This window comes from Sphingomonas astragali, from assembly GCF_051400615.1.
Taxonomy (GTDB): Bacteria; Pseudomonadota; Alphaproteobacteria; order Sphingomonadales; family Sphingomonadaceae; genus Sphingomonas.
The window spans coordinates 1,001,620-1,057,976 of the sequence record NZ_JBLFFH010000001.1; the positions used below are offsets into that span (position 1 = coordinate 1,001,620).

Consider the following 56,357-nt stretch of genomic DNA (forward strand, 5'->3'; position numbering starts at 1 on the left):
CAAAGCCCCTCCCCATTATGGGAGAGGGGCTTGGCACTATAGCATGATCCGGAACAGCGCACCGCCCTGCGGCGCATCGGCGATGTCGATCGTGCCGCCATGCGCGATCACGATCTGGCGGGCGAGGTTGAGGCCGACGCCGGTGCCGGTCTTGCGCGTGGTGAAGAAGGGCAGGAAGATGTCGCCCTTGAGCCCGTCCGGCACGCCGGGGCCGTTGTCCTCGACCTCGATGCCGACGCGGCCCTCGCGCTCGGTGAAGATGCGGAGCGCCACCGACGGATCGTCGCGGCTGCTCGACGCGGCCTCGGCGGCGTTGCGCAGGAGGTTGATCAGTACTTGCGCGAGCATGTTTCGATCCGCGTCGAGCTGGAGTGCGGACGGCGTCACCGACAGCGCCAGCGGCACCGCCGACCAGTCGGCGGCGAACAGCCGGGCGAGCTCCTCCGCCCAAGGCGTGACAGCAAAACTCGTCCGTTCGATTATCGGGGGACGCGCGATCGCGCGATAGCTCTCGACGAAATGCTGCAGCCCCTCCGCCCGCCGGGCGAGCGTCGTCACCGCCATGCGCGCATCGGCCAGCTCGGCCGTGGCGGCAGGCGGCTGGCCATCGAGCAGCGCCGCAGCGGTCGAGGCGAGCGAGGTCACCGGGGTCAGCGAGTTGAGAATCTCGTGGGTGAGCACGCGGACGATGTCGGTCTGCGCCGCCATCTCGACCGCGTCGAGCGTGCCCTGGATCGGCTGCACCGTCACCGCGCGGACGCGGGCGCCGAGCCGCTCCAGCACCGCCGAGCGCACCAGCGCGCGTTGCGGACGCCCGTCGAGATTCAGCAGCAGCACTTCCTCGCGTGCGGCGCCATCGTCGCCGAGCCGCTTGGCGAACGTGCCGCCATAGCCCGCATAATCCTCGGCACGCGCGCCATGGACGTGGCGGAACAGCGACCGCGCCGCCTTGTTGCCCGGCGCCACCCGCCCCTCCTCGTCGACCGTGAGCAGCGCGATCGGCATGTCGTCGACCAGCGCCTCGCGGAAGCGCAGCTCGTCGGCCGCCATGTCGCGATCGGCGCGGAGCACGGCGAGCGCATTGTCGAAGGCCTGGCCAAGCTCCTCGAAGCCGGAATCGGCCCGCCGCTCGAACCGGGTGCCGAAATCGCCGAAGCGCAGCGCTTCCAGGAAGCGCGCCACCGCGATGTTGGTGCGCGAGACATGGTTCCACAGCGCCCAGGCGGCGAGGATCACGAGGATGCCGGCGACGATCCGGGCAGCGCCGAGCCCCTCGGTCGCGATCGTCGCGATGAAGGCGAGCAGCGCGACGAACAGCACGGCGACCCAGGCCGCGAGGCCGGTGGTGAAGCGGCGGCTAAAGCCCATGCTTCTCCATCCGCCGATAGAGCGCGGCACGCGAGAGCCCGAGCTCGGCCGCGGCGAGCGAGATGTTGTAGCCGTGCTTGCGCAGCGCTTCCTCGCAGAGCCGTTTCTCGACGCGGTCGAGGTTGAAGTCGTCGGGCGGCGGCGGAGCGACCACCGGCGTGCTCGGAACCGGTCCCAGCGGAAAATCCTGCGGCTCGAGCGGCCCGTCGCCGGCCAGGATCACCGCGCGCTCGATCGCGTGCCGGAGCGCGCGGACGTTGCCCGGCCAGTCGTGGGCGGCCAGCGCACTGCGTGCCGCGTCGCTGAGCCGAGGCACCGGCCGATTGTAGCGCCGGGCGTAGTGCGCGAGATAATGATCGACCAGCTCGGGAATGTCCTCGCGCCGCGCTCGCAGCGGCGGCAGCTCGATCTCCACGGTGTTGAGGCGAAACAGGAGGTCCGGCCGGAAGTGCCGCTCGTCGCGCAACGTCGCGGGCGAGGCGTTGGTCGCGGCGATCACACGGATGTCGACCGGGATCGGTTTGTTGGCGCCGACCGGCGTCACCTGGCGCTGTTCGAGCACGGTCAGCAATTTCGGCTGGAGCCGGAGCGGCAGGTTGCCGATCTCGTCGAGGAACAGGGTGCCGCCGTCCGCCGCCTGGATGCGGCCGACGCGATCGCTCTTGGCGTCGGTGAAGGCGCCCTTCACATGACCGAACAGCTCGCTGTCGATCAGGTCCTCGCTGAGCGCGCCGAGATCGACGGTCAGCATCACCTTGCCGGCGCGAAGCGACTGGCGGTGCAGCTCGCGCGCCGCCAGCTCCTTGCCGGTGCCGTTCTCGCCGAGGATCAGGACGTTGGCATCGGTCGGCGCCGCGCGTGCGATCAGCGAGGCGACCCGCGCCATATCCGGGGAGCGACCAAGCAGCGGCGTCTCGGTGCCCTTCGGCGGTTCGGCGATCGCCGCCACGCGCGCCTTCTCGGTCGCCACTGCCCGGCGCGAGCGCCTGAGTGACGCAGCGGTGCGCGCGGTGGCGAGGAGACGTTCGTTGCTCCACGGCTTGGACACGAAATCGGTCGCGCCGCGCTTCATTGCCTCGACCGCGACCTGCACGCCGGCGTGCGCGGTGATCATCACCACCACTATCTCCGGATCGAGCGCGAGCAGCCGGTCGAGCCAGGCCAGTCCTTCCTTCGAATCGGTCGCCCCGCGCGCAAAATTGGCATCGAGCAGCACGATGTCGGGCGATTTGGCAGCGATCGCCGGCAGCGCCTCGTCCGGGCTGCGCGCGGTCACGACCTCCGCGAAGAGCCGGCGCAGCAGCAATCGCGCCGCGACCAGGATGTCCTCGTCGTCGTCGACGATGACGCAGCAATCGAATTCGGTGGCCATGATCGTCCGCTCTCGTACAGAAACCGTGCGATATCGGACAATCAATTCGCGTGCCAATTACGCCCTGAGCAGCAGAAATGGCGGAAATCCGCGATTGGCACGCTCGATGCTCTGTCCCTTCCCGTCGGCATCGTGCCGATCACAAGGAGAAGCATCATGACCCTTTCGACCTTTCGCCTGCTGAGTGTGCTCGGCGCTTTCGTCGCCACCGCCGCGCTCACCCTCGCTTCGTCGGCGCCGCTGCCGGCCAAGGTCCAGGCCGCCGCGCTCGCGGTTCCGAGCATCGCCGCATGACCGTGCGGATGCGCCGGCCAGTGTCCGCACCCGGACAGCGACTGTCCGGATGCGGACACTTTTCCCGACGCACGATCGGTATCGCCTTGTGATTTGCGCTGGCACGGGGATTGCTTGAATGACCGCCATGAGCGTCGTGCGGATGAAGAACGAGAAGAGCGAAGCGCCGGTCTCGGGCAGCGGCATGGACCGTGTCGTCGAGCGCAAGGGACTCTCGCCGCGCATCAAGATCGCCGCCGGCGTGGTGGCGCTGGCGAGCGCGATCCTGCTGTTCTGGTGGTTCGCTCCGACGTCGAGCAGCCAAACGCTTGCCGCCGATCGCGTGACGATCTCGCCGGTGACGCGCGGCACCTTCGAGGATTTCATTCCGCTCCGCGCTCGCGTGACCCCGCTGCTGACGGTCTATCTCGACGCGGTCGAGGGCGGCCGTGTCGAGAAGCTGCTGGTCGAGGATGGCGCCACGCTCGCCAAGGGCCAGATGATCGCCGTGCTCTCCAACGCCGAGCTGCAGCTCTCCACCCTCGCCCGCCAGACCGAGGTCGAGCAGCAGATCAACAACATGCGCAGCCAGGAGCTGGCGCTCGCCCAGACCCGCCTCGCCAACGAGCGCGCGGTGCTCGAGGCCGAGCTCGACGCCGCCAAGGCCAAGCGCCAGTATGAGCGCGAGGCGCCGCTCGCCGCGCGCGGCTTCGTGCCGGGCAAGCAGTTCGCCGACACGCGCGACACCTATGACTATCAGCGCCGCCGCATAGCGGTGCTGAAGCGGAGCCAGGCGACCGACGAGCGGCTCCAGGTCGGCCAGCTCGCCCAGCAGCAGGCGGCGGCGCAATCGATGCAGTCAGGGCTGGCGCTCGCCCGCGCCAACCTCGAATCGCTCAACCTGCGCGCCCCGGTCGCGGGGCAGCTCTCCGGCTTCGACATCCAGGTCGGCCAGTCGATGCAGCGCGGCGAGCGGATCGGCCAGATCGACAGCCCGGGGCGCAACAAGCTGATGGCCGGCGTCGAGGAATTCTACCTCGGCCGCGTCCAGCTCGGCCAGCGCGCGACGATCGATGCCGGCAGCCGCCAGTATCCGGCACGCGTCACCAAGATCTATCCGCAGGTCCAGAACGGACAGTTCCAGATCGACCTGCAGTTCGTTGGGCCCGAGCCCGCCAACATCCAGCGCGGCCAGACGCTGCAGGCGCGCCTGACGCTCGGCGACCCGGCACCCGCGGTGCTGGTGCCCAATGGCAGCTTCTATAACGACACCGGCGGCAACTGGGTGTTCGTGGTCGCTCCAGACGGCCGCTCGGCGATCAAGCGTCAGGTCCGCCTCGGCCGCCGCAATGCGGAGACGATCGAGGTGCTCGACGGGCTCCAGCCGGGCGAGCGCATCCTCACTTCCCCCTACACCGGCCTCACCGACAAGGACCGGCTGGACCTCAGCCAGTGACGAAAGGACCATCGATGCTCAGTATGCGCGAACTCTCGCGGACCTACCGCACCGACACCGTCGAGACGACCGCGCTCGACCGCATCGACCTCGACATTGCCGCGGGCGAGTTCGTCGCGGTGATGGGCCCGTCGGGCTGCGGCAAGTCGACCTTGCTCAACCTGATAGGGCTGCTCGACAGCCCGTCGAGCGGCTCCTACGTCTTCGCGGGCCAGGAGGTTGCGGGGCTGAGCGAAGCCAAGCTCGCCGACGTGCGCAAGCGGAACATCGGCTTTATCTTCCAGAGCTTCAACCTGGTCGACGAGCTGTCGGTGCGCGAGAATGTCGAGCTCGCGCTGCTCTACCACGACGTGCCGGCGGCCGAGCGCAAGCGCCGCGTCGAGCAGGTGATGGACCGCGTCGGCATCGCCCATCGCGCGCGCCACCGCCCGAGCCAGCTCTCCGGCGGGCAGCAGCAGCGCGTCGCCGTCGCCCGTGCGCTGGTCGCCGAGCCCAAGCTGATCCTCGCCGACGAGCCGACCGGCAACCTCGACACGCACCACGGGGAGGAGGTGATGCGGATGCTGCAGGGCCTCAATGCCGAAGGCTCGACCATCGTGATGGTGACGCACTCGCCGGCGCACGCCGATTACGCCAGCCGCGTCATCAACATGCTCGACGGCCGCATCCTCCAGGAACAGCGCCGCGCCGCCTGATGGGCGGGGAAACAGGGGAGAGGATCGATGTGGCGCAACTATCTGACCGTGGCGCTCCGCACTTTGACCCGCAGCCCGGCCTATGCCGCGATCAACATCGGCGGGCTCGCGCTCGGGCTGGCCGGGTCGCTGCTGATCCTCGCCTATGTCAATTACGAACGGAGCTATGACAGCTGGCTGCGCGACGCCGACCGGCTCTACCAGGTCCAGACGACGGTCCGTCCGCCCAACGCGGCGGAGGTCCATTCCCAAGCGTCCCCGTTTCCGTTCTATGAAGGGCTCGCCGGCTTCTCGCAGGTCGAGGCGGTGACCTCGCTTGCCGTGGGCAAGACCGTCACCGAGCACGACGGCCAGCCGATGTTCATCGACGCCACCACCGTCGATCCCGAGTTCTTCAAGGTCTTCGCGCTGCCCTTCGTCCAGGGCTCGGCCGCCACCGCGTTTCCCGACACCAACTCGATCGTGCTGACCGAGAGCGAGGCGATCCGCCAGTTCGGCACCGCCGATGCGCTGGGCAAGCGACTCAGTCTCGGCGCCGGGGGCGGCAAGCGCGACCATCGGGTCACCGGCGTGCTGCGCGACCTGCCGAAGAACACCAGTCTGCGGCTGGGCATCATCTTCCGTCGCGACATCAACCAGGTGCCGCCCGAGAGCCGCGGCTGGGGCAGTGTCGACCTGCAGCATTACGTCAAGCTGCGCCCCGGCGCCGATGCTGCCGCGGTGAACGCCGCGATTCTCGCCTGGAAGAAGCGCGCCTGGCCACCCGCGATGTTCGAGGGCAAGCCGATGGCGATCGGCGACGCGTTCCACTTCCGTCTGGTGCCGCTCGGCGACGTCCATCTCGGCCGGGCGCAGGAGGGGGCGCTCACCCCCGGGGGCGATCCGCGCGCGCTCGCCACCTTCGCGATCGTCGCGCTGCTGACGCTCGGCATGGCGGTGATGAACTTCGTCAACCTGACCACCGCGCGGGCGACGCAGCGGGCGCGCGAGGTGGCGCTGCGCAAGGTGCTCGGCGCGACCCGTCGCCAGCTGATCGTTCAGTTCCTCGGCGAAAGCCTGCTGATCGCCGCCGCGGCGATGCTGATCGCGCTCACCATCGCCGAGCTGACGACGCCATGGATCGGCCATCTGATGGGAGCCGACATGCGCATCGCCTATCTCGGCGAGCGCGGGATGCTGCTGCCCGCGCTCGGGCTGTTCGCCTTCGCGGGGCTGGCGGGCGGCCTCTATCCGGCGCTGTACCTCAGCCGGTTCCGGCCGGCGCAGGTGCTGCGGACCGGACGGGCCGCGGCCGAGACGACGGGGAGCGGCCGGCTGCGTGCCGCGCTCGTCGTCGTCCAGTTCGCGGTCGCGATCGGGCTGATCGCGAGCACCGCGGTGATCTATTCGCAGACGCGCTTCATCGAGCGGGTCGATCCCGGCTACCGCCGCGACGGGCTGATCCAGATCACCAACGCCTGGCGCTTCACCCAGGGCGCAGAATATGAAGCGGCGCGTCCCCTGATGCTCGCGATTCCCGGCGTCACCGGCGTCGGCCGCGCCGGCCTGGAGCTGGGCGCCCCCGAAACCCCGGTCCGGCTGATGCGCGGGAGCGTCGGGGCACCATGGGTCACGATGGGATTCTACAGCGTCGACGCGGACTTCCTCCGCACGATGGGTATCGGGCGGCTCGCCGGCCGCCTGCTCGGCGACCGCTTCGCCGCCGACCGGATCGCCGGCGCGACCCCTGCCGATCTCGTCGCGCGCGGCGTCAACGTCGTGGTCAACCGCTCCGCCGCGGCCAAGCTCGGCTATCGGACGCCCGAGGCCGTCGTCGGACAGACCTTCGAGATCGCGTTCTTCGCCTTCCCGATGGTTCCTTCGACGATCGTGGGCGTGGTCGAGGACACGCGGTTCCGCACCGCGCGCGATGCGGTCGACCCGATCGTCTACGTCTATGATCCCGAGCATACCAGCCAGGTGCTGGTCCGCTACGCCGGCGCCCGGCCGGGCGAGGTGATGGCGGGCCTCAACAAGGTCTGGCGCAAGTTCGAGCCCGAGATCCCGTTCGAGGCCCGCTTCGCCGAGGACATCGTCCGCGAGCTCTACGCCGCCGAACGTGCCCGCGGCGCACTGTTCGCCGGCTTCTCGGGCCTGGCGGTGGTGATCGCCTGCCTCGGCCTCTACAGCCTCGCCGCCTTCGCGACCGAGCGGCGCACCAAGGAGATCGGCATCCGCAAGGTGGTCGGCGCCACGGTGCGCGACATCGTCCGGCTGCTCGTCTGGCAATTCTCCAAACCGGTGGTGCTCGCCAACCTGATCGCCTGGCCCGCCGCCTGGTGGGCGATGCGTGACTGGCTCAACGGCTTTGACGCGCGCATCGCGCTGGGGCCGGGGCCGTTCGCGCTCGCCGGCCTGCTGGCGCTCGCCATCGCGCTGGCGACCGTCGCCGGCCACGCGCTGCGCGTCGCGCGCATGAACCCCATCCACGCCCTTCGCTACGAGTAGGACAATCCCCATGTGGCGCAATTATGTGATCGTCGGCCTCAGGTCGCTCGCGAAGAACAGGACCTATGCCTTCATCAACGTCTTCGGGCTGTCGCTCGGCATCGCCGCGTGTCTGCTGATCCTTAACTTCGTGCGCTACGAGTTCAGCTACAACGCGTGGATGAAGGATGCCGACCGCTCCTTCCAGTTCCAGGACTTCTACAAGGCGACCGAGACCGGCGGCGAGGAGATGAAGCTCCAGGTGACGAGCATCGCCGCCGGCCGCGCGCTCAAGAAGGATTTCCCGCAGTTCGAGCAGGTGGTCTACGTCACGACCCCGCCGGTCACGGTGATCCAGGACGGCCAGGCGACCCGGCCCGAGAATGCGCTGCTGGTCGACGGACCGATCTTCGACATCCTGCAGGTGCCCTTCGTCCGCGGCGATCCGGCGCATGTGCTGGACGATCCCCATGCGGTGGTGCTGAGCGAGACCGAGGCGACCAAGCGCTTCGGCACGGCCAACCCGGTTGGCCAGACGCTGACGCTGAACAGCGGCGATATGGAGGCGGACTATCGCGTGACGGGTGTGTTCAAGGATCTGCCCAAGAACACGACCGTGCCGATGGACCTGGTGGCGCGTTTCGATCCCGACACCTATTTCGTGAAGTCGCCGGGGACCATCACCGGCTGGGGCAATCAGAACGGCTTCATCTACGCGAAGCTGAAGCCCGGCGTCGATCCCAGGTCGATCGAGGCGCAGTTCCCAGCCTGGGAGAAGCGCAACATCCCCGACGACATCACCGACGGCAAGCGCACCAACCAGGGCGACGTCCAGGATTGGCGGCTCACCAAGCTCCGCGACATCCACCTCGGCGAGGCTCAGGTCGGCGCGCAGCGGTCCACCGGCGACAAGGCGACGATGATCAGCTTCATCGTCATCGCGCTGCTCATCCTGGGCATCGCCTGCGTCAACTTCACCAACCTCGCCACCGCGCGCGCCAGCCAGCGAGCCCGCGAGGTCGCGCTGCGCAAGGTGCTGGGGGCGACCCGGCGGCAGCTCATCACCCAGTTCGTCGGGGAATCGGTGCTCGTGGCCGCGATCGCGATGTTGATCGCGCTCGCGCTGGTCGAGCTCGCGACGCCTGCGCTCAATGGCTTTCTCGATATCGACATGAGCGTGCGCTATTTCGGCAGCGACGGCATGTTGCTGCCGATCCTCGGCCTGATCGTCGTGGTGGGACTGGCCGGGGGACTTTATCCCGCCTTCTACCTGTCGCGGTTCCAGCCGGCGCGCGTGCTCAAGGCGAACAAGTCGGCGGCGGATGCCGAGGGGAGCGGGCGGCTGCGATCGATCCTGGTGATCGGGCAGTTCGCGGTGTCGATCGGGCTGATCGTCTGCACCTCCGTCATCTATGCGCAGACGATGTACGCGCGCTCGGCCGACCAGGGCTACACGCGCGAGGGGCTGCTCCAGGTGCGGCGCCTCAGCACGCCCAAGATCGAACGCATCCAGAAGACGCTGGTGCAGGAGGTCCGCGGCATCCCGGGCGTGACCGCGGTGGGCCGTTCGACGATCGGCGTCGCCACCGGCAACAATTCGATGACCAGCGCGAAGCGTCCGGGCGCCGCCAACGAGAGCGACATCGGCTTCTACGGCATGGATCCCGGCGTGATCGACGCGCTCGGCATGAAGCTGATCGCCGGGCGCAACTTCTCCGAGGCCAATCCGATGGACGATGCGACCACGCCGTCACCGCCCGACGACGCGGCCGAGCGCGCCCTGGTGGCGCGCGGCGTCAACGTGCTGCTGTCCGAATCGGCGGCGAAGCGCCTCGGCTTCGCCAGCGCTCAGGCCGCGATCGGCCAGCCGATCCAGACCGGGCTCACCGACACCGCGAAATACGGCTGGCTGCCGGCGACGGTGGTCGGCGTGGTCAGCGACGTGCGCTACCGCACCGTGCGCGAGCCGCTGCAGCCGATCCTCTATTATTATCAGACCGTCGGCTACAACAACCTGCTCATCCGCTATCAGGGCGTGGCGCCCGACGTGATCCGCGCGCGCGTCGAGGCGATCTGGAAGCGGCTCGCGCCCGACGTGCCGTTCGAGGCGCGCCATGCGGAGGACATTGTCCATGACCTCTACAATGGCGACGAGCAGCGCGCGCAGCTGTTCGGCATGTTCGCCATCCTGGCGGTAGTGATCGGCTGCCTGGGTCTGTTCGGGCTCGCCGCCTTCACCGCCGAGCGGCGCACCAAGGAGATCGGCATCCGCAAGGTGCTGGGCGCGCGGACGCAGGACATCGTGCGGCTGCTGGTGTGGCAGTTCAGCCGGCCGGTGCTGATCGCCAACCTGATCGCCTGGCCGGTCGCCTGGTGGGCGATGCGCGACTGGCTGAACGGGTTCGAGAGCCGCATCAGCCTGAGCCCGCTGCCGTTCCTGGTCGCGGGTACGCTGGCGCTCGGGATCGCGATCACGACGATCGCCGCCCATGCCTGGCGCGTTGCGCGGACCAACCCGGTCCACGCGCTGCGATACGAATAGGGGCGCTATCCGGCGGCGCGCGCGCGTTCCAGTGCGGCGGTGAAGTCGCGGGCTCGGCCGCCGACCTCGTCGGCGGTCAGGCCCGGGCGGTAGAGCGCGGAGCCGAGACCGAACCCGGCCGCGCCGGCCGTCATCCAGCGCTCGAGATCGCCCGGAGCGACGCCGCCCACCGCGAGCACCCGCATGTCCTTGGGCAACACCGCGCGCATCGCCTTGAGAACCGTGGGAGAGGCCCCTTCCGCCGGGAACAGCTTGAGCGCGGTCGCGCCCGCCTCGAGCGCGGCGAAGGCTTCGGTCGGCGTGGCGATGCCGGGGAGCGACGCCAGCCCGGCCGCCGCGCTCGCGGCGATCACGGCGGGATTGGCGTTGGGCGAGATGATCATCGTCCCGCCCGCACCCTGTACCGCGGCAACGTCCTCGGCCCGCAGCACGGTGCCAGCGCCGATCACCGCCCGCCCTTCGAAGCGGCGCGCCAGCCGGGCGATGCTGTCGAGCGGATCGGGCGAGTTGAGCGGCACCTCGATCAGGGTGAAGCCGGCGGCGACCAGCGCCTCGCCCACCGCCTCGACTTCGTCGGGACGGACGCCGCGCAGGATGGCGACCAGCGGACAGCGGGCGAAGGCGGCGTCGAAAGCGGGAAGATGGCTCACGGGATCAGGGCTCCGATCTGGTGGATTCCGGCGACGAAGGCGGCATGGCTGTCGACGAGGTCGGCCGCCCGGCCATGCGCTTCGATCGCGGCGACATAGAGGCCGCCGAGCTTGGGATCGGCGAGCACATGGGCGCGGTCGTGCCCTGTCTCGGCAAGGCGCGCGGCGACGTCGCTGCCGATGACGAGGCCGCTCGCGAACGAGGCTGCGTCGTTATCGTCGCGCAGGCCGAGCAGCCTGGCCGCGCGGATGCCGAACAGCGAGGCGGCGAGGTCCCGCTTCGCCCCCTCGCGCACGCCGGCGAGGAAGGCTTCGCCCGGCGTCACCTCGGCGCCGAGCTGCGCCGCGAGCAGGCCGTGCCCGCGCAGCAACGCGAACAGCTCGCCGGTCATCGCGGTGGTGAAACGCGCGACCTCGCCCGCCTTCATCTCGGCCCATTTGCAATGCGTGCCCGGCTGGACGAGGAGCGCATCGGCCGGCACCAGGCCGGCGGCGCAGGCGCCGAGGAGCTGCACCTCCTCGCCCCGCATCACGTCGCCCCGCCCGCCGTCGACGAAAGACAGGCCGGGAATGATCGCGGTGCGATCGTCGACCCGCAGCAGGTTGGCGACGACCGCGGCAATGCCCGCGGGCGCCGGGACATAGGGAGCCGTCTGCCAGCCGATATCGGACCCGACCATGCCGGCGAGCAGCATCGGCAGGTCGCCGAACCGCTCCCGGATCGCTGCCACCTCGCCGGCGAAATCGGTGACGGCGACGACGCCGTGGTCGTCGCGCTCGGTCTCGGCGACCGCCCCGTTCTCGATCAGGTAGACGCGCCGGTTGGTCGTCCCCCAGTCGACAGCGAGGAAGCGCGGGCCAAGACTCATCGGATCACCACCAGGTCGCGTAGAGCGCGACCAGGATCAGGACCACGCCGATCGCCCCGATATTGAAACCGGTCGAGGTTGCATAGCGCACATCGCCGGTCTCGATCGTATCGGTGCCAGGCTTTTGCGGGGTGACCAGCGACAGCACCACCGCCAGCGCGAGCGCGATCAGGAACACGACGCCCATACGGTCCATGAACGGCAGCGACGCCCATTGATATTTGAACACCGCCGACAGCACCACCGACGCCACGGCGGCGGCGATCGCCCCGACCTCGTTCGCACGCTTCCAGAACAGGCCGAGCAGGAAGATCACGGTGATGCCGGGCGTGAAGAAACCGGTGAACTCCTGGATGAACTGGAACGCCTGCTCCGACGCGCCGACCAGCGGACGGGCGGTGAGGATGGCGATGACGATCGCCGTGATCGCGGTCAGGCGGCCGACCAGCACCAGGTGCCGCTCCTCGCGCGCCTTGCCCTCCGAATCCTCGGCGAGGGTGGGCGTGCCGCGGAACTTGGCATAGACGTCGAGGGTGAAGATCGTCGCGATCGAGTTGATCTTGGACGCGGTCGAGGCGATGATCGCGGCGATCAGCGCCGCGAAGACCAGCCCGAGCAGGCCGGTCGGCAGCAGCCGCATCATCGTGGGATAGGCCTCGTCGGGCTTGGACAGATCGGGTGCCAGCACCACCGCAGCGATACCGGGCAGCACGATGATCAGCGGCATCAGCAGCTTGAGGAAGGCGGCGAACAGCACGCCCTTCTGCGCCTCGTTGATGTTCTTGGCCGCGAGCGCGCGCTGGATGATGTACTGGTTGAAGCCCCAGTAGCTCAGGTTCGCGATCCACATGCCGCCGATCAGCACCGACAGGCCGGGCAGGTCCATGTAGTGCGGATCGTCGGGCTTCAGGATCATGTGGAAGTGATCGGGCGCGGTGGTGATGAGCTTGTGCCAGCCCGCGAGCAGGTCGCCGCCGCCGATCTCGCTCAAGGTGAGGTAGGCGACGACCAGGCCGCCGAGCACGAGCAGCGTCACTTGGACGATATCCGTCAGCGCCACCGCCTTGAGGCCGCCGCGCAGCTGATAGAGCAGCGCGAAGGCGCCGAGCACGACCAGCGCGATGTTCTGGTCGATGCCGGCGACCTTGGTTACCGCGATCGAGCCGAGCCAGATGATCGAGGTGAGGTTCACGAACACGTAGAGCGCAAGCCAGAACCACGCCATCAGGCTGCGGATCGTGCGTCCGTACCGCCGCTCCAGGAACTGCGGCATGGTGTAGATCTCGTTGCGCAGGAAGATCGGCAGGAAGAATTTGCCGACGATCAGCAGCGTCGCCGCCGCCATCCATTCATAAGAAGCGATGGCGAGCCCGATCGCGTAGCCCGATCCGGACATGCCGACGATCTGCTCGGCGGAGATGTTCGCCGCGATCAGCGACGCGCCGATCGCCCACCACGGCAAGTTCTTGGACGCGAGGAAATAGTCGGAGGTGTCCTTGGTATGCCCCGCCTTGTCCCGCGAAACCCATTGCGCCAGGCCGAAGATGCCGATCGCATAGGCGATCACGACGATGACATCGATGGTCGACAGCCCCATACATGCTCTCCCGCCCAGGTTGTTTCAGCGGTATCCACCCGCCGGTTCTTCGCGACCGTTCGTTCATTTATCTGATTTATGGGACTTGTCCAGCGCCGCGCAGCGGTTAACCTAAGCGATGAACAGGGCGGCCGATAGGGCCTCAGAGAGGACAGAGGGGATGGCGACTTCCTACACCGACCCGGAGGCCGCCGATGGGCGTGCGGCGCTCGGGCGCAACCTGACCTACGGGATGCTCGACAGCCTGGGACGGGCGATCGTCACCGGCCATTACGAGGACAAGCCGTTCCCGACCGAGGCCGAGCTCGCCAAGCAGCACGGCGTCAGCCGTTCGGTGACGCGCGAGGCGGTGAAGATGCTCACCGCCAAGGGGCTGCTCAGCGCCCGCCCGCGTCAGGGCACGGTGATCCAGCCGGCGAGCTCGTGGAACCTGTTCGACACTGACGTGCTGCGCTGGCTGCTCGAGCGCAAGTTCTCGGTCGACCTGCTGCGCCAGTTCAACCAGCTCCGCGTCGCGATCGAGCCCGAGGCGGCGGCGCTGGCGGCGCGCTTCGGCAGCGACGAGGATTTCGCGCGCATCGCCGCCGGACTCGAGCGGATGGCGGCGGCGGAGAAGGGGCTCGACGACACGCTCGACGCCGACATTGCCTTTCATGTCGCGGTGCTGCGCGCGTCGCAGAATCCCTTCTACACCCAGTTCCGCGACGTGGTGGCGACGGCGCTGCGCACCTCGATCCGCTTCACCAACCGCATCAAGGGCCGCAGCGCGAGCGTGGCCGATCACGCCGCGGTCAAGGACGCGATCCTGGCGCGCGATCCCGAAGGCGCGCGCGCGGCGATGCGGCGGATCATCGGCGACGTGCTCGACCTGATCGAGACGGCCGAGGGCGGCGACTGAGCTATTTGGCGCCGTCGCCGACGGTGAAGCGATAGGTCATGACGTTGCGATAGGTCTCGCCGGGCTTCAGCAGCGCCGAGCCGAACTTCGGCTGGTTGGGCGTGTCGGGGAAGATCTGCGGCTCCATCACGAAGGCGTCGCCCTCGCGGTAGAGGCGGCGCGCCTTGCCGAAGCTGGTGCCGTCGAGGAAATTGCCCGAGTAGAATTGCAGCCCCGGCTGGTTCGACCACAACTCGAACCCGCGGCCCGAGCTCGGATCGTGGGCGCGCGCCATCAGGTGGAGGTCGCTCGTGACGGCCTTCCCCACCACCCAATTATGGTCATAGCCGCGTCCGAACACGATCTGCTGGTCGCTCGCGTCGCGGACGCGCTCGCCGATCGCGTGCGGCGTGCGGAAGTCGAACACCGTGCCGGCGACGGAGCGGAACTCCCCCGTCGGGATCGCGCCCGCATCGGTCGGAAGATAGGTCTCCGCCGGAATGGTGACGAGCGTGCCCATCGCGCCGTTCGCCGAGCCCTCGCCCGACAGGTTCCAATAGGCATGGTTGGTGATGTTGGCGATCGTCGGCTTGTCGGTGGTCGCGCGATACTCGATCGTCAGCGCGTTGCTCTCGTCGAGCGAATAGATCGCGTCGACCGCCATCGTGCCGGGATAGCCCTGGTCGCCGTCCGGGCTCACGTAGCGCAGCGTGACCGAGGCGGTCGGGCCCGAGGTCACCGACACCACGGTCCACAGCACCTTGTCGAAGCCGGTCTTGCCGCCGTGGAGCGAGTTGGCGCCGTCGTTGACGGGCGCCTGGTAGCTCTGCCCGCCGATGCTGTAGCGGCCGGCGGCGATGCGATTGGCGAAGCGGCCGACGGTGCCGCCGAAATACTGCGGCTTGGAGAGATAGAGGTCGATCGTCGGATAGCCGAGCGTGATGTCCGCCGGCTTGCCCGCGCGGTCGGGCAGGACGAGCGACTGCAACGCCGCGCCATAGGCGATGATCGTCGCCGACACGCCCTTGCCGTTGCTGAGCGTGACCGAAGGGACCTCGCGGCCGTCGGGGAGCTTGCCGAAGCTGCCCCGCTTGGCAGTCGCGGCCCCGGCCGGCATCGCTAGCAATATGGCGGCCGCAGCGGCGGCGATGAGCGTGATCCTGCCTGTCATCCTCTCGTCCCTTTTCCCTGATCCGCTGGCACCGCCCTTGCCGTCCGGCGGCGCCGTTGGTAGCACCATTGGCGGAGATAGAAGCAGATATATCTTATAAAAGGAAGATGGAGAATGGCGGCAGCGGGCGGGGCGATCAGGCTGGGCCTGGTCGGAATTGGCAAGATCGCGCGCGACCAGCATCTTCCCGCGATCGCCGCCGATCCGCGCTTCGCCCTGGTCGCGACCGCCAGCCGCCATGCCCATGTCGACGGCATCCCGGCGCACCACGACATCGCCGAGCTGATCGCCGGCGGCCATGCGCTCGACGCGGTGTCGTTCTGCACGCCCCCGGCCGGACGCCACGACATCGCCGCGCAGGCGATCGCGGCGGGGCTGCACGTCATGCTGGAGAAACCGCCGGCGGCCACCGTTTCCGAAATCAACGATCTCGCCCGCCAGGCGAGGGCCGGAGGCGTGACGCTGTTCGCGACCTGGCATTCGCGCGAAGCCGCCGGTGTCGCACCGGCGCGCGCCTGGCTCACGGACAGGCGTATCGACGCGGTGCGGGTGACGTGGAAGGAGGACATCCGCCGCTGGCATCCGGGCCAGGAATGGATCATGACTGCGGGCGGCTTCGGCGTGTTCGACCCGGGCATCAACGCGCTGTCGATCGTCACCGCGATCCTGCCCGAGCCGGTGCTGCTCGATTCGGCGCGACTCGCGACACCGGAAGGCCGCGACACCCCGATCGCCGCGAGCCTGACGATGCGTTCGGGCAAGGCGCCGGTGACGGCCGAGTTCGACTTCCTCCAGACCGGCCCGCAGACCTGGGATATCGAGGTCGATACCGACGCCGGCACGCTGCGCCTGTCGATGGGCGGCAGCATCCTGGCGCTGCCGGGCGAGGCACCGCGCGAGGCGCCCGACCGCGAATATTCCGGGCTTTATGCGCGCTTCGCCGAGCTGATCGCGAAAGGCGAAAGCGATGTCGACCCGCGCCCGCTCGAGCTGGTCGCCGACGCCTTCCTGTCGGCGGAGCGGGAGACGGTGGCGCCCTTCGCCTTCTGATCAGCGCACGACGTTGGGCGGCAGTCCGGGCGCGGGCGCCTCGAACGCGAACAGCCCGCCCGCGAGCGGCTGCGCCGCCAGCGCATCGGCGCTGAGGCCGACGCTGGCGGTGGTGACATAGCCGGTCCTCAGGTCCCGTCCGCCGAACGCCACCTTGGTTACCTGCGCGCACGGCAGGGTGACGGTAGCGATCAGCTCGCCCTCCGGCGAATAGCGCCGCGCGCCCCAGCCGCCCCACAGCGCCACCCACAGGCAGCCCTCGGCATCGCAGGTGACGCCGTCGGGGTGGCCGTCGTCCGGCGCGATGGCGACGAAGAGCTCGCCATTCTCCAGGCGGTCGGGATCGCCGCCGACGTCGAAGCGCCATATCTGTCCGGCGAGCGTGTCGACATGGTAGAGCCAGCGCCCGTCGGGGCTCACCGCCGGGCCGTTGGTGATGGTGCAGGCGCAGCCCATCTCGCTGAGCGTCCCGTCGAACCGATAGACACGGCCGCTGGGCTCGCGCTCGCCGTCGTCCATCGTGCCGAACCATAGCCGGCCGCTCGGATCGACCGTCGCGTCGTTGGTGCGGTTGCCGGCCGGCATCGGGATCGCCGCCAGCCGTTCGACGATTGCGCCGCCGTCGAAGCGCACCAGCTCGCGGCCTGTGCCCAGGATCAGCCCTCCGGCGGCGGACGGCGCGGCGAAGCTCGGGCGATTGTCGACGTGGAAGGTCTCGCGTTCCCCGCTCTCGGGCGCGAAGCGGTGCAGCCGGTCCTGCTTGATGTCGACGAACCACAGCGCTTCGTCGGCGGGGAGCCAGATCGGCCCTTCGCCAAGCAGTGCCGAAACCGACCAGACGAGGTTCGCTTGCATGTCCGACATCACTCCCGAAGATCGATTTCGCACGCCATTAGGCCGACCGGACCGGATTTGTCACACATCGCGGCGAGTCCCGAATTTTTGATAGCCAGGGAATATTCCGAGCTTGGCCTCCTCGCGCGTACGTGCCACTTAAGGCCGGGGTAAAGAAGGGGGTAGCAATGAAGTACGGGCACATGGCGCGTCCCTCGGGGATGCGGTTGCCGCGCTATGTTCTTGGTGCAAGCCTGGCGGCGATTGCCGTAGGGTTGGCCTCTCCGGCGGCAGCGCAATGCGTCACCAGCACGACGCCAAGCGGGACCGTCATCGACTGCACGGGCACCGATGCCGACGGCGTGACGGTGACCGCCTCGGGCGCGCATCTGACGGTCGAGCCCGATGCGCAGGTGTTGGCGGGCGCCGACGCGGCGATCATCAATGCGGCCCTTTCGACCCGGATCGACGTCGACGGCGCGGTGGCCGGCGGAGCGGGAGGAATCTCGTGATCTCGGGTAGAAAATTGATTTTACATCTAAATTGATGACCCGCGCCGTCGACGACGAGAGGTCGTTTCGCTGGCCGGCGGCAGGCCGAGTCGCAGGCGACCCGTTCCGTATTGGCCTGTGTTGCCGCGTCGCCTGCCGACGACAACCGGGGCGACTGGATCAGCAGATCGGGCACGAGATTGAAGGCGCCGAAGGCAAGAAGGTGGCCGTAGCCCCGGAAGAGCAGACGGTTGGTCGAGTTCGGATGCCGCAAGGCGACTCCCGATAGAATTCGACAGCCTCGTGCTCATGAGGATGTCCCGCCGCGTCGACGCGATCCCGCCTGGGCTAGACATCCGCATTGCCCGCATCGCTGCCCCGCAGGAACGGCAGGCTCCGCGTCGCCGCACCCGTGAGCGCGAGCAAGGCATTGGCGACTGCCGGCGCAATCGGCGGTACGCCGGGCTCGCCCATGCCGGTCGGCGGGTTGATCGAGGGCAGGATGTGCGTCTCCACCGCCGGCATCTCGTTCATGCGGAGGATCGGGTAGGTGTCGAAGTTGGTCTGCTCGACGATGCCGTCCTTCAGCGTCACCGCGCCGTAGAGCGCGGCGGACAGGCCGAACCCGATGCCGCCTTCCATCTGCGCCGCGACCTGGTCGGGCGAGATCGCGATCCCGCAGTCGACGACTGCGACCACGCGGCGGACCTTGGGGCGGCCTGCGTCCAATCGCACCTCCGCGATCTGGCCGACGATCGTCCCGAAGCAGTTGTGGATCGCCATGCCGCGCGCCCAACCCGTCTCGATCGACGTTCCCCATCCGGCCCTGCGGCAAAGCTCGTCCAGCACCCTGATTTGGCGAGTCGCGCCCGCCTTGCGGTAGAGGGCGCGCCGATAGTCTGCCGGATCGCGGCCTGTGCGCCGGGCGAGCTGGTCGACGATGTGCTCCATCGCCATCGCGGTGTGCGAATGGCCGACCGAGCGCCAGAAGGAGACGGTGACGGGAAGGTCCGGGCTGGTGATCCGGCAGTCGAGCGTCGACGCCGCCGCAAAATAGGGCGAGCCTGCCACGCCCTCGGCGTTCTGCGGATTGTTCCCGAACGGGAGCAGCCCTTGCGACACGATGTGGTGCCGCCAGTCGAACGGGAACCCGTCCGCCCCCAGCACCACAGCCGCGCGGTGATGCACCATCGGCCGGTAATTGCCCGCGGCCATCTCGTCCTCGCGGGTCCAGAGGAGCTTGACTGGGCGACCGCCGCTCCGCCTCGCGATGCGCACGCATTCGATCAGATAGTCGCGCGATACCGGCCCACGCCGGCCGAACGAGCCGCCGGCGGGCAGCACCTTGAGATTGACCTTCCCGGGGATCGTGCGCGCAGTGAGCGCCGCCTGTACCTGATCGAGCGTGGCGAGGTGGCTGCCCGACCAGATCGTGACGTCCCATCCCTCGACCCGGGCGACGCAGTCCAGCGTCTCCATGGGCGCATGCGCGAGATAGGGGAAGTCGATAGTCGTCTCGAAGACGTCGCCGGGTTGCGGCCGCTCCATGTCGCCCCGGCTCTCGAAAATATGGGCATCGGCCTCGACGCGACCGGCTGCGATGTCGCGATACCAGCGGACGAGTTCGGGGGAGGAACGCGTCTCTGCCTCGCCGTCGTCCCATTCGGTCCGCAGCGCCTCGCGGGCTTGCCGGGCCGCAAACGTGCTTTCGGCGAGGACTGCGACGCCGGTCTCGATCGCGAACACGTCGACAACGCCCCGGACCTTGCGCGCGTCGCGGTCGTCAAAGGCCTTGAGCTTGCTGCCGAAGCGCGGGCTGTGCGCCACCATCGCCACCAGCATGCCTGGCAGCTGGACATCCTGCGTATAGATCTGCCGGCCAGTGCTTTTGGGCAGGCTGTCCTTGCGGCGTACGCGATCGGTGCCGATCAGGCGATAGTCCTTCGGCTGCTTGAGCGTGGGCAGCGGCGATGGTCTCTGGCGGGCGGCATCGGCGAGCAGGTCGGAGAAGCTCAGCGAGCGGCCGGTTTGGGGATGTGAGACGATCCCGTCGCATACTTCGATGAAGCGGCGCGGAACGCTCCAACGCAGTGCGGCCGCATCGACGAACATCGCGCGCGCAACTGCGCCGGTCTGGCGCAGCCGGTCCCAATGGTTGGATACGCCCCTGGAACCCGCCGTCATTTGCGGGCCATAGGCGGCGAAATTCACCGGCGCATCGACCACGCGCACCCGGTCCCAGTCGGCATCCATCTCCTCGGCCACCATCGCCGCCAGCGCGGCGTGGATGCCCTGGCCCATTTCCTGCTGCGGATTGACGATTGATATCCAGCCATCGGGCGTGACGCGGATATAGGGGCCAAAGGCGCTTGGCTCGGCTTCTGGCCCGCCCGCCGTCAGTAGGGCGCCCGCAACCTCCATCGGATGCGTGGCCGCGTAGCCGACCACGAGTGCGCCGCCCACTAGGCCGCCGCCGAGGATCATCTTGCGGCGTGTCAGCTGAAGGCGGCGCTTGGGTGCGTCGGTCACGACCGTTCTCCTGCCCGACGGCTCAGGCGGGGCATTGCGCACCCGTGTCGAGCCAGGCTCCGATCAGCGCGCCGAACTCGGCCTGCGTGCCCGGTGCGCGCGCTCGGTCACCGCCGGGATGCCAGGCCCAGCCGACGAGTTCATCGTGGGCGATGTGATGCAGCAGCTCCGCGCGGCTCATATGCGAGCGCGCGGGGTCCAGCATCTGGCGGCAGATCTCGCCGAGCGTCTTGCCCTGCCAGGCCTGCTCGATCGGTGCGGTCCGCCACTTGGGATTGCCGGGCACGCCCGAGCGCTCGAAGTTCGCAGCATGATGACAGGTCGAGCAGCGCAGCGTCGGGTCGCCCTCGCCATTGGGTCCGCGCGTCACGGCGGGCATATGGGGGCGCATCGCGTCGGTCTGCGTCGGCCGGTCGGTGCGCGGGTGGCAGTTCAGGCAGCGCGGGTGCTGGATGACGCGCCCGGCTTCCTGAAACAATGCCACCGAGCGCGTCTGCGGGTCGGCGATCGTCGCGAATGCGGCCACCGGGCGGAGCCTCGCGATCTCATTGCGCGCGTTGTCGGTCGGCAGCGGCTGCGGCTGTGGCAGGGGTTGCGGTCGCAGCAGGATGGCCGCAGCAAAGATGATGGCCGCGACCAGCAGAGCCGCGACCGACAGGCAGCCCGGGCGAGGCAACCTGAGCTTCACGACCGCGACTTTCCGATGGCGGCGGCGGCGTCGTGAATGGCCGCGCGGATGCGAGCGTAGGTGGCGCAGCGGCACAGGTTCCCGCTCATCGCCACGTCGATGTCCGCGTCGGTCGGCAACGGCACGGCGCGCAGCAGGGCTATCGCGCTCATGATCTGTCCCGACTGGCAGAAGCCGCATTGCGGCACGCCGCGGGCGACCCATGCGGCCGTGACCGCTTCCGCCTCGGGGCCGGCCACTGCCTCGATGGTCTCGATCCGAGCGGATGCCGCGTCGGCCAGCGCCAGCGAGCAGGACCGCACCGGCTGCCCGTCCATATGGACCGTACAGGCGCCGCATTGCGCCTTGCCGCACCCGTATTTGGTGCCGGTCAGCCGGAGCGTGTCGCGCAGCACCCAGAGCAGCGGCATCTGCCCGTCCTCGTCGACCTGATGCACCTGGCCGTTGACCATGAGCGGGTAAGCCATCGTGTTCGCCTCTCAAGCTTGGCGGGCCTGGTAGGGAAACAGGCGCGAGCGCGGGCATTGAGTCTGGCCTGTCCGCCGAAATCCCGTCTGACCGCAGGACCGTTCGTCAGTTCGGCACGCTGCGGAACCTGATGGTCCGACCGAGCATGGGCGAGCCCATATACGCCCGCATCTCCAGCTTCCCGTTCACCGGGGTGAGCCGCGCCGAGACGGTCCGGCCGGAGGTGCCGTCGTAGAGCCGGCCGCCTTCCCAGCGCCGGTCCTTGGCATTCCATTTCAAGTTCTGGAGGATGGTGATCCCCTCCAGCGAGCGGCTCCTGAGCGCGGGATTGGGGTTGTTCACGTCGCGCTTGAAGGTCTTGCCATCGGCCTCGACCGCGCGCTGGCCCCAGAGCAACCGCCCGGCGTAGCCGCCGCCGGTCTCGACCATCTCGATCTTCATCTGTCCGTTCTCCGCTTGCCAGATGCCCGCGATCTCCGGTGGTGCGGCAGACTGGGCCAAGGCAACGGGGAGCATGACCGCTTGGGAAATGGGCACGGCAAGGAGCAGCGATGCTCTGATCGCACGAGACATGGTCATTCCTTTCGATCGATGGGGTGGGTCGCCGGCAGGTGTCACGCGGCCTCGGACCGGATCGGCTTCGCCAGGAGCAGCGGGGCAGGTTCCACCATGCCTTGCCCGAATCGCACGCGAGTGAGCGTCTCCGACACTTGCCACAGACGGGCGGCGACGGCCTGGTCCAGCGCTTGCGGGGGCACCTTCGCCGACGTCGGATAGCCACGCATCTCCGCAATGCCGTCCGGTCCATAATAGGCCCCGGGCTGCGCCTCCGGCGATGTCGCGGCGAACAGCGTCGGCAGCGCGCCTCGATCGGCGGGCTGGAAGAGAAAGGGCAAATAGGAGCGCACCAGCCCTTGGATGCTGCGGCGGCCGGGGCCGTTGTGCAGCAGGTCGGTGCGCGAGATGCCCGGATGCGCGGCGATACTGGTGATGCCCCAGCTCGTCGAGTCGCTCCGCCGCTGGAGCTCGAAGGCGAACATGAGGCAAGCGAGCTTCGACTGCGCGTAGACCGGCATGGGCCTGTAGCTTTGCACCGCGTTCAGATCGTCGAAGTCGATCGCGCCCTGCGGCGCCGCGACACTCGACAGGGAGATCACACGTGCATCCTTGGCCCGGCGCAGGAGCGGCAGGAGATGCGCGGTCAGCGCGAAGTGGCCGAGATAGTTGGTGCCGAACTGAAGCTCGAAACCGTCCGCCGTCACCTGCCGCTGCGGCGGGACCATCACGCCGGCATTGTTGACGAGCAGGTCGAGGCTATCCCGATCCTTCGTCAGTCGTTCCGCAAAGGCGGCGACCGAACCGAGATCCGCGAGATCGAGCCGCTCGAACCCGACCTTGCTCTGCGGCGCTTCTCTGCGGATACGGCTCACCGCATCGGCGCCCTTGCTAGGATTACGACCGGCAAGGATCACCTGGGCGCCGGCACGTGCAAGCGCGAGCGCATCCTCGAAGCCGAGGCCGCCCGTGCCGGTGACGACGGCAGTGCGACCGCTTTGGGAAGGAATGTCGGACGCTGTCCAGCGGGTCATCACATTCACCTTTCGAAGACGCCATTGCGGCGTCTTCGAAAGGGATACGCCGGGCAGGGCCGACGACCCATGCCGAAACCCGGAATTTTCTTGCCTGATTCTGCAAACTGCTGCGGATGCAGCAGTCGACCGCTTATCTCGTTCCGGCCGCAAGCAGCGCCTTGAAGTTCATCACGTCGCGCTTCGGCGCTACGCCGAACGACCTGGCATATTCGCGGCTGAACTGGGACGCGCTCTCATAGCCGACCTGGTAGGCGGCGTCCGACACATTTGCATTTTCGGATACCATCAGCCGTCGTGCCTCGAGCAGGCGCAGCTGCTTTTGGTATTGGACCGGCGTCATCGCGGTCATCGCCTTGAAGTGCTGGTGGAACGACGACGCGCTCATCCGCGCCACCTCGGCTAGCTGCTCGACTCGCAGCGTCTCGCTGAAATGGTCTCTCAGGTGATGGATGGCCCTTGCGACGCGCTCGGCTTGCGTTTCGGGAAGGGCGAGCTTTGCGACCTCGCTGCCATAGGGCCCCGTCAGGAGCCAATAGTATAGCTCTCGCATGGCCGCGGGAAACAGGACGGGAACCGCTTCGGGCATCTGCGCCATACGGGCAAGGCGGGTGATGCACTCGGCCAGCGTGTCATCGACCTGCCCGACGAAAACGCAGGGCCCGGAACCGGCGCTCGGGACGGGCGGCGTCGCAAGCTGCTGCAGCACCTCGCGCAGCATCGCCACGTCGAAGTCGATCATGATCCCGAGATAGGGGTTGGCCGGCGTCGCGCCCACCATGCGCCCGCTGGCCGGGATCTCGACGCTGACGACCAGGCATTCCATCTCCGCGTAATGGAGCGTCGTGTCGCCGAACAGGATCTCCTTGGCGCCCTTCAAGACGACGCAGAGCGATGGTCGGTACATGTTGTGGACGGGCAGGATATCCTGAAACGAGCGAACGATGTGGATGCCCGGCATCGGCGTCTGGAACCGCCCCTGGCCGCCCCCCTTTGCATCGATAAAGTCCGTAACCGCCGTCATGAGCGCTGGCGACGTTCGGCTCTTGGGGTGGAAGACCTCGGCGCCATCCCGTGCTTCGGCGCCTTCGCCTGTAGGAAAAGGCAAGATTTCCGCGGTATTCGGCATTCTGGTCATCGGATGATCCTTCTAGCTTGAGCGTGCCAGATCAAGCGAGGGGAACATGCTATGACGCATCCAGCGCCGTCGTCAACAAGAGGACTGCAAACATACTCTACTCAGAGGCAGGTTGTCATGACCAGCGACTTGCTTGGATGGAGAGTAGTTTCGGTCTATCCGAATATCGTTCTTCTCTCACCCCTGTATGATTTGGACGATTCGGTCGCAAAGATCGAGGGGAAGACTTCGAATGCGGCCAACATCAGTTGCACATCGCAATATTGTCATGAATCGGGAGTCGTTCTTACAATCGACGACGGATTCGTGACGCCCTCCTAGGACCGGCGCGCCGCATCCAGTCTTCCGAACGGAACGGGCTAATTCGGAGCGAGGCGCAGATCCCCCGCTGCTCCTTCGCTCCGAACCGGGGCGGCTGAAGGCCTCGTCCAGGCGGCCCCAAGAGCGCCGCGCGCGACCGGCTGTCCCTCCGGTCGATCACGGTAGCCGCACACTCCAAGCACAAGGACCAACTCGATGCGCTACCTGCTTCCCGTGACGATTGCCTGTGCCGCGTGCCTGCCGGATGCCGCCGCTGCGCAGGAGCTACCGTCGGACGGTTCCCCGCACGGCCAAGTGGCACTGGGGGCGGGCATCGCGCCCGAGTATGACGGGTCGGAGGATCTGCGCGTCATCCCCTTCGCGCTTGCCGACATCAGGTGGGGCGGAGTGACGTTCGAGGCCCGCGGCCTGCGCGGACGGGTCGACTTCGCGTCCGACCCTCGCTTGTCTATCGGTCCAGTGATCGGCGCCCGGCTCGATCGGAGCGACATCGATGGGCCGGTGGGGCTGCTGCCGGAGATCGACACCGCGGTCGAAGCGGGCGGTTACGTCGGCTATCGCCTCGGCGGCGACCAGCTCGGCCAAGGCGCGCTGCTGATGGAGCTTTCCGTCATCAACGATGTGTCCCGCACCCATAATGGGCTGCTCGCGACGGCGAGCGTCAGCTACACCGCGGTACGCCGGATCGACACGTTCCTCTCATTCGACCTCCAGACCACCTGGGCGGACGCAGACTATACCCGCACCTATTTCGGCGTCGCGCCGGAAGACGCCGCGCGCAGCGGCCTAGCCCCATATCGACCGGGATCGGGTTTCAGGGATATCGGCGCGGGCCTCAGCGCAGGCCATTACTTCGACCGGCATCTCGGTGTGATCGGCCGGCTCGGTGCCAACTACCTCGTCGGAGACGCCGCCGATAGCCCGGTCACGGATCAGGGTCGCCGCTGGCAACCGGTCGCCGGGCTGACGCTCTCCTATCGCTTCTGAGGAGCGGCCCATCAGTGCGGAATGGGTATCCATTTCCCTCTCCCAGTGGGAGGGTGACCTCGCTGGCCGCAGTCACCCTCACCCTCCCGCAGCTTCGCTGCTCCTTCCCTCACCCTCCCGCAGCTTCGCTGCTCCTTCCCTCTCCCGACGGGAGAGGAACAGTAGGGATGCCCTTGCCCGACTACCGCGCCCCGGCGTTGCGCAGCGCCGGCTCGACCTGCGACCAGGCGACCACCCCCTCGACCGGCTTGTCATTGAGGATGAAGGTCGGCGTGCCGGTCACCAGCCCGCTCGCGCCCGCGTCATTGGTGACCTTGGCCAGCGCGTCGATCGCCTTTTGGTCGGTGAGGCAAGCGCGCGCCTTGGCCTCGGGCACGCCGCGCTGCTTGACGAAGTCGATCAGTCCCATCTTCTCGGCCCAGGCGGTCGCGACCTGGCCCGGCGGCTTGCCCTGGAGACCGGCGGTGAACGCCTGGTCCTTGCTCGCTGCCTCGAGCGGTTCGAGATAGCTCAGCTGGTTCTGGTACATCTGCTCGAGGATGACGAAGAACGGCTCGGTGCCGACGCAGGTGCCGAGCAGGCTGGCGGCGAGGTCGGGCGGGCCGTGCACCAGGAATTCGCGGAACTCGTAGCTGACCTTGCCGGTCGAGACGTATTTCTGCTCGAGCGGCTGCATCCCCTCGCGTCCGAAGACGCCGCAGGTCGGGCAGGTGCGTGAGCCGTATTCGACCAGCTTGAGCGGCGCGTTGGGATTGCCCATGCGATAGCCCTGCTCGGTCTTCTCGACGACGTCGGTCCATTGCTTGCCCGCGGGTGGCGTCGCGCCGGCGACCGGCGGCGCCTCGGCGGTGCTGTTGGCGCCGGTCGATCCGCCGCCGCCGCATCCGGCGAGGGCGATCAGCGCGGCGAGGGCGAGGAGGTTACGCATCCCTTTTCTCCGGAAGTTATCGGGCGCCGGCGGCGCGGAGCTTGGGCTCCAGCGTCGCCCAGTCGAAAGTGTCGGGGGCGAGCGTGCCGTTGATCTCGAAACCCGGCGTGCCGCTGATCTTGGCGAAGGCGGCCTGGGTCATCTTGAGGATCGGGGCCAGCGTCGCCTCGCCCTTGAGGCAGGCGGTGAGCGCGGCCGGCGTCACCCCATGCCGCGCGCCGATCGCGGCGAGCCCGCTATTGTCGGCGAGGGCGCGAATCTGCGCGGCCTGGGGCATCGCCTTCACCTCGGCGAGATTGGCCTGAACATAGGCCTCGCCCTTCTTCATCCAATCGTCTTGCGCCGCGAAGATCGCGCTGCTCAAGCCGGCGAAGCGGCGCGGACCGCCGCAGCGTGCCACCATCCAGGCGGCGAGATCGAGCGGATCGCGCACGGCGCTGCGCGTCTCGATCCGGACGGTGCCGTCGCGCACCATGCGGTCGTGCAGCACCGGCTTCGATTCGGCGGCGAAGTGTGCGCAGTGCGGGCAGGTGAAGCTCAGATACTCGACCAGCGCCACCTTGGCCGCGGGATTGCCGACGGTGAAGCCGCCGGTCGCCGGCGCGGTGCCGACGTTGGTGCGCCAGTCGCGTGCCTGAGGCGCCGCGGCGGTGAGGAGCGCGCCGAACAGGAGCGCGAGGAGGATGCGCATCAGTTGATCTTGCCGATCTTGGGGATGGAGCCGGCGCCGACGCCGGCGGCGAGCCCTTCGAGCACCGCCTTGAGCTCGGGGTCGGCGATGGTGCGCAGGCTCTCGCCGAGCTCGACCGGCGCCGGCCGCACGGCGGGCGGGGCGATGCGGCGCGGCGGCTTGATCTCGCCCTGGCGGATGACGATGCGGCCGACCGCGGCATAGCCGAAGAAGCGGTTGACCCGCTCGACGATCTCCGGGCCGATGTGCTGCATCATCGTCGCGTGCGGGCCGGCGACGGTGAACGTCAGCGTGCCGTTGGCGCGCTCGCCATAAGGGAAGCGGATCGAATCGGGGGCGGAAACGCGGGCGTATTTATCGCCGACGATCTCGGCCCAGCGGCTGATCACCGAGGATTGGACGAAGCCGAAACGGCGGAAGGCGGCGCGGCCCACGTCGGGGAGCAGCTCGCTCACCTTGCGGACGCGATTCGCGCGCGGCGGTTCGGGGGCGTCGGGCTTCGGCATCGGCGCCACCCATGCCATAGGGCGCGGGTGTCCGCAAAGCCTTCCATCTCCGACATGCTGCTTGCCTGGTACGATGCCAACGCCCGCGTGCTCCCCTGGCGCACGCCGCCGGGGAGCAATGCCGCCGATCCCTATCGGGTATGGCTGTCGGAGGTGATGCTCCAGCAGACCACCGTCGCCGCGGTGACGCCGCGATTCGAGGCGTGGGTCGCCCGCTGGCCCGACTTCGCGGGCCTGGCGTCCGCGTCGGAGGAGGAGGTGATGAGCGCCTGGGCGGGGCTCGGCTATTACGCCCGCGCCCGCAACCTCGTCGCCTGCGCCCGCGCGGTGGCGGCACGGGGCGGCTTCCCGACGACCGAAGCCGAGCTGCGGCGGCTTCCGGGCATCGGTGACTATACCGCCGCCGCCGTCGCGGCGATCGCCTTCGGCCAGCGGGCGGTGGTGATCGACGCCAATGTCGCGCGCGTGGTCGCGCGGCTGTTCGCGCTCATGGACAAGGCGGACGTGCCGGCTCACGCCGACCGCATCACGCCGGACCTGCGCGCCGGCGATTTCGCCCAGGCGATGATGGATCTGGGCGCGACCATCTGCACGCCGCGCCGCCCGCGCTGCCTGCTGTGCCCGCTTCGCACCGAATGCGGCGGATTCGCGAGCGGCGCGCCCGAGGCGTTTCCGGCCAAGGCGGCGAAGAAGGCGCGGCCGACCCGCCACGGCACGATCTTCTGGCTGGAGCGGGATGGCCGCGTCCTGCTTGTGCGCCGTCCGCCGAAGGGATTGCTCGGCGGAATGCGCGCGCTGCCGAGCGGCGATTGGGCGGAGACACCGCCGGGTCTTGCCGGTGCTCCCGCCGCAGCGGGCTGGCGGGTGCTCGAAAACGAGGTCACGCACGTCTTCACCCATTTCCGGCTCGAATGCCGGCTTGCGGCCGCCTCGATCGCGGCGCAGGAAGTGCATGCGAAGGGCGAATGGTGGCCGATCACCGATCTTGCAGCGGCGGGTTTGCCGACCCTGTTCGCCCGCGCGGCGCAACTGTTCGGGAGAGAGCGATGGGGATGAAGTTGGCGGCGGCGGTCCTGCTGGCGGGCAGCGTGACGGCCTCCGGATGGGCTCAGCAGGCGCAGCCCGCGCCGCAGCCGGCTCCGGCGGCCCAGGCGCCGATCGGCCGCTATCCCGCGCTCAAGGCACTGGCCGACCGCTATGTCGCCGAGGACAAGACCAACGGCATCGTCGTCGCGGTCGGCGAGGGCAGCGCGCCGCCGACCTTCCTCGTCGCCGGCACCATCGCCGCCGAGCCGGGCGCCGAGCCTGCCGGCCCCGACAGCCTGTGGCGGGTCTATTCGATGACCAAGCCGATCACCGCGATGGCGGCGATGATGCTGATCGAGGACGGCAGGATGACGCTCGACCAGCCGATCAGCGACTTCATCCCCGCCTTCAAGGACATGAAGGTGCTGACCGATCCGGCGAACAGCCTCGCCACCCGGCCGGCAGCGAGACCGATCACGATCCGGCACCTGCTGACCCATACCGCCGGGCTCGGCTACACCATCGTCACCAAGGGACCGCTGCTCGAGGAATACAACCGGCTCGGCATCGTCCCGGCGGAGGTCAACGTCAGCACCGAGAACGGGCTGCGCAAGGTGCGCCCGGCGACGTTGCAGGCGTTCGCCAACCGCGTCGCCGGCCTGCCGCTGATCGCCGATCCCGGCACCGAATGGAGCTATTCGATCGCCCTCGACGTGATGGGGGCGGTGATCGAGAAAGCGAGCGGCATGACGTTCGACGCCTTCCTGCAGAAGCGGATCTTCGGTCCTCTGAAGATGAGATCGACCTTCTGGCAGGTGCCCGCCGCGGACGTCGGCCGGCTTGCCAGCAACTATGCCTGGGTCGGCGACAACCGCGTGCCGATCGATCCGGCGGCGACCTCGGTCTATCTTCAGAAGCCGAGCTTTCCCTACGGCGGCGCCGGCCTGGCGATGTCGGCCCGCGACTATGACCGGTTCCTGCAGATGCTGTTGAACGGGGGCGAGGTCGACGGCGTGCGCGTGATGAAGCCGGAGACGGTGCGGCTCGCCATGTCCAACCTGCTGCCGCCGGGCGTCACCTTCGAGGGGGTGGGCGACAACACGGGCGGCGACGCCAATCCCGAGCAAGGCTATGGCGCCGGCGGCTCGGTGTACCTGCGCGACGTGCCGGGCGGAGCGAGCAAGGGCACCTACGGCTGGGGCGGCGCGGCAGGGACGGTCGCCTGGGTCGATCCGGTGCGGAAGCTGCGCGGGACGGTGATGGTCAATTATTTCCCGTCCAACAAATGGCCGCTCCGCACCGATGTCGTGAAGGCGCTCTACGCCGATCGTCGGCCCTGACGGTTCTCGTCTCCCGTTCGCCCTGAGCTTGTCGAAGGGCGGTCCTTCCTTTCGCGCTCAAGAGAAAGACGGTGCTTCGACAGGCTCAGCACGAACGGGGGACGAGGTGATCCGTCCCGGCTTCACCGGCGGTTGGCTGGACCGCGCCGATCATGTCCGGGCGAACGCAGATGCGCTCGCCGCGGCGGCGGGGGATTGGCGCGCGCGCCTGCTCAAGCTCGATACGAGCTTCGATCCGGCGATCGGCGACGACGGCAAGCTCGTCTGGTCGAGCCTGACGGAGCGATCGGAGGACGGCGAGCTGCTGTTCCTGGGCCTCGATGCGGGCGGCCGCCCCCATTTCGCCGAGACGCGGCTTGGCGATCCACCGGCGGTGGACCGTTCGGCGGCGCTGTTCGGGATGCTGGCGATCATGCCCGACGAGGAAGCGGCGGTGTTCGCCGCCGCGCGGCATCTGGTCTCCTGGCACGCCCGGCACCGGCGCTGCTCCATCTGCGGCGCAGGGACCGGCCTGATCCGCGGCGGCTGGGCGCGCGTCTGTCCCGACTGCGGCGCCGAACATTATCCGCGCGTGGACCCCGTCGTCATCATGATCGCCGAGCATGATGGCCGTGCGCTGGTCGGCCGCGGGCCGAGCTGGCCGCCGCGGCGCTATTCGGCGCTGGCGGGGTTCGTCGAGCCCGGCGAGACGATCGAGGAAGCAGTCGCGCGCGAGATCCATGAGGAGGCCGGCGTGCGCGTCCGCGACGTCCGCTATGTCGCAAGCCAGCCCTGGCCGTTCCCCGGCTCGCTGATGATCGCCTGCATCGCGCTCGCCGACGATCCGGCGATCACGATCGATCCGAACGAACTCGAGGATGCGATGTGGGTCTCGCGCGACGAGGTCCGCGCAGCGCTGGCGGGAGAGGAAGACGCACCGTTCCTCTGCCCGCCGCGCTATGCGATCGCGCACACGCTGCTGACCGCCTGGCTCGGCGACTAGAGGCGGTCGGTTAGGTGGAATCGGGCTCCTGCCAAAGCAGGAGCCCTGGATCATCGGATGTCGCTGACCGCCTGGGCTCCTGCCTTCGCAGGAGCACTGGGATTCTCAATCGGACGCTACGGCCGCGGCCGCGCCTGGCGATAGGTCCCGAGCAGGCGCAGCCACTTGGAGTGGAAGCCGAGCTCCTCGAGCGCGCGGTCGACCGCCGGCTCGCCGGGGCGGCCGACGATGTCGGCGTAGAATTCGGTCGCGGCGAAGCTCGCGCCGCGCTGGTAGCTTTCGAGCTTCGTCATGTTGACGCCGTTGGTCGCGAAGCCGCCGAGCGCCTTGTAGAGCGCGGCGGGGACGTTCTTCACCTCGAAGATGAAGGTGGTCATGAACGGCCCGTCGCCCTCCAGCGGCCGCGAGCCGCGGGCGAGCGTCACGAAGCGGGTGACGTTGTGCTCCGCATCCGACACGTCCTCCTCGAGCACGTCGAGCCCGTAGAGGGTGCCCGAAGTCGGCGGCGCGAGCGCGGCGATCGTCGGGTCGCCCTTTTCCGCCACCATCGCCGCGGCGCCGGCGGTGTCGGGATAGGCGACCGGAGCGATGCCATGTGCGCGCAGCCAGTGGCGGCATTGCCCGAGCGCCTGGGGATGGCTCATCGCTTCCCGGATGCCCTCGCGTGGTCCCTTGGCGAGCAGCGCATGGCGGATCGGCAGGAAATGCTCGCCGACGATCACCAGCCCCGATTCCGGCAGCAGGAAATGGATGTCGGCGACGCGGCCGTGGAGCGAGTTCTCGATCGGGATGATCGCGCAGCCCGCCGTCCCGTTCTGCACCGCCTCGATCGCGTCGGAGAAGTCGAAGCAGGGCAGCGGCAGCCCCTCGGGAAAGGCCTCCGTCGCCGCGACATGGCTGTTGGCGCCGGGCGCGCCCTGGAAGGCGACCGCGCGCTCGGGGTCCCGCGCGGCGGCTTCGGCCATACGGGCGACGATCGGTCGGGCGGGGGCGGCGAAATTCTCCATGATGCCGGGCGCGTAGCCGCCGCATTTCATCGCGGCAAGCCAAGCTTGCGATGGCGAAATGTGCGCCCTAAAGGAGCACGACCTTTCCTAGTTCTTTCCATCGGCGGGCAAATGGACAATCGGACCAACACGATCGCGGGCTGGGTGCTGGCTGCATGCGTTACCGCGCTGGGGCTCTCGATCGTGAGCGGCATGGCATTCCACGGCGAGACGCCCGAGAAGATGGGCTATCCCATCGAGGGTGTCGAGGAGACCGGTGGAGCCGCCGCCGCGGACAAGCCGATCGCCGCCCGGCTCGCGACCGCCGATCCGGCCAAGGGGGCCGAGGTGTTCAAGAAGTGCGCGGCCTGCCACACGATCGACCAGGGCGGCGCGAACGGCGTCGGCCCCAATCTCTATGCGACGCTCGGCGAGGGGATCGCCGAGGGCAAGGGCGGCTTCGCCTTCTCCGACGCGCTCAAGAAGGTCGGCGGTACCTGGGACTTCGACAAGATGGACGCGTGGCTCAAGAGCCCGCGCAAGTTCGCCGACGGCACCAAGATGACCTTCGCCGGCCTCGGCAACGCCGAGGATCGCGCCAATGTGATCGCCTATCTGAACCAGCAGGGCTCGAACCTGCCGCTTCCCGCCGCTCCGGCCGAGGAAGCCGCGCCGGCTGCGGCCGATGCCGCGGCGAAAGCGGGCGAGGCGGGAGAGACCGCCAATGTCGCCAATGCCGCGACGCCGGCCGCGGGCGCGCCGACGGTGGACAAGGCGGCGGCGACCGAGGCCGAGGAGCAGGGTTCGCTTCCCAAGGCGAAGAACTGAGACGGACGTTTCAGTGCCCCTGCGGAGGCAGGAGCCATGGCCGCAAGCGTAAGGGCCGGTGATCCAGGGCTCCTGCTTTCGCAGGAGCACGGGGTTGGTTATCGGAGGCGGGGAAAAGCCCTCGGCCTACGGCACCACCATCCCGCCACGATCGCGATAGAAGGCGCGAACCACGTCCCAGCCTTCCTGGGCTGTCTCCACATAGGTGAACAGCGCTAGGTCGCGCGGGGAGATCACGCCTTCCTCGCAGAGCGCCGGGAAGTTCACCACCCGTTCCCAGAATTCGCGGCCGTAGAGCAGCACCGGGATCGGCGCGATCTTGCCGGTCTGGATCAGCGTCAAGAGCTCGAACAGCTCGTCGAAGGTGCCGAACCCGCCCGGGAAGGCGGCGAGCGCGCGCGCGTGGAGGAGGAAGTGCATCTTCCGCAGCGCGAAATAGTGGAACTGCAGGCTGAGGCGCGGCGTGACGTACTGGTTCGGCGCCTGCTCGTGGGGCAGCACGATGTTGAGCCCGATCGTCTCGGCGCCGACGTCGGCTGCGCCGCGATTGGCCGCCTCCATGATCGACGGCCCGCCGCCCGAGCACACCACGAAATGGCGCTTGCCGGCCTCGTCGACCGGGAAGCCGCTGGCGAGCCGCGCCAGCTCGCGGGCGACTTCGTAATAGCGCGACTTGGCGGCAAGGCTCTCGGCGATTCGCTTCGCATCCCCCTCGGGCGCGGCGGCGACCAGCGCCTCGGCCTTATCCGGCGCGGGGATGCGTGCCGATCCATAGAAGACGAAGGTCGAGGCGATATTGGCCGCGTCGAGCAGCAGCTGCGGCTTCAGCAGCTCGAGCTGGAAGCGGACGGGACGCAGATCCTCGCGCAGGAGGAAATCCATGTCCTGGAAGGCGAGGCGATAGGCCGGATGCTCGGTCTGGGGCGTGCTGACGCCCTTCCTGGCGGTCTCGGCATCCTGCTCGGCGCGCGGAAAGACGCGCGCGGGGACTTTCGTGTCGGTCATTTTTGCGGGCCTTAGAGCAAGGCGGGCGGCTTGGCTATCGGCAGAACGGCCGGCCGCCCATGTCGAAGTGCAGATGGTTGTAGTGGGCGGCATTGTAGTCGGGGCTCAGCACCGTCCTGAACCGCTTGCAGGCCGAGGCGCGGACGATCTGGAGGAAGTCGCGCACCGCCGGATCGGGATTGCGCCAGTCGTGCTCGATCGAGATGCGCCGCCCGTCGGCGAGCACGAAGGCGGAGACGTCGACGGCGTTGGCGTGCGCGTGTTCGGAGAGCTTGCCGGCGGTGGCCCCGCCGCCGCCGACGATGCCGCGGCACGAATAGGTACCGAACGTCTCGATCTTGACCACCGGGCTGCCGAGAATCTCGCGCCCCGCCGGCACCACCCCATAGCGCGCCCAGGCGACGAAGGTACGCGAGAGCGGGCAGGTCATCGCCTTGAGGTTGATGGTCGGCACGCCGAAGTCGATGAGCTGGACGGTGCCGATCAGCAGGCAGCCGCCGCCGAAGTCGCGGTCGGGCAGCGGCGAATAGCGGACGTTCGCGCGCGAGAGGTCCGCGAAGCATTGCCGCGTCTCGCGCGAAGGCTCCCTGTTGAGCGTGATCGGTGCGCTGTTGCGCGGGCGCTGGGCGGGCCGCTCGCCGCCGCAGGCGCTCAGCATGAGCGCCAGCACCAGCCCCGCCACGCCGGCGACGCGTCGCCGTTGACCCCGCCCAGACCCTCGCATGAGCGGAACTTTGCGGCATGGCGGACTCGGGCACAAGACCGAGGTGGCGCAGGAAGCGCCAAATGCGGCAGACCGCACGCCGCGCTTGACAGCACGCCCCGCATCGCTACGGCCGCCGGCGGGCCACGCGGTCCCAACGCCGCGCGTGCTCTCTGCAAGGAGAGTCTACATGACTGATACGCTCGTTCCCGGCGCCACAGCTGCGCCCGCCAAGCCCGCCACCAAGCCGGCGCGCCCTCATTTCTCCTCCGGTCCCTGTGCCAAGCCTCCGGGCTGGTCGCCCGAGAAGCTCGCCGTCGATGTGCTCGGCCGCTCGCACCGCTCGAAGCTCGGGAAGGCCCGGCTGCAATATGCCATCGACCTGATGCGCGCGCTGCTCCAGCTGCCCGACACGCATCGCATCGGCATCGTGCCGGGCTCCGACACCGGTGCGTTCGAGATGGCGATGTGGACGATGCTCGGCGCGCGCGGCGTCACCGCGCTGGCGTGGGAGAGCTTCGGCGAGGGCTGGGTGACCGACGCGGTCAAGCAGCTGAAGCTCGAGCCGACGGTGATCCGCGCCGACTATGGCCAGCTGCCCGATCTCGACAAGATCGACTGGTCGAACGACGTGCTGTTCACCTGGAACGGCACCACCAGCGGCGTGCGCGTGCCCGACGGCGAATGGATCCCGGCCGGCCGCGAAGGGCTGAGCTTCGCCGACGCGACCAGCGCGGTGTTCGCCTACGACCTGCCGTGGGACAAGATCGACGTCGCCACCTTCTCGTGGCAGAAGGTGCTGGGCGGCGAGGGCGGGCATGGCGTGCTGATCCTCGGGCCGCGCGCGGTCGAGCGGCTGCAGGAATATACGCCGGCCTGGCCGCTGCCGAAGGTATTCCGCCTCGTCTCAAAGGGCGCGCTCGCCGAGGGCGTCTTCAAGGGCGAGACGATCAACACCCCGTCGATGCTCGCGGTCGAAGATGCGATCTTCGCGCTCGAATGGGCGAAGTCGGCGGGTGGCCTCAAGGGCCTGGTCGCGCGCTCCGATGCCAACGCCGCCGCGCTCGACAAGATCGTCGCCGAGCGCGACTGGCTCGGTCATCTCGCCGCCGACCGCGGCATCCGTTCGAAGACCAGCGTGTGCCTGACGGTCGAGGGCGCCGACGAGGCATTCATCAAGAAGATGGCCGCGCTGCTCGAAACCGAAGGCGCGGCGTTCGACGTCGCCGGCTATCGCGACGCCCCGCCCGGTCTGCGCATCTGGTGCGGCGCGACGGTCGACACTGCCGATATCGAAGCGCTCGGTCCCTGGCTCGACTGGGCCTACGCGGCGGCCAAGGCGACCTGACACCCTGTGCTCCTGCGAAGGCAGGAGCGCTGGATCGCGCGACATCCTTTGAAACTCAGGGCTCCTGCCTTCGCAGGAGCACGGCTTCCGACAGGAATAGGCCCATGCCCAAAGTCCTCATCAGCGACAAGATGGACCCCACCGCCGCCGAGATCTTCCGCGCGCGCGGGATCGAGGTCGACGAGATCACCGGCAAGACGCCGGACGAATTGAAGGCGATCATCGGCCGGTACGACGGCCTCGCCATCCGCAGCGCGACCAAGGTGACCAAGGAGATCCTCGACGCCGCGACCAACCTCAAGGTGGTCGGCCGCGCCGGCATCGGCGTCGACAATGTCGACATCCCCTATGCCTCGGCCAAGGGCGTGGTGGTGATGAACACGCCGTTCGGCAACTCGATCACCACCGCCGAGCACGCGATCGCGCTGATGTTCGCGCTCGCCCGCCAGCTGCCGGAGGCCGACGCCTCCACCCAGGCCGGCAAGTGGGAGAAGAACCGCTTCATGGGCGTCGAGCTGACGTCGAAGGTGCTTGGCCTGATCGGCGCGGGCAACATCGGCTCGATCGTCGCCGACCGCGCGCAGGGCCTCAAGATGAAGGTGATCGCCTATGATCCCTTCCTCAGCCCCGAGCGCGCGATCGAGATCGGGGTCGAGAAGGTCGAGCTCGACGAGCTGCTCGCCCGCGCCGACTTCATCACGCTGCATACGCCGCTCACCGACCAGACGCGCAACATCCTCTCCCGCGAGAACCTCGCCAAGACCAAGAAGGGCGTGCGCATCATCAACTGCGCGCGCGGCGGGCTGATCGACGAGGCGGCACTCAAGGAGGGCCTGGACTCGGGCCATGTCGCCGGCGCCGCGCTCGACGTATTCGTGACCGAGCCGGCCAAGGAATCGCCGCTGTTCGGCACGCCCAACTTCGTCTCGACCCCGCATCTCGGCGCGTCGACCAGCGAGGCGCAGGTCAACGTCGCGATCCAGGTCGCCGAGCAGATGGCGGACTTCCTCACCACCGGCGGCGTCACCAACGCGCTCAACATGCCCAGCCTGTCGGCGGAGGAAGCGCCGCGGCTGAAGCCGTACATGGCGCTGGCCGAGGAGCTCGGCAGCCTGGTCGGCCAGCTCAGCCACGGCGCGATCCCGCGCATCTCGATCCATACCGAGGGAGCGGCCGCCGAGCTCAACCCGAAGCCGATCGTGAGTGCGGTGCTCGCCGGGTTCCTCCGCACGCAGACCGCGACGGTCAACATGGTCAATGCCCCCTATCTCGCGAAGGAGCGCGGGCTCGAGGTACGCGAGGTCCGGACCGAGAAGGAAGGCGACTACCACACGCTGCTGCGCGTGTCGGTGAAGACCGATGCCGGCGAGCGTTCGGTCGCCGGCACGCTGTTCGGCAACCGGGCGCCGCGCCTGGTCGAGCTGTTCGGCATCAAGGTCGAGGCCGATCTCGCCGGCTACATGCTCTATGTGGTGAACGAGGATGCGCCGGGCTTCATCGGCCGCCTGGGCTCGCTGCTCGGCGACAATGGGGTCAACATCGGCACCTTCCACCTAGGCCGCCGCGAGGCGGGCGGCGAGGCGGTGCTGCTGCTCTCGGTCGACGAGGCGGTTACGCCCGACCTCATCGCCAAGGTCCGTGCGCTGCCGGGCGTCAAGACCGCGATGGCGCTGGCGTTCTGAACCAGTACCTCTTAGCCCTCTCCCCTTCGGGGAGAGGGTTGGGAGAGGGGCAGTGCCGCGAACTGATCCGGAGTTGCTGAGGCGTGCGCGGGCAATACGTACGGAGATGACCGAGCCGGAAACGCGACTATGGCTCGCGTTGCGCGCCAAGCGGTTGAACGGCATCAAATTTGTTCGCCAGACGGTCCGTGGCCGCGCGATTGCCGACTTCATTGCCCGATCGCATAAACGCATCGTCGAGGTTGACGGCGACATGCACGCGGACAACGAGGACTAGGATGCGCGACGCACTGCCGCGCTCGAAGCCGAAGGATATCGCGTGATCCGGTTCACCAATGCCGATGTGATGACGAATTTGGACGGCGTCCTTCAGTCGATCGTTGCTGCCGTGACGACCGCCCCTCTCCCAAACCCTCTCCCCAGAGGGGAGAGGGTTTGGATATGATGACCGGTCTTCTTCCCGAGGGCTTCGACGATCGCCTGCCGCCGTTCGCGGATGCTGCGGCGCGGCTCGAGCGGGGCGTGCTCGATACTGCCCGGCTCAACGGCTATGAGCAGGTCGAGCCGCCGCTGGTCGAATATGCCGACGAGCTCACCCGCCGGCTGAAAGCCGGGGCGGTGCGCGACGCGGTGCGGTTCGTCGATCCGCTGTCGCAGCGGACGCTGGCGATCCGGCCCGACATCACCGCGCAGATCGGCCGGATCGCGGCGACGCGGATGGCGCACCACCCTCGCCCCATCCGCTTGAGCTACGCGGGGCCGGTGCTCAAGCTGCGCGCTTCGGAGCTGCGGCCGGCGCGGGCGATGCGGCAGATCGGGGTCGAACTGATCGGCCTCGACAGCGTCGCTGCCGCGACGGAGGTGGTGCGCGTCGCGGTTGACGCCCTCGCCGCGGTCGGAGTGAAGGGGCTGTCGATCGACTTCACCCTCCCGGACATCCTCGCGACGCTGGTCGGCGACACGCTCCCGCGCGAGACGCGCGCGGCGCTCGGCGAAGCGCTCGACGCCAAGGATGCGGGCCGCGTCGCCGCGATCGATCGCGCCTATCTGCCCTTGATCGAGGCGGCAGGCCCGTTCGCCGCCGCGGTCGAGAAGCTGCGCGCGCATGGGCAGCTCGCCAGCCGGCTCGATGGGCTGGCCGCGATCGCCGAGGCGCTGCCGGCGGACGTCGGCCTCACGCTCGATCCTACCGAGCGGCACGGGTTCGAATATCAGAGCTGGGTCGGCTTCTCGATCTTCGGCGGCGCCGCGCGCGGCGAGATCGGACGCGGCGGCAGCTACACCATCGTCCACGACGGCGGCCGCGAGGAGCCGGCGGTGGGCTTCACGATCTTCGCCGATTCGATCCTCGAATCGCTCGGCCGCTCGGTCGAGCGACGGCGGCTGTTCCTTCCCTTCGGCACCGATGCCGCCATGGCGGCGAAGCTGCGCGCGGACGGCTGGGTGACCGTCGCCGCGCTCACCGGCGACGACACGCCCGAGGCGCAGCTCTGCACCCATGTGCTGACGCGGCACGGGCCCGAGCCTCTCTAGAATCTCGTTTCGACATGAACGACGCCGATTCTCCAACTTCCCCGTAAGGATCGGCTTGCCCGACTGTTGCTGCATTGCGACAATTTGGACTTGATACGTTGTAACATTGCTCCTAACAGGCGTGACCATGCTGAAGCTCCTCCCCGCCGCCAGCCTGATCGCGCTGGCCGTCGCCTCCGTCCCCGCCTTCGCGGAAGACACGCCCTCCGCCGCTCCGGCTCCGCAGCACGATCATGCCGATGATCCTCGCGACATCGTCGTCACGGGCATCATCGAGCGGAGCGAAGCGGACGTGCTGCAAGGCACCTCGGTCGTGACCGGCGAGGAGCTGACCCGCAGCCTGCGCCCGACCATCGGCGAGACGCTCGCGCGCCAGCCCGGCGTGTCGGCGACCTCGTTCGGGCCGAGCGCGTCGCGGCCGATCCTGCGCGGCTTCCAGGGCGACCGCATCCGCGTGCTGACCGACGGGATCGGCTCGATCGACGTGTCCAACACCTCGGTCGACCATGCGGTGATCATCGATCCGCTGCTCGCCGAGCGCATCGAGGTGCTGCGCGGTCCCGCCGCGCTGCTGTACGGCTCGTCGGCGGTGGGCGGCGTCGTCAACGTGATCGACACGCGCATCCCGCGCAGCATTCCGCAGAACGGCTATCGCCTGCAGGGCATCGCCACCTATGGCTCGGCCGCCGACGAGCGCACGGTCGGCGCGGCGGGCGATGTCGCGGTCGGCGGTCCGTTCGTGCTCCATGCCGACGGCAGCTATTCCAAGTCGGGCAACCTCAGGACCGGCGGCTATCTGCTCGCGCCCTGGGCACGTGCCGCCTCGCTCGCCAGCGCCGACGAGCCGCAGGAGGGCGAGGAGCCGATCGACTTCGCCGGCCAGGCCGCGCTCAAGGGCAAGCTCCCCAATTCGTCGGCCGAGACCTGGACCGCCGGCTTCGGCGCGTCGATCATCACGGACACCGGCAATCTCGGTGTCTCCTACAGCCATTACGACAGCCTCTACGGCGTGCCGATCCGCTATGCGACCGAACCCGGTCAGGAGCAGGAGGCGCCGCGGCTCGACGTCGTGCAGAACCGCGTCGACCTGCGCGGCGAGGTCGATACCGGCGGCGGCTTCCTCGACCAGATCCGCCTGCGCATCGGTCACGCCAACTATCGCCATTACGAGCTGGAGGAGGACGGCTCGATCGGCACCGCCTTCTACAACAACGGCACGGAAGGGCGGCTCGAGCTGGTCCAGGCCAAGCGCGGCGGCTGGACGGGCGCGTCGGGCGTCCAATATTTCAACCGCGCCTTCAACGTCGTGGGCGACGAGGCATTCCTGCCGCGCAACGAGACCAACCAGTTCGGCGTCTTCACCCTCCAGCAGCTCGATCTCGGCGCGTTCAAGGTCGAGGGCGGTCTGCGCTACGAGGTGACCGACCTGGACGCCAAGACGCTCTCCGACAACCTCTCCTTCTTCGGCGGCAAGCGCCATTTCGAGACGGTGTCGGGCTCGCTCGGCGCCTCCTACGCGATCGCGTCCCAGTGGCGGATCGGCCTCAACGTCTCACGCACCGAGCGCGCACCCTCGGCCGAGGAGCTGTTCGCCAACGGCCCGCACGCCGGCACCCAGGCGTGGGAGCTCGGCAGTCCGTTCTTCAAGACCGAGAAGGGCTGGGGGGTCGAGGCGACCTTGCACGGCCATGGCGACGGCTACAGCTTCGATGCTTCGGCCTATTACAACTGGTTCTCCAACTTCATCTACGAGAACCAGGTCGCGCAGTCGGTGTGCGAGGAGGCGGCGGCGCCGTCCGAGCGCGAGGTCGATCTGCCGTGCTTCCAGTCGCTCCAGGCCGACGCGCGCTACTGGGGCCTGGAGGCCAATGCCTCGGTTCGGCTCGCCCGGCTCGGCGGCTGGACGATCAATGCCGACGCGCTCGGCGACTATGTCCATGCCAATGTCGTCGACCAGGGCCCGGCGCCGCGCATCCCGCCGCTCCGCCTGCTCGGCGGGCTCGAGGCGCAGAGCGACGCGCTCACCGGCCGGTTCGAGGTCGAGCATGTGTTCGACCAGGACCGCGTCACCGAGTTCGAGACGACCACGCCCGGCTACACCATGGTCAACGCGTCGGCGTCGTGGAAGCCGTTCGGCGACAGGAAGCTCGATCTGATCCTGAGCGCGAACAACATCTTCGACGTCGTCGCGCGGCGCCATTCGAGCTTCCTCAAGGACTTCGCCCCGCTCGCGGGCCGCGACATCCGCGTGACGGCGCGGTTCGCCCTCTGATGGCCAACGGGCGCGCGGCGCCGGCGAGCCTCTGACGCCGGCGCCGCGGTCACTCGACCCAGTCGAGCCCGATGTCGCGATAGAGCCCGCGGTCCTCTTCCCACCGGGGGTTGACCTTGACGTGCAGGTAGAGATGAACCGGCACGCCGAGCAGCTCCTTCAATTCGGCGCGGGCACGGGCGCCGATCTCCTTGATGCGGCTGCCGCCCTTGCCCAGCACGATCGCGCGCTGGGTGTCGCGTGCGACCAGGATCTGCTGGTGGATCTCGACCGATCCGTCGTCGCGCTCCTTGTAAAGCTCGGTCTCGACCGCGCTGTCGTAGGGCAGCTCGGCGTGGAGCTGGTGATAGAGCTGCTCGCGCGTCACCTCCGCGGCGAGCATCCGGTCGGTGACGTCGGCGACCTGGTCCTCGGGAAAATGCCAGGGACCTTCGGGCATTCGTCTCGCGAGCTCTGCCTTGAGCTCGGCGACGCCGTCGCCGGTCGTTGCGCTGACGAAGAAGGTCTCGGCGAACGGCAGCAACTCGTTGAGCTTGGCAGCATGGCCGAGGAGGCGCGGCTTGTCGGCGACGTCGACCTTGTTGAGGACGAGGAGCTTGGGCTCGGGGCGGGCCTTGAGCGCCTCGATGATCGCGGTCACCTTGGGTCCGATCCCGGCCTTGCCGTCGACCACCAGCGCGATCAGGTCGGCGCCCTCAGCCCCGCTCCAGGCGGCGGCGACCATCGCCCGGTCGAGCCGGCGCCGCGGCTCGAAGATGCCGGGCGTGTCGACGAGCAGGAGCTGGGTGTCGTCTGCGATCGCGATCCCCATCAGCCGCGCGCGCGTGGTCTGCGCCTTGGGGCTGACGATCGCCACCTTCTGCCCGACCAGCGCATTGACGAGCGTCGACTTGCCCGCGTTCGGGGCGCCGACGACGGCGACGAGGCCGCAATGCTGGGTCATGGGGTGTTCCCTTCACCCGTTCGTCCTGAGCTTGTCGAAGGGCGAATTATCCGCACGGATTAAGCTCTCCAATCACGCCCTCAACCTCTCCAGCAATGCCGCCGCCGCCGCCGTCTCTGCCTCCTGCTTCGACGTGCCCTCGCCCTCCGCCTCCGCAAGCTTGCCGATCGCGACCTTCACCCGAAAGCGCGGCGCGTGATGCGGCCCCATGCGATCCACCACCGCATATTCGGGCGGGCGACGGTTGTGCGCGGCCGCCCATTCCTGCAGCGCGGACTTGGGATGCTGCGGCGCGCGGAGCTGGTCGATGCGGTCGGCCCAGCGTTCGCGGACGAAGGCGCGGGCTGCCTCCAGCCCGCGGTCGAGGTAGAGAGCGCCGATCAGCGCCTCCATCACGTCGCCCAGCACATTGTCGCTGGCGGCGGCGCCGTCGTCGCGTGCCTGCTTACCGAGCCGGAGATGCGCCGGCACCCCCAGCTCGCGTGCGACCTCCGCGCAGACGGGGCCGGTCACCAGGGCGTTGAGCCGCTTCGAGAGCTGGCCCTCGGGCTCGTCCGCGAAGCGCTCGTAGAGCCACTCCGCCATCACCAGCCCCAGCACGCGGTCGCCGAGGAACTCCAGCCGCTCGTAGTTCGCCGCGGCCTGGCTGCCGTGGGTCAGCGCGCGTTCGAAGGCGGCGCGGTTCGCGGGGGCGGCGCCGAACGTCGCGGCAAGCCAGGCGTCGAGATCGCTGCTCAGAAGCCCATCCCGAGGCGATGCCACCGCGCCGCGGTGAACCAGGTCCAGGGCAGGAACCAGTTGGCGGTGCCGTCGGTCGACCAGAAGTTGACCAGCGCCTTGCCCTCGACATTCTCGATCGGCACCAGCCCGATCGCCTCGCCCTCGACGGCGGGGAAGCGGCTGTCGGCGCTGGCGTCGCGGTTGTCGCCCATCATGAACAAGTGGCCGGCGGGCACGGTGTAGACGCCGGTATCGTCCGCCTGCGGATAATAGCCGCGGTCGAGCACGTTGTAGCTCTTGCCGTTCGGCAGCGTCTCGCGGAACTGCCGGTAGCGGCACACCGGCTTGCCGCCGACGTCGTCCTGGAACTGCGCCTCGCAGCCGTAGTTGGGGGTGATCGGGACGATGAAGTCGGCGACGCGCTGCTTGGGCACCGGCTTGCCGTTCAGCACGAGCTGGCCGCGGACCACCTGGATGGTGTCGCCGGGGACGCCGATCACGCGCTTGATATAATCGGCCTTGTTGCCCGGCGGCGCCTTGAACACCACCACGTCGCCGCGTGCGGGCGTCGACGGGAAGATGCGGCCGGGGATCAGCGGCAGGCTGAACGGCAGCGAATGCCGCGAATAGCCGTAGTTCCATTTGGAGATGAACAGATAGTCGCCGATCAGCAGCCTCGGCAGCATCGACTCGCTCGGGATCGAGAAGGGCGAGAGGATGAAGCTCCGGAAGATGAACACGATGATCGCGAGCTTCACGAGGAAGCTCAGGGTCTCGCGCCATTCGGAGCGCTTGGGCTTTGTCGCCGGAGCGGTCGCGGTGTCGGACATGATGTGCAGGGCATGTGGCGGCGCGCCTTGCGCGTCAAGCATTAGGCTTTAGGTGGCCCTGTCCCCCAAGGAGATGCACATGACGGACTGGTCGAAGGTCGAGGCGCTGAATCCCCCCAGCCTCGTCGAGCTGTTCGCGGCCGACCCGGAGCGCGTCGCGCGATTCTCGGTCGATGTCGCCGGCATCCATTTCGATTTCTCCAAGACCCACCTCGACGCGGCGGCGATCGCGGCGTTCGAAGGGCTGGCCAAGGCGATGGGCCTCGCCGCCAGGCGCGACGCGCTGTTCGCCGGCGAGGCGGTCAACACCAGCGAGGGCCGCGCCGCCGAGCACACCGCCGAACGCGGCGAGGGCGCGGAGGAGAGCGTCGCCCGCGCCCAGGCGCTCCACGCCCGAATGCGTGCCCTCATCGACGCGATCGAGGCCGACGCGCTGGGGCCGATCCGCCACGTCCTCCACATCGGCATCGGCGGATCGGCGCTGGGGCCGGACCTGCTGGTCGACGCGCTCGGCCGCGACAGTGCGCGCTACGAGGTGGCGGTGGTCTCCAACGTCGACGGCGCGGCGCTGGAGGAGGCGTTCGCGCGCTTCGATCCGGCGGCGACGCTGGTGGTGGTCGCCTCCAAGACCTTCACCACCACCGAGACCTTGCTCAACGCGCAGAGCGCGCTCGCCTGGCTGGCCGAGGACGGGGTCGAGGATCCCTATGGCCGGGTGATCGCACTCACCGCCGCGCCCGAGAAGGCGATCGAATGGGGCGTCGACGAGACGCGGGTGCTGCCCTTCGCCGAGAGCGTCGGCGGTCGCTATTCGCTGTGGTCATCGATCGGCTTCCCGGCGGCGCTCGCGCTCGGCTGGGATTCGTTCCAGGAGCTGCTGGAGGGCGCGGCCGAGATGGACCGCCATTTCCGGCTGGCCGCCTTGCACGAGAACGCCCCCGTGCTCGCCGCCTTCGCCGACCTGTTCTACGCGCAGGTCAGGCATTGCGAGACCCGCGCGACCTTCGCTTATGACGAGCGGCTGCGGCTGCTGCCCTCCTATCTCCAGCAGCTCGAGATGGAGTCGAACGGCAAAGGCGTCACCGTCGACGGCAAGCCGCTGGGTCGCCCGAGCGCGCCGATCACCTGGGGCGGCGTCGGCACCGATGCGCAGCACGCGGTGTTCCAGCTGCTCCACCAGGGCACGCATCTGGTGCCGGTCGAGTTCGTCGCCTCGATCGAGCCGGGCGATGCGCTGGCCGACGGCCATCACCGCCAGCTGCTGCTCAACGCCTTCGCGCAGGGCGCGGCGCTGATGAAGGGGCGGCCCAACGACGATGCCGCTCGCAGCTATCCGGGCAACCGGCCGTCGAGCACGATCCTGCTCGACACGCTCGACGCGCGCACGCTCGGCGCGCTGATCGCCTTCTACGAGCAGCGCGTCTTCACCAGCGCGGCGCTGCTGGGGATCAACCCGTTCGACCAGTTCGGCGTCGAGCTCGGCAAGGAGATGGCCAAGGCGGCCGACCGGGGTGGCGGGGACTTCGATCCGTCCACAGCGGATTTGATCGCCCGCGCGTTCGGCGATTGACTCGGGCAGAAGGCGCGGCCAGAGCTTGCACGGTCGAGGCCGGGTGACCGGCCGAGGCTCGCGCGGGAGAGAGTGAGGGCAAAACCCCTCGCCGCCGAAGGAGCAACCGCCCCGGAATCTCTCAGGCACAAGGGACCGCGCGAGGCCCGACACTCTGGAAAGCGTCCCGCGCGAGCGGGGCCACCGAAGGGGTAAGCCCGGACCGGCGCCGGGCGAAAGCTCTCAGGTTTCCGTGACAGAGGGGGCGGCGGAACGATGCACGAAGCTCGTGCGGTTGCCGTCGCGAATCCCACTGACGGAAGGCCGACGATGAGCGAGGAAGTCCACAACGGTCCGACCGACCAGCACCATCAGGCGCGCGGTACGCCCTATAGCGGCGATCCCGACGGCGGCGAAGCTGCGCCTGAGCCGATGACGCTCCCGCTCGACGCCTGGCACCGCGCGCGGCGCGGTCGGATGGTGCCCTTCGCCGGCTATCACATGCCCGTCCAGTACGAAGGGATCATGGCCGAGCATCTGTGGGTGCGCGAATCGGCCGGGCTGTTCGACGTCAGCCACATGGGTCAGCTGCTGCTCTCGGGCGAAGGCCTGGACGAGGCGCTCGAGGCGCTGATTCCCGCCGACGTGAAGGGCCTGAAGGTCCATCAGCAGCGTTATTCGCTGCTGCTCGCCGAGAACGGCGGCATCCTTGACGACATCATGATCACGCGCTGGCCGGGCGGCATCTACATGGTCGTCAACGGCGCGGTGAAGTTCGACGACATCGGCCATTTGCGCGATTCGCTGCCCGACGACATCACGCTCAACCACATGGACGAGCACGCGCTGCTCGCGCTGCAGGGCCCGAAGGCGGTCGATGCGCTCAAGCGGCTGGCGCCCGGCGTCGAGACCTTGGTGTTCATGACCGGCGGCCGCTTCGACTGGGCGGGGACGCCGCTGTGGGTCAGCCGCTCGGGCTATACCGGCGAGGACGGGTTCGAGATCTCGGTCGCGGCCGATCGCGCCGAGGCGTTCGCCGACGCGATCACCGCCGAGCCCGAGGTCAAGCCGATCGGCCTCGGCGCGCGCGACTCGCTGCGGCTGGAGGCGGGGCTGCCGCTCTACGGCCACGACCTCGATCCCGAGACCACGCCGGTGATGGCCGACCTCGGCTTCGCGCTGTCGAAGCGTCGGCGCGAGGAAGGCGGCTTCCCCGGCCATGCCCGCGTCATGCTGGAGCGCGAGCAGGGGCCGGCGGTGAAGCGCGTCGGCCTCGCCGTCGAGGGCCGCCAGCCGGTGCGCGAGGGCGCGCTGGTGGTCGACGACGAAGGCAGCGAGATCGGCCGCGTCACCTCCGGCGGCTTCGCGCCAAGCGTCGGCGCGCCGATCGCCATGGCCTATGTCGCCGCCGCCTTCGCCGCGCCCGGCAGCAAGGTGACGCTCACCCAGCGCGGCAAGCTGCATCAAGCCACCGTCACCGCCATGCCTTTCGTCCCCCATCGCTACGTTCGCCAGGGAGCCTGAACAGATGAGCCGCTATTTCACCGAAGACCACGAGTGGATCGACGTCGACGGCTATACCGCGACCGTCGGCATCACCGACTACGCCCAGGGCCAGCTCGGCGACATCGTGTTCGTCGAGGTACCCGAGGAAGGCCGCCGGCTCGCCAAGGGCGACGACGCCGCGGTGGTGGAGTCGGTCAAGGCCGCGTCCGACGTCTACTCGCCGGTCTCCGGCACGGTGATCGAGGGCAATGCCGCGCTCACCGACGATCCGAGCCTCGTCAATTCGAATCCCGAGGGCGACGGCTGGTTCTTCAGGCTCACCATCGCCGATGCGGGCGAGCTGGAGAGCCTGATGGACGAGGCCAAGTACCAGGATTTCGTGAGCAAGCTGTAACCCCTTAAAGCCCCTCCCCTTCAGGGGAGGGGTTGGGGTGGGGACTATCCGCGGGCGATGGGCTCGGTGAGACAGCACTCCCCCACCCCCTACCCCTCCTCTGAAGAGGAGGGGCTTGGAGAATGACATTGCGCTACCTCCCTCTCACCCAGCCTGACCGCGAGGCGATGCTCGGCGTCATCGGCGCCAGGTCGATCGACGACCTGTTCGTCGACGTGCCCGAGGCCGCGCGGCTCGACGGTCCGATCCCGGGCCTGCCGCTCCATGCCTCGGAGCTGGCGGTCGAGCGGCACATGGCCGCGCTTGCGCGCAGGAACCTCGCCGCGGGCGACGCGCCCTTCTTCCTCGGCTGCGGCGCCTATCGGCATCATGTGCCGGCGTCGGTCGACCATCTCATCCAGCGCGGCGAGTATCTGACCGCCTACACGCCCTATCAGCCGGAGATCGCGCAGGGCACGCTGCAGATGCTGTTCGAGTTCCAGACGCAGGTCGCGCGCCTGCTCGGGACCGACGTCGCCAACGCCTCGATGTACGACGGCTCGACCGCCTGCTGGGAAGCGATCGTGATGGCGCGGCGGGTGACGCGGCGGGGGAAGGCGGTGCTCTCCGGCGGGCTGCACCCGCATTACGTCTCGGTCGCGAGGACGATGGCCAGGTTCACCGGCGACGTGCTGGAAACCTCGCTGCCCAGCCTGTCGGCGGAGCCGGACACCGCGGCGCTGCTAGACAAGATCGACGACGACACCTCGTGCGTGGTCGTCCAGTATCCCGATATCCTCGGCCGTATCGCCGACCTGTCCGAGCTTGCCGCGGCGTGCCACGCGAAGAAGGCGCTGCTGGTCGCGGTGGTGACCGAGCCGGTCGCGCTCGGTCTGCTCAGGTCGCCGGGCGAGATGGGCGCCGACATCGTCGTCGGCGAGGGCCAGTCGATCGGCGTCGGGCTCCAGTTCGGCGGCCCCTATGTCGGGCTGTTCGGCTGCTCGGAGAAGCTGGTCCGCCAAATGCCGGGCCGCCTCTGCGGCGAGACCATGGACGCCGACGGCAAGCGCGGCTTCGTCCTCACCCTCTCGACCCGCGAGCAGCATATCCGACGCGAGAAGGCGACGTCGAACATCTGCACCAATTCGGGGCTGTGCGCGCTCGCCTTCTCGATCCACATGACCTTGCTGGGGGAGGCTGGCCTGCGCCAGCTCGCCGGGGTCAACCACGCCGCCGCGTCCGCCGCTGCCGACCGGCTGGCCGAGGTGCCTGGCGTCGAGCTGGTGACGCCGAGCTTCTTCAACGAGTTCACCCTGCGGCTCGCCAAGGAGGCGCGCCCGGTCGTGCGCCAGCTCGCCGACAGCGACATCCTCGCCGGCGTCTCGCTGGGCCGGCTGTATCCCGGCACAGCCGAGCTCGAGAACGGGCTCGTCGTCGCCGTCACCGAAACCACCACGGCGGAGGATGTCGCCGTACTTGCCGAGGCGCTGAGGGAGGTGCTGGCATGACGATCAACCCGAGCGGCTGGCGCCCCGAAGCGCCCCACGCCGGCGCAAGCGAGGCCGCGACCTTCACCGGCAACCGCGCGCTGATGCTGGAGGAGCCGCTGATCTTCGAGATCGGCTCGACTAAAACCACCGGCGTCGATTTCGGCCCGGCGCCTGCGACGAGCGGCGCCCGCCTGGCTGGACTGGAGCGTTCCGCGCCGATCGGCCTGCCCGGCCTCAGCGAGCCCGAGGCGGTGCGTCACTATACGCGCCTCAGCCGCCAGAACTATGCGATCGACCTCGGGCTGTTCCCGCTCGGCAGCTGCACGATGAAGCACAATCCGCGCCTCAACGAGAAGGTCGCGCGGATGCCGGGCTTCGCAGATCTCCACCCGCTGCAGCCGATCGACACGGTCCAGGGCGCGCTGGAGGTGATCCACCAGCTCGCCGTATGGCTGATCACGCTGACCGGGATGCACGGCGTCGCAATGAGCCCCAAGGCCGGCGCGCACGGCGAGCTGTGCGGCATCCTCGCGATCAAGGCGGCGCTGGAGGCGCGCGGCGAAGGGCACCGCAAGGTGATCCTGGTGCCGGAGAGCGCGCACGGCACCAATCCCGCCACCGCCGCCTTCGCCGGCTATACGGTCGAGGACATCCCGGCCACGGCCGAGGGCCGCGTCGACCTCGCCGCGCTCACCGCCCGGCTGGGACCCGACGTCGCCGCGGTGATGATCACCAATCCCAACACCTGCGGCCTGTTCGAGCGCGACATGAAGGCGATCTCGGACGCGGTCCATGCCGTGGGCGGCTACGTCTATTGCGACGGTGCCAACTTCAACGCGATCGTCGGCCGCGTGCGGCCGGGCGACCTCGGCATCGACGCGATGCATATCAACCTTCACAAGACCTTCTCGACGCCGCACGGCGGCGGCGGGCCCGGCGCGGGGCCGGTGGTGCTGTCGGAGGCGCTGTCGCCCTATGGCCCGCTCCCCTTCGTCGCGAAGATGCCGGATGGCCACTACAAGCTTGTCGAGGAGGAGACTGCGGACGAGGACCATCCCGCGACCTTCGGACGGATGACCGCGTTTCACGGGCAGATGGGCATGTTCACGCGGGCGCTGACCTATATCCTGAGCCACGGCGCCGACGGTCTGAGGCAGGTCGCCGAGGATTCGGTGCTCAACGCCAACTATGTCCTGCGCAGCCTGGAGGGCACGCTCGACGCGCCGTTCGCGGCGTCGGGGCCGTGTATGCACGAGGCGATCTTCTCCGACGAGGGGCTGGCCGAGGGCTTTTCCACGATCGACGTCGCCAAGGCGCTGATCGACGAGGGCTATCATCCGATGACGATGTACTTCCCGCTCGTCGTCCACGGTGCGATGCTGGTCGAGCCGACCGAGACCGAGAGCAAGGCGGCGCTCGACCAGTTCATCGGCGCGCTTAGATCGGTGGCGGAGCGCGCCAAGGCCGGCGATCCGGCGCTCAAGTCTGCTCCTCACTTCGCCCCACGCCGCCGACTCGATGAGACGCTGGCGGCGCGCAGGCCGGTGCTGGTGTGGAAGGAGCCCGCGCTGGCGGAGGCGGCGGAGTAGCGCCGGGAGACGCTGGCGACGCAGTCTTCCGGCCGGGAGGCGCTATTTCAACGGACCGCCGATCGACCAGACGTGGCCGAACGGATCGGTGAGCTGGCCGTAGCGCTGGCCCCAGAACTGATTGTCGAGCGGGAACCGAGCGCTGGCGCCGGCCGCAAGCGCCTTTTCCCACGCGGCGTCCGCATCGGCCACCTCGAGGTGCAGCGTGACCCCGCTCGGCGGCGGCGCGGGGTTGCCGCCCATCATTTCGGGGAAATCGTCGTTGAGCAGCACCGTGCCGCCGTTGACGACGAGGTGCGCGTGCATCAGCCGATCGCCGTTCTCCTCGGGATGGCGGGCGAGTTCTTCCGCACCGAACGCGCGGACGTAGAAGTCGATCGCCTCCTTGGCGCGGTTGTCGCGGATGGTGAGATGCGGCGTGACGCCACCCAGCGGCTGAGATGCTTCGGCCATGGAACCTCTCCCCGAGTCGTGGAGAGGTGATCCTAGCCGGTCAGAAGATGCCGAGGAACTTCTTCCGTTGCTTGCGGCGCTCTTCCGTCGTGCTCTTGCCGCTTTCCGACTTGGCGGTGGTGCCGTGGCCGACGTCGTCGCGCGGCTTGCCCTTGAAGGTGCGTTGCGCGGTGGCGCGGGCACCGGCGAGCACGGGGCCGCAATCGGCGGCCTTGGCGTCGCCAACGTCGACGAAGGCGATCACCGCCGCGAGCGGGCTCGCCGCCAGGCCGAGCCCGAGACCGGCCCCCGAGCGGGCGAGCAGTTCGGGGGTGATCGGGTCGATCGACGGCTTGGCGAAATAGCCGCCGATCGCCACCGGCGACTGGCCGGAGAACAGGCTGAACTTCTTGGCGTCGGCACGGAAGGCGAGGTCGATGCTTTCGTTTCGGAAGCTGAAGCCGCCGCGGCCGAGCATGACGTTCTTGCGGGTATCGATCAGGATCGGATCGGCGGCGGCGACCCCGTTCCGGACGGTGAAGCCGATCAGCCCGCAGTTGATCTGCACCGGTTCCTTGAGCTTCTCCTCGAACATCTTCTGGACGAAGGTGCCGATGTCGATCTCGCTGAGCTGGACGTTGCGCGTCCACAGCGTGCCCTTGGGCATGATGATCGCGATGCGGCCGTTGGCGCTGGCGAGGCTGTCGCGCACCGAATTGCCGGTGCCGGTCAGCTTGATCCGCGCCTTGAGCGCGCCGGTGGTGCCCGATTCCTCGACGCCGAAGCCGGCGAGCAGCGTGCCCATCGGCGTCGGCGACAGGCGGATGTCGTAATCGGTGACGACCGGCTGGCGCCGCGCATCGATGACGATGTCGGAGCTGACGGTGCCGCGCGCCATCGCGAAGTTGAGCGGGCTGAGCTTCAGGAGCGAATTGTCGAGGTCGAGCCCGAGCGTGATGTCGGAGACCGGGAAGCTCTCCGCGCGGACCGTTTTCACTCGGTAGTCGACCTTCGCGTCGAAATTGCGGAGCGCCTCGATCCGGAGCGGCGCGTCGGGCAGCACGCGCGGACGGCCCTGGACGGTCTCGACCGTGGCGGCGGCGCCGCGGGCGGCGACCGCGTCGGGATTGTAGCCGATGAACGGCGCGATATCGACGATGTCGAGCACGCGTGTCGCGAGATCGGCGGTGAGCAGCAGCCGCGGCTCGCTCAGCCTGACGGTCATGCGGCCGGCGAGATCGCTGTCGCCGAACCGGCCCTTGAGCCCGGTGAAGCGCCATTCGTCGCCGCGCTTGGTCACCGCCGACGTCAGGCGATAGGTGCGCGTGTCGGGCACGGCGATGCCGGCAAGCGCGAAGATGTCGGCGAGGTTCCGGCCGCGCACGCTCATGTGCAGGTTCGCGCCCTCGATCTCGGTGGCGCCCGGCAGCGTGCCGGCGACATCGATCTCGGTCCGCACCCCGGAGGCATGAAGCTCCAGCCGGTTCTGCCCGCCGGTGATGGTGGCGTCGGGGGAGAGCAGCGCGCCCGACAGCATGAACGGCGTGCCGCGCGCGGTGCCGTCGCCCGAGAAGCGGATCGCGCTGGCGAAGCGGGTGTCGCGCGCCTCGACGGTGCGGAAGGCGATGTCGGCGGCGATGCGCATCCGCGGATTGCGATAGCGCAGCGTCGTGCCCGCCAGGGTCGCGCGGCGGATCAGCGGCAGCTCGAGCGGCTCGCCCCTCCGCTCGCTGAACGTCCAGGTGTTGCGCCGACCGGCGGCATCCCATTCGAGATCGACATGACCGTCTTCCATCGCCAGGACGTTGATGCGCCGCTTGCCGAAGATCAGCGAGGGCGTGCTGATCCGCGTCTCGATTCGCCTGGCGGTGAAGAAGTGGGGAACGCCGGCCCAGCTCGGGTTGGAGATCGTCATCCGCTCGGCGACGAACTTCAGCGTGATGGGATCGAAATAGAGTTGGAAGTCGCCGCCGACCCGCACGTCCCGGTGGATCATCTGGCCGACGATCCGCTCGAACGGGTGGCGCAGAAACCGGCCCTTGGTGACGTAGAGGATGGTCCAGGCGAGCAGGATCAGCCCGACGACCGTCGTCACGACCGCGATCGCGCTGGCGAGCGGCGTGCCGAGCGCGCGAACCGGCTGCGCCTTGGGCGAGGGCCCGGGCGAGGATGCGGCATCGGTCACCGCGATCGGTGCGTCCCGGTCTGCCATGGCGAGGAAAATCCTTGAGGAACCGCCGGGGTTCCCTTGCCTTTTCGGGCGCTTGCCGCTATGCGCCCGCGCTTCCGCGATTTTATGGACGAATCGCCCGGCCAGTGTGGGCTGCCGAGGCGGTTCTTGAAGTCGCCGAATGCAAGGAGACGAAAATGCCCAAGCTCAAGACCAAGAGCGGTGTGAAGAAGCGCTTCAAGTTCACCGCCACCGGCAAGGTCAAGCACGGTGTCGCCGGCAAGCGCCACCGCCTGATCAGCCACAACGCCAAGTATATCCGCCAGAACCGCGGCACCAGCGTGCTCGCCGACGCCGACGTGGCTCACGTCAAGGCGTGGGCGCCGTACGGTCTCAAGTAAGGGAGGTCTGAACCATGGCTCGAGTGAAGCGTGGCACGACCACCAAGGCCAAGCACAAGCGCATTCTGGATCAGGCGAAGGGCTATTACGGCCGTCGCAAGAACACGATCCGCATCGCCCGCCAGGCGGTCGAGAAGGCCGGCCAGTACGCCTATCGCGACCGCAAGGTTAAGAAGCGTTCGTTCCGTGCGCTGTGGATCCAGCGCATCAACGCAGGCGTGCGCGCCGAGGGGCTCAGCTATTCGCAGTTCATGCACGGGCTGAAGCTCGCCGGCATCGAGCTCGACCGCAAGGTGCTGGCCGATATCGCGATGCACGAAGGCGAGGCCTTTACCGCCATCGTCGCGCAGGCGAAGGCGGCGCTGCCCCAGGCCGCCTGAACGGCCTGACGCGAGGGTTTGAAATGGGGCGTCGGTGGTCACCACCGGCGCCCCTTTTCGTTTCGGCGAAGGATGGCTAGGAGCGGCGCAAATTCCTCCCGTTCGGGCTGAGCTTGTCGAAGCCCTGCACTTTCTTCTGATGAGCTTGAAGAGAAGGGCTGCCCTTCGACAAGCTCAGGGCGAACGGATTTTGTGATGACCGATGTGGATCAACTGCGCACGGAAGCGCTGAACCGGGTTTCGCAGGCGGACAACCTCGAAACGATCGACCATCTGAGAGTTCAATTGCTCGGCAAATCCGGCGCGGTGACCGGGCTGCTCAAGACCCTGGGCGGCATGAGCCCCGAGCAGCGCCAGATCGAGGGCCCGCGCATCCATGCCCTGCGCGAGGCGGTGACCGAGGCGATCGGCGCACGCAAGGACGTGCTGGAGCGCGCGGCGCTCGACGCGCGCCTCGCGAGCGAGACGCTCGACATGACGCTGCCGGTCGACCTTCCGCCGCCGGGCAGCGTCCATCCGGTGAGCCAGGTGATGGACGAGCTCGCGGAGATCTTCGCCGATCTCGGCTTCGCGGTCGCTACGGGTCCGGAGATCGAGGACGACTGGCACAATTTCACCGCGCTCAACATCCCGGAGACGCATCCGGCGCGCGCGATGCACGACACCTTCTACATCGCCGGCGAGCACGAGCGGCCGATGGTGCTGCGCACGCACACCTCGCCGGTGCAGATCCGCGCGATGACGAGCCAGAAGCCGCCGATCCGCATCATCGCGCCGGGGCGCACCTACCGCTCGGATTCGGACGCGACGCACACGCCGATGTTTCACCAGGTCGAGGGTCTGGTGATCGACAAGGGCATCACGCTCGGCCACCTCAAATGGACGCTCGAGACCTTCCTCAAGGCCTATTTCGAGCGCGACGACATCGTGCTGCGCCTCAGGCCCAGCTACTTCCCCTTCACCGAGCCCTCGGCGGAGGTCGACGTCGGCTATACCGTCCAGAACGGCAAGCGCGTGATCGGCGGCGATCCATCCAAGGAAAATGGCGGCTGGATGGAGGTGCTGGGGAGCGGCATGGTCCATCCGAAAGTGATCGCCGCCTGCGGGCTCGATCCGGACGAATGGCAGGGCTTCGCGTTCGGCTGCGGCATCGATCGGCTGGCGATGCTGAAGTACGGGATGGATGACCTGCGCGCCTTCTTCGACGGCGATATCCGCTGGCTGAGGCATTATGGCTTCTCGGCGCTGGACGTGCCCACGCTCAGCGGAGGAGTGGGGGCATGAAGTTCACGCTTGGCTGGCTCAAGGAGCATCTGGACACGACCGCCTCCGCCGACGAGGTGGCGGAGACGCTGACGCGCATCGGCCTGGAGGTCGAGGGCGTCGAGAATCCTGGCGCCAGGCTCGCCGCGTTCCGCGTCGCGCGCGTGCTGACGGCGGAGAAACATCCGCAGGCGGACAAGCTGCAGGTGCTGACGGTCGATGCGGGAGAGGGCCCGCTGCAGGTGGTGTGCGGCGCTCCCAATGCGCGTGCGGGCCTGGTCGGCGTGTTCGGGATGCCGGGCGCGGTGGTGCCGGCCAACGGCATGGTGCTGAAGGTCGCCGAGATCCGCGGCGTCACCTCCAACGGCATGATGTGCTCGACGCGCGAGCTGGAGCTCGGCGACGATCATGACGGCATCATCGAGCTGCCCGAGGATGCGCCCGTCGGCACGCCCTTCCCCGATTATGCCGGCCTCACCGATCCCGTATTCGACATCAGCGTCACGCCCAACCGGCAGGACTGCATGGGCGTGCGCGGCATCGCGCGCGATCTCGCGGCAGCGGGGCTGGGGACGCTAAAGTCATTGGGGGGAGTTTACGCTCACCTCCTCTCCACCGTTCGCCCCGAGCCTGTCGAAGGGCGAAGTGCCGCAGGCGGATCGCCTGAGGAAAGCCGCCCTTCGACAAGCTCAGGGCGAACGGAAGGGGTGGAGCCGGTCGCGGGCGAAGGCCCAGGCCCGAATGTCACCACGGAAGACCCCGCCGGCTGCCCCGCCTTCTATGCCCAGGACGTCTCCGGCGTCGTCAACGGCGAGGCGCCGGAGTGGATGCGTCGGCGCCTGATCGCGATCGGGCAGCGGCCGATCTCGGCGCTGGTCGACATCACCAATTATGTGATGATCGATCTCGGCCGCCCGCTGCACGTCTACGACAAGGCGAAGCTCAAGGGCGACCTGCGCGCCCGCAAGGCCAAGTCGGGCGAAGAAATGCTGGCGCTCAACGGCAGGACCTATGCGCTCGACGAGACGATGACGGTGATCGCCGATGCCGAGACCGTCCACGACATCGGCGGCATCATGGGCGGCGAGCATTCGGGCGTCTCGGAGACCACCACCGACGTCACCATCGAATGCGCCTATTTCGACCCCGAGGGCATCGCCCGCACCGGGCAGAAGCTCGCCCTCACCAGCGATGCGCGCCAGCGCTTCGAGCGCGGTGTCGACCCGGCGTTCCTCGACGACGGCCTCGCGATCGCTTGCTCGTTGGTGCTCAATATCTGCGGCGGCAAGGCCAGCGGCGTCACCCGTGCCGGCCGGCCGCCGGTCGAGCCGCGCACCGTCGCCTACGATCCGGCGCACGCCGAAAGCCTCGGCGGCCTCGCGGTGGCGGCGGACCGGCAGCGGGCTATCCTCGAAAGCCTCGGCTTCACCGTCGGCGAGGGATGGCAGGT

Annotated in this window: 50 protein-coding genes, 1 pseudogene and 1 riboswitch (1 of these 52 running past the window's edge); of the genes and pseudogenes, 27 read left to right on the forward strand and 24 right to left on the reverse strand. The window is 68.6% G+C overall.

Annotated elements, in window-relative coordinates:
- Positions 1–36 precede the first annotated feature (36 nt).
- Complete coding sequence (locus ACMGER_RS05090) at positions 37–1,368, reverse strand: sensor histidine kinase (protein WP_436811019.1); 1,332 nt, start codon at positions 1,366–1,368, stop codon at positions 37–39.
- Positions 1,358–2,740 carry a sigma-54-dependent transcriptional regulator gene (locus ACMGER_RS05095; RefSeq protein ID WP_436811020.1) on the reverse strand — a complete coding sequence of 461 codons (1,383 nt, stop codon included), beginning with the start codon at positions 2,738–2,740 and terminating at the stop codon, positions 1,358–1,360. Before ACMGER_RS05095 ends, ACMGER_RS05090 begins: the two co-directional genes overlap by 11 nt.
- A gap of 156 nt (positions 2,741–2,896) precedes the next feature.
- Between ACMGER_RS05095 and ACMGER_RS05100 the strand changes: the two genes are divergently transcribed.
- The 5 genes from ACMGER_RS05100 to ACMGER_RS05120 all read left to right on the forward strand — a co-directional run bounded on the left by ACMGER_RS05100 (position 2,897) and on the right by ACMGER_RS05120 (position 10,172).
- Positions 2,897–3,034 (forward strand): hypothetical protein, encoded by a 138-nt coding sequence (locus tag ACMGER_RS05100; protein WP_436811021.1) that lies wholly within the window; start codon positions 2,897–2,899, stop codon positions 3,032–3,034.
- Positions 3,035–3,152: 118 nt separating this feature from the next.
- Positions 3,153–4,469, forward strand: a complete 1,317-nt coding sequence (locus ACMGER_RS05105; RefSeq protein WP_436811022.1) for an efflux RND transporter periplasmic adaptor subunit — start codon at positions 3,153–3,155, stop codon at positions 4,467–4,469.
- 14 nt (positions 4,470–4,483) lie between these two features.
- Entirely contained in the window at positions 4,484–5,164 is a 681-nt protein-coding gene (locus ACMGER_RS05110) for an ABC transporter ATP-binding protein (protein WP_436811023.1), read from the forward strand.
- Positions 5,165–5,191: 27 nt separating this feature from the next.
- Positions 5,192–7,651: an FtsX-like permease family protein gene (locus tag ACMGER_RS05115; RefSeq protein WP_436811024.1), complete on the forward strand. Its 2,460-nt coding sequence runs from the start codon at positions 5,192–5,194 to the stop codon at positions 7,649–7,651.
- Between the two features lie 10 nt (positions 7,652–7,661).
- The gene (locus tag ACMGER_RS05120; protein ID WP_436811025.1) at positions 7,662–10,172 is read left to right on the forward strand and encodes an ABC transporter permease; all 2,511 of its coding nucleotides are present in this window, start codon (positions 7,662–7,664) and stop codon (positions 10,170–10,172) included.
- A 5-nt stretch (positions 10,173–10,177) separates the two neighbouring features.
- On the opposite strand, the gene ACMGER_RS05125 is transcribed toward ACMGER_RS05120, so the two are convergent.
- The 3 genes from ACMGER_RS05125 to ACMGER_RS05135 are packed head-to-tail and all read right to left on the reverse strand — an operon-like array spanning position 10,178 to position 13,288.
- Positions 10,178–10,822 carry a 2-dehydro-3-deoxy-6-phosphogalactonate aldolase gene (locus ACMGER_RS05125; protein WP_436811026.1) on the reverse strand — a complete coding sequence of 215 codons (645 nt, stop codon included), beginning with the start codon at positions 10,820–10,822 and terminating at the stop codon, positions 10,178–10,180.
- Entirely contained in the window at positions 10,819–11,691 is an 873-nt protein-coding gene (locus ACMGER_RS05130; protein WP_436811027.1) for a 2-dehydro-3-deoxygalactonokinase, read from the reverse strand. The genes ACMGER_RS05125 and ACMGER_RS05130 overlap by 4 nt, the downstream gene beginning before the upstream one ends.
- 4 nt (positions 11,692–11,695) lie before the next feature.
- Positions 11,696–13,288 (reverse strand): sodium/sugar symporter, encoded by a 1,593-nt coding sequence (locus tag ACMGER_RS05135; protein ID WP_436811028.1) that lies wholly within the window; start codon positions 13,286–13,288, stop codon positions 11,696–11,698.
- A 160-nt stretch (positions 13,289–13,448) separates the two neighbouring features.
- Between ACMGER_RS05135 and ACMGER_RS05140 the strand changes: the two genes are divergently transcribed.
- Entirely contained in the window at positions 13,449–14,186 is a 738-nt protein-coding gene (locus tag ACMGER_RS05140) for a FadR/GntR family transcriptional regulator (protein WP_436811029.1), read from the forward strand.
- A 1-nt stretch (position 14,187) separates the two neighbouring features.
- Here the strand turns inward: ACMGER_RS05140 and ACMGER_RS05145 are convergent, their stop codons facing one another.
- Positions 14,188–15,336, reverse strand: a complete 1,149-nt coding sequence (locus ACMGER_RS05145) for an aldose epimerase family protein (protein ID WP_436811030.1) — start codon at positions 15,334–15,336, stop codon at positions 14,188–14,190.
- Between the two features lie 114 nt (positions 15,337–15,450).
- Here ACMGER_RS05145 and ACMGER_RS05150 point away from each other — a divergent pair, with 114 nt between their 5' ends.
- Positions 15,451–16,386: a Gfo/Idh/MocA family protein gene (locus ACMGER_RS05150; protein WP_436811031.1), complete on the forward strand. Its 936-nt coding sequence runs from the start codon at positions 15,451–15,453 to the stop codon at positions 16,384–16,386.
- Here the strand turns inward: ACMGER_RS05150 and ACMGER_RS05155 are convergent, their stop codons facing one another.
- Positions 16,387–17,241, reverse strand: coding sequence for an SMP-30/gluconolactonase/LRE family protein (locus ACMGER_RS05155; RefSeq protein WP_436811032.1), 855 nt, complete (start codon positions 17,239–17,241; stop codon positions 16,387–16,389).
- 167 nt (positions 17,242–17,408) lie between these two features.
- On the opposite strand from ACMGER_RS05155, the gene ACMGER_RS05160 reads away from it, so the two are divergent.
- Positions 17,409–17,732 carry a hypothetical protein gene (locus ACMGER_RS05160; RefSeq protein ID WP_436811033.1) on the forward strand — a complete coding sequence of 108 codons (324 nt, stop codon included), beginning with the start codon at positions 17,409–17,411 and terminating at the stop codon, positions 17,730–17,732.
- A gap of 327 nt (positions 17,733–18,059) precedes the next feature.
- Here the strand turns inward: ACMGER_RS05160 and ACMGER_RS05165 are convergent, their stop codons facing one another.
- The 6 genes from ACMGER_RS05165 to ACMGER_RS05190 form a co-directional block, all read right to left on the reverse strand.
- Positions 18,060–20,240, reverse strand: a complete 2,181-nt coding sequence (locus ACMGER_RS05165; protein WP_436811034.1) for a xanthine dehydrogenase family protein molybdopterin-binding subunit — start codon at positions 20,238–20,240, stop codon at positions 18,060–18,062.
- A gap of 22 nt (positions 20,241–20,262) precedes the next feature.
- Complete coding sequence (locus ACMGER_RS05170) at positions 20,263–20,928, reverse strand: Isoquinoline 1-oxidoreductase subunit (protein ID WP_436811035.1); 666 nt, start codon at positions 20,926–20,928, stop codon at positions 20,263–20,265.
- Entirely contained in the window at positions 20,925–21,395 is a 471-nt protein-coding gene (locus ACMGER_RS05175; RefSeq protein WP_436811036.1) for a (2Fe-2S)-binding protein, read from the reverse strand. Before ACMGER_RS05175 ends, ACMGER_RS05170 begins: the two co-directional genes overlap by 4 nt.
- A gap of 106 nt (positions 21,396–21,501) precedes the next feature.
- Complete coding sequence (locus ACMGER_RS05180) at positions 21,502–21,975, reverse strand: DUF2147 domain-containing protein (RefSeq protein ID WP_436811037.1); 474 nt, start codon at positions 21,973–21,975, stop codon at positions 21,502–21,504.
- 35 nt (positions 21,976–22,010) lie between these two features.
- Positions 22,011–23,138 (reverse strand): SDR family oxidoreductase, encoded by a 1,128-nt coding sequence (locus ACMGER_RS05185; RefSeq protein WP_436811038.1) that lies wholly within the window; start codon positions 23,136–23,138, stop codon positions 22,011–22,013.
- Positions 23,119–24,123, reverse strand: coding sequence for an AraC family transcriptional regulator (locus tag ACMGER_RS05190; protein WP_436811039.1), 1,005 nt, complete (start codon positions 24,121–24,123; stop codon positions 23,119–23,121). The genes ACMGER_RS05185 and ACMGER_RS05190 overlap by 20 nt, the downstream gene beginning before the upstream one ends.
- 516 nt (positions 24,124–24,639) lie before the next feature.
- On the opposite strand from ACMGER_RS05190, the gene ACMGER_RS05195 reads away from it, so the two are divergent.
- Positions 24,640–25,431: a MipA/OmpV family protein gene (locus ACMGER_RS05195; RefSeq protein WP_436811040.1), complete on the forward strand. Its 792-nt coding sequence runs from the start codon at positions 24,640–24,642 to the stop codon at positions 25,429–25,431.
- A gap of 181 nt (positions 25,432–25,612) precedes the next feature.
- On the opposite strand, the gene ACMGER_RS05200 is transcribed toward ACMGER_RS05195, so the two are convergent.
- From ACMGER_RS05200 to ACMGER_RS05210, 3 genes are read right to left on the reverse strand one after another with little or no spacing between them, the layout of a single operon-like run.
- The gene (locus ACMGER_RS05200; protein WP_436811041.1) at positions 25,613–26,359 is read right to left on the reverse strand and encodes a DsbA family protein; all 747 of its coding nucleotides are present in this window, start codon (positions 26,357–26,359) and stop codon (positions 25,613–25,615) included.
- A gap of 16 nt (positions 26,360–26,375) precedes the next feature.
- Positions 26,376–27,050: a DsbA family protein gene (locus tag ACMGER_RS05205; RefSeq protein WP_436811042.1), complete on the reverse strand. Its 675-nt coding sequence runs from the start codon at positions 27,048–27,050 to the stop codon at positions 26,376–26,378.
- Positions 27,050–27,556: a DUF721 domain-containing protein gene (locus tag ACMGER_RS05210; protein WP_436811043.1), complete on the reverse strand. Its 507-nt coding sequence runs from the start codon at positions 27,554–27,556 to the stop codon at positions 27,050–27,052. Before ACMGER_RS05210 ends, ACMGER_RS05205 begins: the two co-directional genes overlap by 1 nt.
- 54 nt (positions 27,557–27,610) lie before the next feature.
- Here ACMGER_RS05210 and ACMGER_RS05215 point away from each other — a divergent pair, with 54 nt between their 5' ends.
- The 3 genes from ACMGER_RS05215 to nudC all read left to right on the forward strand — a co-directional run bounded on the left by ACMGER_RS05215 (position 27,611) and on the right by nudC (position 30,904).
- Positions 27,611–28,612, forward strand: a complete 1,002-nt coding sequence (locus ACMGER_RS05215) for an A/G-specific adenine glycosylase (protein WP_436811676.1) — start codon at positions 27,611–27,613, stop codon at positions 28,610–28,612.
- A complete protein-coding gene (locus ACMGER_RS05220; RefSeq protein WP_436811044.1) occupies positions 28,603–29,922 on the forward strand; it encodes a serine hydrolase domain-containing protein in 1,320 nt (439 codons plus the stop codon). The genes ACMGER_RS05215 and ACMGER_RS05220 overlap by 10 nt, the downstream gene beginning before the upstream one ends.
- A 106-nt stretch (positions 29,923–30,028) precedes the next feature.
- Positions 30,029–30,904 carry an NAD(+) diphosphatase gene (gene nudC / locus ACMGER_RS05225; RefSeq protein WP_436811045.1) on the forward strand — a complete coding sequence of 292 codons (876 nt, stop codon included), beginning with the start codon at positions 30,029–30,031 and terminating at the stop codon, positions 30,902–30,904.
- A 116-nt stretch (positions 30,905–31,020) separates the two neighbouring features.
- Here nudC and ACMGER_RS05230 read toward each other — a convergent pair whose 3' ends face one another.
- Positions 31,021–31,911, reverse strand: a complete 891-nt coding sequence (locus ACMGER_RS05230; protein WP_436811677.1) for a prephenate dehydratase — start codon at positions 31,909–31,911, stop codon at positions 31,021–31,023.
- Between the two features lie 111 nt (positions 31,912–32,022).
- Between ACMGER_RS05230 and ACMGER_RS05235 the strand changes: the two genes are divergently transcribed.
- The gene (locus ACMGER_RS05235) at positions 32,023–32,718 is read left to right on the forward strand and encodes a c-type cytochrome (protein WP_436811046.1); all 696 of its coding nucleotides are present in this window, start codon (positions 32,023–32,025) and stop codon (positions 32,716–32,718) included.
- 126 nt (positions 32,719–32,844) lie between these two features.
- Here ACMGER_RS05235 and ACMGER_RS05240 read toward each other — a convergent pair whose 3' ends face one another.
- Together ACMGER_RS05240 and ACMGER_RS05245 are read right to left on the reverse strand one after the other, a co-directional pair.
- Positions 32,845–33,723 (reverse strand): LOG family protein, encoded by an 879-nt coding sequence (locus ACMGER_RS05240; RefSeq protein ID WP_436811047.1) that lies wholly within the window; start codon positions 33,721–33,723, stop codon positions 32,845–32,847.
- Between the two features lie 34 nt (positions 33,724–33,757).
- Positions 33,758–34,447, reverse strand: a complete 690-nt coding sequence (locus tag ACMGER_RS05245; protein WP_436811048.1) for an extensin family protein — start codon at positions 34,445–34,447, stop codon at positions 33,758–33,760.
- A 169-nt stretch (positions 34,448–34,616) separates the two neighbouring features.
- Between ACMGER_RS05245 and ACMGER_RS05250 the strand changes: the two genes are divergently transcribed.
- The 5 genes and pseudogenes from ACMGER_RS05250 (at position 34,617) to ACMGER_RS05270 (ending at position 41,261) form a co-directional block, all read left to right on the forward strand.
- Positions 34,617–35,774, forward strand: coding sequence for a phosphoserine transaminase (locus tag ACMGER_RS05250; protein WP_436811049.1), 1,158 nt, complete (start codon positions 34,617–34,619; stop codon positions 35,772–35,774).
- Positions 35,775–35,878: 104 nt separating this feature from the next.
- A complete protein-coding gene (gene serA, locus ACMGER_RS05255) occupies positions 35,879–37,456 on the forward strand; it encodes a phosphoglycerate dehydrogenase (RefSeq protein ID WP_436811050.1) in 1,578 nt (525 codons plus the stop codon).
- A 106-nt stretch (positions 37,457–37,562) separates the two neighbouring features.
- Positions 37,563–37,901: pseudogene (locus ACMGER_RS05260) on the forward strand (endonuclease domain-containing protein).
- Complete coding sequence (locus ACMGER_RS05265) at positions 37,901–38,989, forward strand: ATP phosphoribosyltransferase regulatory subunit (protein ID WP_436811051.1); 1,089 nt, start codon at positions 37,901–37,903, stop codon at positions 38,987–38,989. The pseudogene ACMGER_RS05260 and the gene ACMGER_RS05265 overlap by 1 nt, the downstream one beginning before the upstream one ends.
- Positions 38,990–39,116: 127 nt before the next feature.
- The gene (locus tag ACMGER_RS05270) at positions 39,117–41,261 is read left to right on the forward strand and encodes a TonB-dependent receptor (RefSeq protein WP_436811052.1); all 2,145 of its coding nucleotides are present in this window, start codon (positions 39,117–39,119) and stop codon (positions 41,259–41,261) included.
- Positions 41,262–41,310: 49 nt separating this feature from the next.
- Here ACMGER_RS05270 and era read toward each other — a convergent pair whose 3' ends face one another.
- From era to lepB, 3 genes are all read right to left on the reverse strand, one after another.
- The gene (gene era, locus ACMGER_RS05275) at positions 41,311–42,204 is read right to left on the reverse strand and encodes a GTPase Era (protein WP_436811053.1); all 894 of its coding nucleotides are present in this window, start codon (positions 42,202–42,204) and stop codon (positions 41,311–41,313) included.
- 72 nt (positions 42,205–42,276) lie between these two features.
- Positions 42,277–42,942: a ribonuclease III gene (gene rnc / locus ACMGER_RS05280; protein ID WP_436811678.1), complete on the reverse strand. Its 666-nt coding sequence runs from the start codon at positions 42,940–42,942 to the stop codon at positions 42,277–42,279.
- Complete coding sequence (gene lepB / locus ACMGER_RS05285; RefSeq protein ID WP_436811054.1) at positions 42,939–43,754, reverse strand: signal peptidase I; 816 nt, start codon at positions 43,752–43,754, stop codon at positions 42,939–42,941. Before lepB ends, rnc begins: the two co-directional genes overlap by 4 nt.
- 79 nt (positions 43,755–43,833) lie before the next feature.
- On the opposite strand from lepB, the gene pgi reads away from it, so the two are divergent.
- From pgi to gcvPB, 5 genes are all read left to right on the forward strand, one after another.
- The gene (pgi, locus tag ACMGER_RS05290) at positions 43,834–45,324 is read left to right on the forward strand and encodes a glucose-6-phosphate isomerase (RefSeq protein ID WP_436811055.1); all 1,491 of its coding nucleotides are present in this window, start codon (positions 43,834–43,836) and stop codon (positions 45,322–45,324) included.
- A 53-nt stretch (positions 45,325–45,377) separates the two neighbouring features.
- A riboswitch (glycine riboswitch) is annotated at positions 45,378–45,472 on the forward strand.
- A 263-nt stretch (positions 45,473–45,735) separates the two neighbouring features.
- Positions 45,736–46,827 (forward strand): glycine cleavage system aminomethyltransferase GcvT, encoded by a 1,092-nt coding sequence (gcvT, locus tag ACMGER_RS05295; RefSeq protein ID WP_436811679.1) that lies wholly within the window; start codon positions 45,736–45,738, stop codon positions 46,825–46,827.
- A 4-nt stretch (positions 46,828–46,831) separates the two neighbouring features.
- Complete coding sequence (gene gcvH, locus ACMGER_RS05300; RefSeq protein WP_436811056.1) at positions 46,832–47,203, forward strand: glycine cleavage system protein GcvH; 372 nt, start codon at positions 46,832–46,834, stop codon at positions 47,201–47,203.
- A gap of 128 nt (positions 47,204–47,331) precedes the next feature.
- Positions 47,332–48,690 (forward strand): aminomethyl-transferring glycine dehydrogenase subunit GcvPA, encoded by a 1,359-nt coding sequence (gene gcvPA / locus ACMGER_RS05305; RefSeq protein WP_436811057.1) that lies wholly within the window; start codon positions 47,332–47,334, stop codon positions 48,688–48,690.
- Positions 48,687–50,261 carry an aminomethyl-transferring glycine dehydrogenase subunit GcvPB gene (gene gcvPB, locus ACMGER_RS05310; RefSeq protein ID WP_436811058.1) on the forward strand — a complete coding sequence of 525 codons (1,575 nt, stop codon included), beginning with the start codon at positions 48,687–48,689 and terminating at the stop codon, positions 50,259–50,261. The genes gcvPA and gcvPB overlap by 4 nt, the downstream gene beginning before the upstream one ends.
- A gap of 42 nt (positions 50,262–50,303) precedes the next feature.
- Here gcvPB and ACMGER_RS05315 read toward each other — a convergent pair whose 3' ends face one another.
- Together ACMGER_RS05315 and ACMGER_RS05320 are read right to left on the reverse strand one after the other, a co-directional pair.
- Complete coding sequence (locus ACMGER_RS05315) at positions 50,304–50,714, reverse strand: VOC family protein (protein WP_436811059.1); 411 nt, start codon at positions 50,712–50,714, stop codon at positions 50,304–50,306.
- 40 nt (positions 50,715–50,754) lie between these two features.
- Positions 50,755–52,905 carry an AsmA family protein gene (locus ACMGER_RS05320; protein WP_436811060.1) on the reverse strand — a complete coding sequence of 717 codons (2,151 nt, stop codon included), beginning with the start codon at positions 52,903–52,905 and terminating at the stop codon, positions 50,755–50,757.
- Positions 52,906–53,060: 155 nt separating this feature from the next.
- Between ACMGER_RS05320 and rpmI the strand changes: the two genes are divergently transcribed.
- From rpmI to pheT, 4 genes are all read left to right on the forward strand, one after another.
- On the forward strand, positions 53,061–53,264 hold the full coding sequence (rpmI, locus tag ACMGER_RS05325; RefSeq protein WP_097062249.1) for a 50S ribosomal protein L35: 204 nt from the start codon (positions 53,061–53,063) through the stop codon (positions 53,262–53,264).
- 14 nt (positions 53,265–53,278) lie between these two features.
- Positions 53,279–53,644, forward strand: coding sequence for a 50S ribosomal protein L20 (gene rplT, locus ACMGER_RS05330; RefSeq protein ID WP_233784845.1), 366 nt, complete (start codon positions 53,279–53,281; stop codon positions 53,642–53,644).
- A 195-nt stretch (positions 53,645–53,839) separates the two neighbouring features.
- Entirely contained in the window at positions 53,840–54,928 is a 1,089-nt protein-coding gene (gene pheS, locus ACMGER_RS05335) for a phenylalanine--tRNA ligase subunit alpha (protein ID WP_436811061.1), read from the forward strand.
- Positions 54,925–56,357, forward strand: the 5' portion of a protein-coding gene (pheT, locus tag ACMGER_RS05340) for a phenylalanine--tRNA ligase subunit beta (protein WP_436811062.1). 1,036 nt of this gene lie beyond the right edge of the window; 1,433 of the gene's 2,469 nt are visible here — the first part of the coding sequence; its start codon is at positions 54,925–54,927; the stop codon falls past the right edge of the window. The genes pheS and pheT overlap by 4 nt, the downstream gene beginning before the upstream one ends.

Coding starts and splice junctions, on each gene's coding strand:
- ACMGER_RS05195 (WP_436811040.1), top strand. CDS start 24,640: ATGCGCTACCTGCTTCCCGTGACGATTGCCTGTGCCGCGTGCCTGCCG.
- ACMGER_RS05140 (WP_436811029.1), top strand. CDS start 13,449: ATGGCGACTTCCTACACCGACCCGGAGGCCGCCGATGGGCGTGCGGCG.
- pgi (WP_436811055.1), top strand. CDS start 43,834: ATGACGGACTGGTCGAAGGTCGAGGCGCTGAATCCCCCCAGCCTCGTC.
- ACMGER_RS05215 (WP_436811676.1), top strand. CDS start 27,611: ATGCTGCTTGCCTGGTACGATGCCAACGCCCGCGTGCTCCCCTGGCGC.
- ACMGER_RS05320 (WP_436811060.1), bottom strand. CDS start 52,905: ATGGCAGACCGGGACGCACCGATCGCGGTGACCGATGCCGCATCCTCG.
- ACMGER_RS05150 (WP_436811031.1), top strand. CDS start 15,451: ATGGCGGCAGCGGGCGGGGCGATCAGGCTGGGCCTGGTCGGAATTGGC.
- ACMGER_RS05270 (WP_436811052.1), top strand. CDS start 39,117: ATGCTGAAGCTCCTCCCCGCCGCCAGCCTGATCGCGCTGGCCGTCGCC.
- ACMGER_RS05315 (WP_436811059.1), bottom strand. CDS start 50,714: ATGGCCGAAGCATCTCAGCCGCTGGGTGGCGTCACGCCGCATCTCACC.
- ACMGER_RS05095 (WP_436811020.1), bottom strand. CDS start 2,740: ATGGCCACCGAATTCGATTGCTGCGTCATCGTCGACGACGACGAGGAC.
- ACMGER_RS05100 (WP_436811021.1), top strand. CDS start 2,897: ATGACCCTTTCGACCTTTCGCCTGCTGAGTGTGCTCGGCGCTTTCGTC.
- ACMGER_RS05160 (WP_436811033.1), top strand. CDS start 17,409: ATGAAGTACGGGCACATGGCGCGTCCCTCGGGGATGCGGTTGCCGCGC.
- ACMGER_RS05115 (WP_436811024.1), top strand. CDS start 5,192: ATGTGGCGCAACTATCTGACCGTGGCGCTCCGCACTTTGACCCGCAGC.
- gcvH (WP_436811056.1), top strand. CDS start 46,832: ATGAGCCGCTATTTCACCGAAGACCACGAGTGGATCGACGTCGACGGC.
- ACMGER_RS05190 (WP_436811039.1), bottom strand. CDS start 24,123: ATGACCAGAATGCCGAATACCGCGGAAATCTTGCCTTTTCCTACAGGC.
- ACMGER_RS05175 (WP_436811036.1), bottom strand. CDS start 21,395: ATGGCTTACCCGCTCATGGTCAACGGCCAGGTGCATCAGGTCGACGAG.
- ACMGER_RS05130 (WP_436811027.1), bottom strand. CDS start 11,691: ATGAGTCTTGGCCCGCGCTTCCTCGCTGTCGACTGGGGGACGACCAAC.
- ACMGER_RS05090 (WP_436811019.1), bottom strand. CDS start 1,368: ATGGGCTTTAGCCGCCGCTTCACCACCGGCCTCGCGGCCTGGGTCGCC.
- pheS (WP_436811061.1), top strand. CDS start 53,840: ATGACCGATGTGGATCAACTGCGCACGGAAGCGCTGAACCGGGTTTCG.
- rplT (WP_233784845.1), top strand. CDS start 53,279: ATGGCTCGAGTGAAGCGTGGCACGACCACCAAGGCCAAGCACAAGCGC.
- ACMGER_RS05240 (WP_436811047.1), bottom strand. CDS start 33,723: ATGACCGACACGAAAGTCCCCGCGCGCGTCTTTCCGCGCGCCGAGCAG.
- ACMGER_RS05145 (WP_436811030.1), bottom strand. CDS start 15,336: ATGACAGGCAGGATCACGCTCATCGCCGCCGCTGCGGCCGCCATATTG.
- gcvT (WP_436811679.1), top strand. CDS start 45,736: ATGACGCTCCCGCTCGACGCCTGGCACCGCGCGCGGCGCGGTCGGATG.
- gcvPB (WP_436811058.1), top strand. CDS start 48,687: ATGACGATCAACCCGAGCGGCTGGCGCCCCGAAGCGCCCCACGCCGGC.
- era (WP_436811053.1), bottom strand. CDS start 42,204: ATGACCCAGCATTGCGGCCTCGTCGCCGTCGTCGGCGCCCCGAACGCG.
- serA (WP_436811050.1), top strand. CDS start 35,879: ATGCCCAAAGTCCTCATCAGCGACAAGATGGACCCCACCGCCGCCGAG.
- ACMGER_RS05265 (WP_436811051.1), top strand. CDS start 37,901: ATGACCGGTCTTCTTCCCGAGGGCTTCGACGATCGCCTGCCGCCGTTC.
- ACMGER_RS05230 (WP_436811677.1), bottom strand. CDS start 31,911: ATGGAGAATTTCGCCGCCCCCGCCCGACCGATCGTCGCCCGTATGGCC.
- ACMGER_RS05250 (WP_436811049.1), top strand. CDS start 34,617: ATGACTGATACGCTCGTTCCCGGCGCCACAGCTGCGCCCGCCAAGCCC.
- ACMGER_RS05110 (WP_436811023.1), top strand. CDS start 4,484: ATGCTCAGTATGCGCGAACTCTCGCGGACCTACCGCACCGACACCGTC.
- ACMGER_RS05205 (WP_436811042.1), bottom strand. CDS start 27,050: ATGCGCATCCTCCTCGCGCTCCTGTTCGGCGCGCTCCTCACCGCCGCG.
- ACMGER_RS05245 (WP_436811048.1), bottom strand. CDS start 34,447: ATGCGAGGGTCTGGGCGGGGTCAACGGCGACGCGTCGCCGGCGTGGCG.
- ACMGER_RS05135 (WP_436811028.1), bottom strand. CDS start 13,288: ATGGGGCTGTCGACCATCGATGTCATCGTCGTGATCGCCTATGCGATC.
- ACMGER_RS05220 (WP_436811044.1), top strand. CDS start 28,603: ATGGGGATGAAGTTGGCGGCGGCGGTCCTGCTGGCGGGCAGCGTGACG.
- ACMGER_RS05180 (WP_436811037.1), bottom strand. CDS start 21,975: ATGACCATGTCTCGTGCGATCAGAGCATCGCTGCTCCTTGCCGTGCCC.
- rpmI (WP_097062249.1), top strand. CDS start 53,061: ATGCCCAAGCTCAAGACCAAGAGCGGTGTGAAGAAGCGCTTCAAGTTC.
- lepB (WP_436811054.1), bottom strand. CDS start 43,754: ATGTCCGACACCGCGACCGCTCCGGCGACAAAGCCCAAGCGCTCCGAA.
- ACMGER_RS05210 (WP_436811043.1), bottom strand. CDS start 27,556: ATGCCGAAGCCCGACGCCCCCGAACCGCCGCGCGCGAATCGCGTCCGC.
- ACMGER_RS05120 (WP_436811025.1), top strand. CDS start 7,662: ATGTGGCGCAATTATGTGATCGTCGGCCTCAGGTCGCTCGCGAAGAAC.
- ACMGER_RS05235 (WP_436811046.1), top strand. CDS start 32,023: ATGGACAATCGGACCAACACGATCGCGGGCTGGGTGCTGGCTGCATGC.
- ACMGER_RS05155 (WP_436811032.1), bottom strand. CDS start 17,241: ATGCAAGCGAACCTCGTCTGGTCGGTTTCGGCACTGCTTGGCGAAGGG.
- ACMGER_RS05200 (WP_436811041.1), bottom strand. CDS start 26,359: ATGCGTAACCTCCTCGCCCTCGCCGCGCTGATCGCCCTCGCCGGATGC.
- ACMGER_RS05105 (WP_436811022.1), top strand. CDS start 3,153: ATGACCGCCATGAGCGTCGTGCGGATGAAGAACGAGAAGAGCGAAGCG.